Here is a 54,611-nt window from a genome sequence, read left to right as displayed (position 1 = left end):
AGCAGCGCGTCCGGGAAGTTGATGTTGGCGGCCCGCACCTTGAGCACCACCTGCCCCTCACCTGGCGTGGGCGCGGCGGTCTCTTCGAGCCGCATCACCTCACCGGGCTCGCCGTTCTCGTGCACTCGCCATGCCTGCATGCGGGGCCTCCACGGAGGGTCGTGAACCAAGCTCTGTCGCCGAGCTCATCGCATACTAAGCGGTCGCTTGCCCCCTGTGAACCCGTATCGACCCGCTTCTTCGACTACTTCTTCGGCTACTTCTTCGGCTGCTTCTCCGGCTACTTCTCCGGCTACTTCTTCGCGGACGGCTTGGCCCGTACGTGCATCCGCTCGCCCTGCGGGCCGAAGAGGCTGAGGAACTCCACGCCGCCGTCGCCCGCCGGGCCGAACCAGTGCGGCAGGCGGCAGTCGAACTCGGCGGCCTCGCCGGTGCCGAGCACCACGTCGTGGTCGGCGAGCAGCAGGCGCAGCTTGCCGGAGAGGACGTAGAGCCACTCGTACCCCTCGTGCGTGCGCTGCTCCGGCACCTCCGCGAGCTGGGGGATCACCACCTTGTACGCCTGCAGGCCGCCGGGCTGGCGGGTCAGCGGCACCATCGTGCGGCCGTTGCGCACGATCGGCTTGGCCCGTACGCGCGGGTCGCCGACCGGCGGGGCGCCCACCAGTTCGTCGAGCGGGACCTGGTGGGCGCGGGCGATGGGCAGCAGGAGTTCGAGGCTGGGCTTGCGGTTGCCGGACTCCAGGCGCGAGAGGGTGCTGACGGAGATCCCGGTGGCCTCGGAGAGCCCGGCGAGGGTGGCCCCGCGCTCCTTGCGGATCCGGCGCAGCCGGGGCCCGACCTCGGCGAGGACGTCCTCGGTCCCTTCGGGGGTGGGCTCGTGCTGGTGGGTGTGTGGGTCGTGCTGCCTTGTGCGCGTCATGCGGCTATTGCAGTTTCAGCAATCCATGTTGTCAAGACAGCCGCTCTGACGGGGGCGGGGCGAGCCCCCGGGCCCCTTTCAGGGGCTGCCTCCCCTGGACCTACTTGGAGGCCGCCATTTCGGCTGCCGCTCCGCCGTGGCTGGTCGCGCAGTTCCCCGCGCCCATTTCGGGGCCCGGGAAGAGAGCGGGCGCGCAAGACCCTGGACCTTTGCGCGGCGGACCGTTATCCATGCCGCCATGACGGACTCCGCGCTGCCCGGCCTGCCCGCTCCTCCTCCGCTGGGCGCGAGCGCCCTGCCGCCCGGTACGTACGACGGCTGCACGGTGCTCGTGACCGGTGGCGGCACCGGGCTCGGCAAGGCGATCGCCGCCGAGTTCGCCCGGCTGGGCGCGGACCTGGTGATCGCCAGCCGTAAGCCGGAGCACTTGGACCCCGCCGCGGCCGAACTGTCCGCACTGGGCGGCAAGGTGGCGGCCCTTCAGTGCGACATCCGGGAACCGGAGCAGATCGGCGCGGCCCTCGACACGGCCGAGGGGGCGCTCGGGCTTCCGGACGTGCTGGTCAACAACGCCGCCGCGAACTTCCCCGTGCCCGCCGAGGACATGTCGCCGGGCGCCTGGCGTGCCGTCGTCGACATCACGCTCAACGGCACCTTCTACATGACCCGCGAGTTCGGCCGCCGCCACCTCGCCGCGGGCACACCCGCGTCGATCGTCGCCGTGGGTGCCTCGTACGCGTGGACGGGCGGGCCGGGCTTCGCGCACAGTGCCGCGGCGAAGGCGGGGGTGAAGAACCTGGTGGAGACGCTGGCGGTGGAGTGGGGCCCGTACGGGCTGCGGGTGAACGGGCTCGTGCCCGGGCTGATGCCGCACGAGGACATGACGGCAGACATCCGGGCGGGCCTGGAGGGCGCGCGCGACGACCGGGACCGCAGGCAGCCGGCTCTGCGGGTGGGTGCGCCGCGCGAGCTGGGCTGGGCGGCGACGTTCCTGGCTTCACCGTACGCACGGTTCATCAGCGGGCACACGCTGGTGGTGGACGGCGCCAACTGGCAGCGCCGGGACGTCGTGGCGGCGCCGGTGGTGCCGGTGCGGGAGCAGTTGGGGCGGGGGCCGTTGGGGCAGGGGCCGTGGGGGCAGGGGCCGTTGGGGCAAGGACCCTTGGGGCAGGGGCCGTTGGCGCCCTGACGGGTCAGGTGCCGTCGAACTTCGGCGCCCTGCGGGCCGCCTTCGCCGCGTACCCCTCGCGGGAGTCCTGGGAGGTGAGGGTGACGGCGGCGGACATCGCCGTACGGTCGAGGGCGGCGGCGAGGCCCGCGTCGGCGAAGGCGTCGATGTCGCGTTTGATGCCCTGCACGGCGAGCGGGGCGTTGGCGGCGATCTCGGTGACGGCGGCGCGGGCGCTCTGCTCCAACTCCGCTGCTGATACGACGAGTTGGACCAGGTGGAGACGTTCGGCCGTCGCCGCGTCGATCCGGCGGCCGGTCAGTGCGAGGAGCTTCGCCCAGCCCGCGCCCGCCTCGCGGGCGATGCGCAGATCGCCGCCCGCGTCCACGGCGACCCCGAGCTGCGCCTCGGGCAGGGCGAACACGGCGTCGGCGGCGGCGACCCTGACGTCGGCCATCAGGGCAAGCTCGAAGCCGAAGCCGAGGCAGTAGCCCTGCACGGCGGCGACGATGGGCTGCGGCAGCGTGGCGAAGTCGGCGAAGCGCTCGTGCACCCAGCGGATGCCCTCGTAGTAGTTGCGGGTGCGCTCCGCCGGGGAGCGGCCGGTGATCGCGCCGCCGGGCGCCGTGACGTCGATGCCCGCGCAGAACGCCCGCCCCTCGGCGCGCAGCAGCACCGCCCGGATCCGGTCGTCGAAGCGGATGCGGTCCGCCATCAGGCCGAGCTGCCGGGTCGACTCCCAGCTCCAGCCGTTGAGTTGACGCGGACGGCAGAGGGTGAGGACGCCGATGCCGTCCTCGATGTCGAGGCGCAGCCGGTCCTCACCCTCCGGGATGTCGGTGCCGATGGTGTCGATCACGCCCAGCCCCCTCGCCTGCCCAGCCTGACACTGACGGGGCGTCAGGTTAGCGGTCGGGGCTCAGCGGCTGAAGACCTCGAACCCGACAGCGGGCCGCCCGCCGAAGCGTTCCGCGACCATCGAGGTGCCCATGTCGAGGATCGACCGGGCGTACGCCTCCGGGTCCTCGTCCGTCAACGCCTCGATGTACACGCGGTGTTCGAGCAGCGAGCGCACGCCGCGCTCGTAGCCGGGACCGGCGTCCTGGGCGTGCGTCGGGTTGTCCGAACCGGCGATCGCGACCCAGCGCACCCCGTTCCACGGCTCCAGGCCCTGCTCGGTGAGTTCCGGGAAGATCCAGCGGTTGCCCGCGTCGCCCACGGCGTCGAGGGCGGCGCGGCCCACGGCGACGTGGTCGGGCGTGTTCCAGTAGGCGCCGCCGGCCCAGGACTCGCGGTGGTTGAGGGTGATGACGAGCTCGGGGCGGTGGCGGCGTACGGCGGCGGCGATGTCACGGCGCAGGGCCGTGCCGTACTCGATCACGCCGTCCCGGTGGCCGAGGAACTCCACGTTCTCCACGCCGACGACGGCGGCGCTGGCACGCTGTTCGCGCTCGCGCAGCGGTGCGCACTCGGCGGGCGGGAGGGTGTCGATGCCCGCCTCGCCGCGGCTCGCGAGGACGTACGTGACGTCCCGGCCGCCGTCCGTCCAGTGCGCGACCGCGGCCGCGCAGCCGTACTCCAGGTCGTCCGGGTGGGCGACGATCGCGAGGGCGCGGTGCCAGTCTTCGGGCATGGGGGTCAGTTGAGCGGTCATGGGGGAAGGGTATTCGGCGCCGTCGGCGCGGGGGCTGTCGGTTGCCCTTGCGGGCTGGTCTTTCCCCTCCCCGCCCCTTCCCTCAAGTCCTCAGCGGACGGCTCTCGGGGCTGCGCCCCCAGGCCCCCTTTCCAGGGCTGCCGCCCCTGGACCCCGCTGGGAGGCGGTCGTTCGGCTGCAGCGCCGTGGTGGCCGATCGCGCAGTTCCCCGCGCCCCTATCGGGGCCCACCTTCGGCCCCTCCCGCCAGCCCGTCCGGGTCAATTCGGCCCGCCCGGTGACCAATCCGGCCTGAACAGGTTGGTTGATCCAGCCAGTCCGGATCAATTCAGCCCACCCGGCGGTCAATCCAGCCCGTCCGAGTCAATCCTGCCCGTCCAGCGACCAACCCAGCCTGCCCGAGTCAATTCAGCCTGCCCAGCGACCAATCCAGGCCGCCCGAGTCAACCCAACCCGCCCAACGACCAACCCAGGCGCCCGAGTCAACCCGACCCGCCCAACGACCAACCCAGGCGCCCGAATCAACCCAACCCGCCCAGCAACCAACCCAGTCCGTCCGAATCAACCCAGGCGCCGTCCTGTGATCACCCAGCCCACCCGGCGATCAATCCAGCCCGTCCGGCGCTTGAGGACGAGCCCGAAGGGCGATCGGGGTTCAGGGGCGAAGGCCCGGGTCGGTTCACGGGCGGCAGCCCGGGGAGCAGGGGCGGAGCCCCGAAGCGGTCCAGGGCCGGTAGCCCCCGGAGGCCGGGGCGGCAGCCGGGCCGGCGGAACCGGCACGCCGGGCTCGTGAAACGTATCAAGCCGAGGGGCGCGGGGCTCCCCGTGGCGGTGCGGGCCGCGTACGCTGCCGCCATCCGATGATCGTCGCGGAAGGAGACGCATGCGTGTCGCCCTGTTCCTGACCTGCGTCAACGACACGCTCTATCCGGATACGGGCCGGGCGGTGGTGAAGCTCCTGGAGCGGCTCGGCGTCGATGTCGACTTCCCCGCGGGCCAGACCTGCTGCGGCCAGGCGCACTACAACACCGGCTACCGCCACCGCGCCGAGCCGCTGGCCCGGCACTTCGCGGAGGTCTTCGCCGGGTACGACGCGGTCGTCACGCCGTCCGGCTCGTGCGGGGCGATGGTGCGGGAGCTGTACCCGCGCATGGGGGCACGCGCCCGCGCGGAGGGCCGCGGCACGTCCCTGACGTCGGCGCTCGCGCCGGTCGTGCCGAAGACGTACGAGCTGACGGAGTTCCTCGTCGACGTGCTCGGTGTGACGGACGTCGACGCGTACTACCCGCACAGGGTGACGTACCACCCGACCTGCCACGGGCTGCGCTCGCTCGGCCTCGGGGAGCGGCCGACGCGGCTGCTCGCGCAGGTGAAGGGGCTCGATCTGGTCGAGCTGCCGGGCGCCGACGAGTGCTGCGGCTTCGGCGGGACGTTCTCCGTGAAGAACCCCGACGTGTCGGCGGCGATGGGGCTCGACAAGGTGCGGGCCGCCGAGTCCACCGGCGCCGGGGTGCTGTGCGCGGCGGACAACTCCTGCCTGATGCACATCGGCGGCACGCTGGCCCGCCTGGACAGCGCGATGCGGCCGGTGCACCTCGCGGAGATCCTGGCGAGCACGGAGGAGGAGCAACTCGTATGAGCGGCACATTCGTTGGCATGCCCGCCTTCCCGGAGGCCGCGCGCGACGCCGTGCGGGACACGACCCTGCGCGGCAATCTGCGGCACGCCACGCACACCATCCGGGCCAAGCGCGCCAAGGCCGTGGCCGAGTTGGAGGACTGGGCCCGGCTGCGCGAGGCGGGCAGGCAGATCAAGGACCGTACGCTCCGCCGACTCGACCACTATCTGGTGCAGTTGGAGGAGGCGGTGACCGCGGCGGGCGGCACCGTGCACTGGGCGGCCGACGCGGACGAGGCCAACCGGATCGTCGCGGGGCTCGTACGGGCGACCGGCGAGCGCGAGGTCGTCAAGGTCAAGTCGATGGCCACGCAGGAGATCGGCCTCAACGAAGCGCTCGCCGCCGAGGGCATCGCCGCGTACGAGACCGATCTCGCCGAGCTGATCGTGCAGTTGGGGGACGACCGGCCCAGTCACATCCTGGTCCCCGCGATCCACCGCAACCGCGGCGAGATCCGCGACATCTTCGCCCGCACCATGAGCGAGTGGGGCCGCCCGGCGCCCGACGGCCTCACGGACACACCGGCCGAACTGGCGGAGGCGGCGCGGCTGCATCTGCGGGAGAAGTTCCTGCGCGCCAAGGTCGGGATCTCGGGGGCGAACTTCATGGTCGCCGAGACCGGCACGCTCGTCGTCGTCGAGTCCGAGGGCAATGGGCGGATGTGCCTGACGCTGCCCGAGACGCTGATCTCGGTCGTGGGCATCGAGAAGCTGGTGCCGACCTGGCGGGACCTGGAGGTGTTCCTGCAGACCCTGCCGCGCTCCTCGACCGCCGAGCGGATGAACCCGTACACCTCGATGTGGACCGGGACGAGGGACGGTCTCACCGGGGAAGGCGACGGCCCGCGGGCCTTCCACCTCGTCCTCCTCGACAACGGCCGCAGCGACACTCTCGCCGACGAGGTCGGCCGCCAGGCCCTGCGCTGCATCCGCTGCTCGGCCTGCCTGAACGTCTGCCCGGTGTACGAGCGGGCCGGCGGGCATGCGTACGGCTCGGTCTACCCGGGCCCGATCGGGGCGATCCTCAGCCCCCAACTCCGGGGCACGGCAAGCGAGATCGACGCGTCCCTGCCGTACGCCTCCTCGCTCTGCGGGGCCTGCTACGACGTGTGCCCGGTCGCGATCGACATCCCCGAGGTGCTCGTGCATCTGCGGGAACGGGTCGTGCAGGGCGGGCCCGTGACGCGGCGGGGTGCCAAGGTCACGCTGCGGCCCGCGAAGGGGCATGCCGCCGAGCGGGCGGCGATGCGGGCCGCCGCGTTCGCCTTCACGCGTCCCGGCACGCTCGCCGCGGGCCAGCGCCTGGCCGCCCGCACCCGCCGCTTCCATCCGCGCCGCCTGCCGGGCCCCGGCCGGGCGTGGAGCGACAGCCGCGAGCTGCCGAAGGTGCCGGCGGAGCCGTTCCGGGACTGGTGGCTGCGCACGCGCGGCGGGAAGGACGCGGAGAAGTGAGCAGCAGGGATGTGATCCTGAACCGGGTCCGGCGGGCGCTGAGCGGCACACCTGCCGTCGAGGAGTCCGTGGACCGTACGTATCTCGTGGAGCACGGCTCTCGCAGTACCGAGGAGACCGTCGACCTGCTCGCGGAGAACCTCGCCGACTACCGGGCGATCGTGCACCGCGCCGACGCGGACGGGCTCGCGCAGCTGCTGAGGCGGCTGCTGTCCGAGCGCGGCGCCCGCAGTGTCCTCGTACCGCCGGGGCTGGACGCGTCGTGGCTGGAGACGGCCGGGGATCTCGCGCGCGTGGCGGACCGGGCCGAGCTGACGCCGCAGGAGCTGGACGCCGTGGACAGTGTGGTCACGGGCTGCGCGGTCGCCATCGCGGAGACCGGCACGATCGTCCTGGACGGCTCCCCCGACCAGGGCCGCCGCCGCATCACGCTCGTGCCGGACCACCACATCTGTGTCGTACGCGTCCCCGGGCAGGTCGTGTCGTCCGTGCCGCAGGCGCTGCGGCGGCTCGATCCGGGGCGCCCGCTGACCTGGATCTCCGGCCCTTCCGCGACCAGCGACATCGAGCTGGACCGGGTGGAGGGGGTGCACGGGCCGCGCACCCTGGAGGTGGTTCTGCTGAGCGAGGGCGGATCCGCGCGGTTAGCGTGAAGGGCATGATCCGGTTCGAGCACGTCACGAAGCGCTACCCGGACGGCACGGTGGCCGTGGACGACCTGTCGTTCGAGGTCGGCGAGGGCGAACTGGTCACGCTCGTCGGCCCGTCGGGCTGCGGCAAGACGACCACGATGATGATGGTCAACCGCCTGATCGAGCCGACCTCGGGCCGGATCCACGTCGACGGTGAGGACATCTCGACGGTCGACCCGGTGCGGCTGCGGCGCCGGATCGGTTACGTCATCCAGCAGGTGGGCCTCTTCCCGCACCGCACGATCCTCGACAACACGGCGACGGTGCCCGCCCTGATCGGCTGGAAGCGGTCCAAGGCGCGGGCCCGCGCCGCCGAACTCCTCGACCTGGTGGGCCTGGACCCGCAGACGTACGGCTCACGCTATCCGCAGCAGCTCTCCGGCGGGCAGCGGCAGCGGGTCGGCGTGGCGCGGGCGCTCGCCGCGGACCCGCCGGTGCTCCTGATGGACGAGCCGTTCGGCGCGGTCGACCCGGTGGTGCGCGAGCAGTTGCAGGACGAGTTCCTGAAGATGCAGGCCAGGGTGCGCAAGACGGTGCTCCTCGTCACGCACGACATCGAGGAGGCCGTCCGCCTCGGCGACCGCATCGCGGTGTACGGGCAGGGCCGTATCGAGCAGTTCGACACCCCCGGCGCCGTACTCGGCACCCCGGCCACGCCGTACGTCGCGGAGTTCGTGGGCGCCGACCGGGGCCTGAAGCGGCTCTCGGTGACGGAGATCGAGGCGGACGACCTGGAGGAGCCGCCGATCGCGCGGGTCGGCGAACCGGCCGCCGAGGCCGCGGCACGGCTGCGCGCCGAGGGTGCGCGCTGGACGGTCGTCCTGGACGAGGCGGGCGAGCTGCACGGCTGGGCGGGCGTGGACGAGCTGGCGCTCGCGGGCGACGGGGGCACGGTCGGCGAGCTCGCGCACCGGATGAACTCCTGGGTCCCGGTGGGCGCCCCGCTCAAGCAGGCCTTCGGTGTGATGCTCCAGCACGACGCGGGCTGGGTCGCGGTCCTCGACGGCGCCCGCTTCCTGGGCGTCCTCACCCCCGCCAAACTCCACGAGGCCCTGCGCCGCTCGGTCGACGCGGACGCGCAGGGGGTTGCCCGGGACGAGGTGGAGTTCGACTCGGTGGCCGACGCGTAGCCCTGCCGGGGTGGGCGGCCCTCGCGCACCACGACCCGCACCGTCGGCCGACGCACCGCCGATCGCCCTTCGGGCTCGTCCTCAATCTCCCCCAGCTACCGCTGGGAGGTACCCCCAGACGGGCTCGATTTGAGCAGGCCCTTGTCCCGCAGATACGCCTCCGCCACATCCTCCGGCAGGCGTCGCCAGCTGTCGACCTGCTGGTTGAGGGAGGCCAAGTCCTCGGTCGTGAGAACGGAGTTGAGCTTGCCGAGGGCCTTGGCGACACGGTCGCTGCCGGCGCGGGCGCGGTTGACGACGGGGACGATGTAGTCGGCGTTCTGGAGTTTCTTGTCGTCCTTCAGGAGGACCAGGCCGAACTCGTCGAGCGTGGCGTCCGTCGTCGTGGTGAGGACCATCTGGTCCTGGCCGTTCTGCACCGCCTGCTTGGCCTGGGTGGTGCCGACGCCCTTGGGGTCGACCGCGGTGATCTCGATGCCGTACGTCTTCTCCAACCCCGGCTTGCAGTAAGGGCGTTGGACGCACTCGTCACCGGCGGCCAGGCGGACGGGGATCTCGGCGCGGCCGAGGTCGCTGAGGGTTTTCAGACCATGCTGCTTCGCGAAGTCTGCCGTGACGGCGAAGGCGTTCTGGTCGACGGCCTTGCCCGCGTCGAGGACCATGAGCCCGCGGGGTGCGGCCAGTTCGCGCAGGGCGGTCATGGTGGCGTTCAGGTCGGGTGAGCCGACGGGCTTCGCGTCCGGGCCGTTGGCCTTCGCGTTGAGCCAGTCCGCGAAGGTGGCGGCGTACTCGGGCACGACGTCGATCTGGCCGCTCTCCAGGGCGGGTTCGTACAGCTCGCGGTTGGCGACGGAGAGGAGCTGGGTGGAGTAGCCCTGCTCGCGCAGGAGCAGCGCGTACATCTGGGCGAGCAGGTCGCTCTCGGTGAAACCGGCGGACCCGATGGTGAGGCTGCGGCTGTCGCCGGGCGGCGCGGTGACCTCGCCCTGGTCCTCCAGGGACGGGCCGGTGGTGCAGCCGGTGAGCAGGACGAGCAGCCCGGTGAGCAGACCGGTCAGGCGGGCGCGCGTGGTCCTCATGTGGCCGCCGCCTTCCTGCGGGCGAGTCCTGGCGCCAGGCGTTCGCCGACTTCGAAGCAGGCCTCGACGAGCAGCGCGAACACGGCGACGAGCACGGCACCCGCGACCACCTGCGGTGTGGAGGCCAGGTTGAAGCCCGCGGTGATGATGCGGCCGAGCCCGCCGCCGCCCGCGAGGGCCGCGATGGTAGCGGTGGCGACGAGCTGCACGGCAGCGATCCGCACCCCGTTGACGATCATCGGCAGCGCGAGCGGCGCCTCCACCCGCCACAGCATCTGCCGCCCGGTCATCCCCATCCCGCGCGCGGCCTGCACGATGCTGCGGTCGACGCCGCGCATCCCGACGTACGCGTTGGTGAGCAGCGGCGGTACGGCGAACAGGACGAGGGCGACGACGGTGGGGCCCTCGCCGTATCGGCCCAGCGGGGTGAGCAGGAGCAGGACGAGCACGGCGAAGGTGGGGACGGCGCGGCCGACGTTGGAGATGTTCACGGCGAGCGCGCCGCCCTTGCCGAGGTGGCCGAGGACCAGCGCGACGGGCAGCGCGATCAGGCAGCTGACGGCCAGGCAGATCACGGTGAGGAGGAGGTGTTCGGTGAGGCGGTGCCAGATGCCGTCGGCGCCGGACCAGTGGTCGGCGTCGGTGAGCCAGCTCCAGGCGTCGGTGAGGGTGTTCATGAGCGCTGCCAGGGCGTGAGGAGCCGCTGCGCGCCGAGGAGCAGCAGATCGGCGGCGACGGCGATGACGACGCACAGCACGGACGCGGTGAGGACCTGTGCTTTGAAGTAGGTGTTCATGCCGGTGTAGATGAGGTTGCCGAGCCCGCCGTGGCCGACGATCGCGCCGATCGTGACGAGGGAGACCGCCGAGACGGTGGCGATGCGCAGCCCGGCCATGGCGGCGGGCAGCGCGAGCGGCAGTTCGACGGTGAGCAGCAGGCGTACGGGCCCGTATCCCATGCCCTTGGCGGCCTGCCGGGTCTCCTCGGGGACGGCGCGGAGCCCGGCGAGGATGTTCCGGACGAGCAGGGTGAGCGAGTACAGGACGAGTCCGGCGACGACGAGCGAGGCGGAGAGTCCGTACAGCGGCAGGAGCAGCGAGAACATCGCGAGGGACGGGATGGTGTAAAGCACCGTGGTGAGGGCGAGGACCGGCCCGGCGGCGGTGTGGAAGCGGCGGGCGAGGAGCGCGAGCGGCACGGCGAGGAGCAGGGCGATCGCGACGGACAGCGCGGTCAGCTCCAGGTGCTGCAGGACGGCGTCGGCGAGGATGTGGCGGCGCGTGCTGAGGTAGTCGCCGCAGATCCATTCGTTGCGCGCGAGGCAGTCGTCCGGTGGCGCGGTCACCCGTCCATTGCAGCCCGGCGCGGGGCGCGGGGCGCGTCTTGCTGGCCCGTACGGGGCGAGGCGTTCCGGTGGCCCGCGCACGCCCCGTACGGGTCGGGCTCAGACCTCCCGCTCCACGGGCAGCCACAGCTGGGCGTCGACCTGCCCGTGGCCGTCCGTGTACGTGGTGCGCAGGAGCTCGGGGCCCGGCCTGCCGCGGTAGGGGTTGGACGGGAACCACTGGGTGAAGACGTCCCGCCACAGGTGCTGGATCGCCTCCGGCGCCGGGCCCGAGGTGTCGAACACGGTAGATCGGTGCCTTCGGCGCGGCCGGGGTCGGGGTCGTCGCAGACCCCGAGGATGGAAGGACATCCGGGGCTGCGAGTCGAGCGCGGCACCCGTACGCATCCCCGCCTGCTCTGTGCCCGATGCGGTCGGGCGGGCGCGACGGAGGGAAGGAGGGAAGAAGGGAGGAAAGGGAGAGGGGCGGCGGGTCAGTCCTGCGGCAGGGGCTGGTCCACCGTGAAGGGCGGGGTGCTCGTGCCCGCGATCCGGTAGCGGTCCCAGGGGTCGGGGTCGGTGAGTTCGCCGTACGCCTCGCCCTGCGGGGTACGGAGGACGGCTTCGGCGCGCCTGCCGTCGAGCCGCGCGACGAGTGCGGGGTCGGCGGCGATCCTCCCGTACCAGTGGTAGCGGCCGTCGATGGGCTGGAAGTGGCCACGCAGCGTGACCCGCACGGGGCGTTCCTCGCCGTCGAGTACGAGGGTGGCGGGTCCGGTGTAGCCGTCGTCGTCGGTGGGGTGCGTCATGTCAGATCTCCTCGTGCGCTGGCTGGGGACGGTGCGGGTCGAGGTGGACGCCGTGCCGGGCGAGGTGGCCGGCGATGGCCGCCCAGGCGACGGGGGTGAGGAAGTCGACGGTGGCGGCGCGGGTCGTCGCCCGGGTCGTGAGCCACCACTCGGCGGTGTTGTGGACCAGGCCGACGACCGCCTGGGCGAGGGGTGCGGCGTCGCGGGTGTCGAGGCCGAGGGCGTGCAGCCGCTCGTCGAAGATCCGGGTGAGGGTGGCGGCGGCGAGCTCCTTCCCCGCCCGTACGGCGGAGCCCTCGGCGAGCGGGCCCTCGGGGATGGTGCGGTTCACCAGGCGGTAGAGGTTGGGGTGTTGGTCGAGTACGGCGAAGAACGCGTCGAGTGCGGTGCGGACTTGGACGATCGGGGCGAGGGAGTCGTCGAGGGCGGGCACGAGGGCTGCCATGAACAGTGTCGTGGCCCGCTCGTGCAGGGCTTCGAGCAGATCGGTCTTGCCGTTGAACTGCCGGTACAGGACGGGTTTGCTGACGCCGGCCTCGGCCGCGACCTGGTCGACCCGCAGTTCGGGCCCGTGCCGCGCGAGGGCGCGCAGGGCCGCGTCGATGAACTCCTCGCGGCGCGCGGCCCGGTGGGTGCGCCACCGTTCCCTGCGTCCGTCGGCCGACCGTCCTGGTTCCCCGCCCTTGACCGCCACGCGGCACACGCTACATGCTACCGGGGGTAACAGTTACCTCGAAGTAACAGTTTCTCGGCACCCCGAGGAGTGAGCCGCCCATGGCCCGTGCACTGCCCCGAACCGAGTCAACTCCCAAGGAGCGAACGGCCGTTCCGGACCGCGAGAAGACCGCCGCCCGCCTGCTCTCGTCGTCGGCGAAGAAGTTCTACGACCCCGCGATCGACATCGACTGGGACGCGCCCCTCGCGGACGACAAGCAGTACCTGCTGCCGCACCGCGTCTCGCTCTACGGCACCCCGCTGTGGGAGCGGATGAGCGAGGAGCAGCGGCGCGAACTCGGCAGGCACGAGATGGCGACGATCGCCAGCGTCGGCCTGTGGTTCGAGATCCTGCTGATGCAGATGCTGTTGAAGGAGGTCTACGACAGCGATCCCACGAAACGGCACACGCAGTACGCGCTGACCGAGGTCGCCGAGGAGTGCCGGCACGTCACGATGTTCGCCCGCCTCGTCGAGCGCATCGACTGCCCGGCGTACGGACCGCCGGAGTATCTGCGCCGCCTGGCCAAGGTCCTGCCGACGCTCGCGTACGGACCGGCGATGTACGGCTCGATCCTGGTCGCCGAGGAGGTGCTCGACAAGCTCCAGCGGGAGATGGCGGGCGACGACTCCGTGCAGCCGCTGATGCGGATGGTCAACCGCATCCACATCATGGAGGAGGCCCGGCACGTCACGTTCGCGCGCGAGGAAGTGCTGCGCGGCGTACCGGAGTTGGGCCGCGCCGAGCTGCGCTACCAGCAGTTCATGATCGCCCTGGTGTCGTTCTTCATCTCCCGCAGCCTGATCCACCCCAAGGCGTACGCGGCGGTCGGCCTCGACCCCAGGGAGGCCTGGCGCACCGCGCACGCCAATCCGCACTACCGCAGGACGATGCGGTACGGCGGCGAGCGGATCATGCCGTTCCTTCAGGACGCGGGCCTCATCGGCGCCCCGGGCATGCGGCTGTGGCGCAAGGCGTATCTGCTGCCGTGAGCCCCTCCGGCGATTGAGGAGATTTCGGGCTCCTTCAGCGGTCGGTCGGCGGCGTCGCCGTCGCCGTCGTCGCCGTCGTCGTCAAGTAGGCGATCACCATGTCGGAGAGCATCGTGCGGTAGTGCTCCCGGGTGTCCTTCGCCGTCAGGTCGCGGGCGAACAGGGCCTGGAACGTGTGCCGGTTGGCGACCCGGAAGAAGCAGAACGAGCTGATCAGCGCGTGCAGGTCGACCGCGTCGACCTCCGCCGTGAACACGCCCTGCGCCCGGCCCTCGTCGAGGATGCGGGACAGCACCTCGATCGCGGGCGAGCTGAGGTCGCCGAGGCTCGGGGCGGACGCGATGTGCTCGGCCTCGTGGATGTTCTCGATGGAGACGAGGCGGATGAAGTCGGGGTGCGCATCGTGGTGGTCGAAGGTGAGCTCGGCGAGCCGCCGGATCGCGGCGACCGGCTCCAGGCCCTCGACGTCCAGCTGCTGCTCCTGGCGGCGGATGACCGCGTACGCCCGCTCCAGGACAGCCGTGAACAGCTGCTCCTTGCTGCCGAAGTAGTAGTAGATCATCCGCTTCGTGGTCTGCGTCCGCGCGGCGATCTCGTCGACCCGGGCCCCGGTGAAGCCGAGCCGCGCGAACTCCTCCGTGGCCACGTCGAGGATCTCCGCCTGCGTGCGCGCCTTGTCCCGGGTGCGCTTGCCGTTGCCGGGCGCGGGGTCCTTCGAAGGGTCCTTCGACGGGGCGGTCGACGGGGGTACGGCGGCCATGCGGCTCCTCGGTGCGGGCGGTCCGGGCCGGTCAGTGTATCTCCGGGGCCAGGACCGCCCGCTGGGCGGCAGTGTCACGGGTGGTGCTGATGTGCGTACTGCGCGGCGAGCCTGATGCCCGCGTTCCGGGCGCCGTAGCCCTGGTGGTCGCCGGTGCGCTGGACCAACTCGAAGAAGACGCGGCCTACGGCGGCGGTGTAGCAGTGCAGGAACTCGCCGTGCTCGTCGCGGTCGTAGAGGACGCCCGACTCCCGCAGGTCTTCGAGGAGCCGGGGGTCGAGGTCGTGGCGGGCGGCCAGGTCGTCGTAGTAGTTGGCGGGGATGGGGAGCAGGGCGGCGCCGCGGGCCCGCACGGCGCGGGCGGCGGCGATCACGTCGTCGGTGGCGAGGGCGATGTGCTGGAGCATCTGGTCGTCGGCCCCGGGCCCCGGCGCCACGTTGAGGGCGAGGCGCACCCCGCCCCCCGGCCCCGCGACGGCCCGGCTGCGGAACAGGCCGTACGGGTCGGCGAGGTCGAGGCTCTCGTGCACGGTGAGCCCGAGCACGCCCCGGTGGAACAGGACCGCCTCGTCGAACTGGTGCCAGGGCTGGGTCAGCGCCACATGGTCGATGCGCCGGACGTGCCCCGGCCGCTCCTGCGGGCTTACGGGTAGGGGCTCGAAGTCGCCGGTCCAGCTCGGGTGGTCGGGCCGGTCGGTGCGGCAGAAGAACAGCTCGGTGCCGTCGGGTGCGGCGACCGCGTCGAGGGGCGCGTCGCCAAGAGCGCGGCGGCGCGGCACGACGGGCGCGAGCAGGGCCTCGGCGCGGCGTGCGGCCTGCGCCGGGTCGGGGGTCTCCAGGCCGACGGCGGCGAGCGTCGGCCCGTAACGCCTCGATCCGGCACCGGAGTTGAGGAGGAGGCGGGCGGCCCCCTGCTCCCACAGTTCGACCGGCTTGGAGGTGTGCCGTCCGGTGCGGGCGAAGCCGAGCGCGTCGAGGACGGCCCGTACGGGTTCGGTGTCGGGTGTGGCCAGTTCGGCGAAGGCGAAGCCGGTGGGCAGGGACGGGACGGGCGGCGCGGAGAGACCGGCGGACTCCTCCAGGACGAGCAGGGAACGCAGCGCGTCCACGGCGGTCTGGGCGGCGTCGGCCTGCCGGAACACGTCGTTGAACACTTCGAGGGAGAGCGGCCCGTCGTACCCGGCCCGCGCGGCGGCCGAGACGACGGAGGCGACATCGAGGCCGCCCTGGCCCGGGAAGCAGCGGTGGTGGCGGCTCCACTGCAGGACGTCCATGGCGAGCTTCGGGGCGTCCGCGAGCTGCAGGAAGAAGATCTTCTCGCCCGGGATGCCGGCGATGCCGGAGACGTCGCTGCCGCGCGACAGGATGTGGAAGGAGTCCAGACAGGTGCCGAGCGCCTGGTGATCGGCCTGCTCGACGATGCGCCAGGCGTGGTCGTACGTGTCGACGTGCCGCCCCCAGGCGAGCGCCTCGTACGCGATCCGGATGCCGTGCTCATGGGCGCGCTCGGCGAGGCGGCGCAGCTGCTCGGCGGCGAGGGCGTCGTCGTCCAGGGCGCGCGGGTCGACGCTGGAGCAGACGAGCAGCAGGTCGGCGCCGAGCCTGCGCATCACGTCGAACTTCCGCTCCGCGCGCCGCAGATTGCGTACGAAGACGTCCTCGGGGACGGCCTCGACGTCACGCATCGGCTGGTAGAGGTCGATGGCGAGGCCGAGGTCGGCGCAGCGGGCGCGGATCTCCTCAGGGCTGAGGGGCGTGCCGAGCAGGTCGTTCTCGAAGATCTCGACGCCGTCGAATCCGGCCGCGGCGATGGCGGTGAGCTTCTCGGAGAGCGGGCCGCTGAGCGAGACGGTGGCGATGGACTTCCGGGCGCCGAGCCGCACTTCGGGGGCATCGGGGGCATCGTGGGCTGACACCGGTTCGTACGCGGCGAGTTGGGCACTAACCATGGCGACCTCCGGCGAACGGGGCGGCGGGTTCGGTGAGCTGGGCGAAGTCCGCGAGCATGGCCTCGGTGTGCGGTTCGAGCCCGGTGAAGAGGCGGAACGCGTCGGCGGCCTGGAAGACGGCCATGCCGCCGCCGTCGACGGTGCGGCAGCCCAACTCGGCTGCGATGTCGAGGAGTTGGGTGTGCAGTGGCCGGTAGACGACCTCGGCGACCCAGAGTTCGGGGCGGAGCAGCTCGGCCGGGAGCGGAAGGCCGGGGTGCGCGGCCATGCCGGTCGGGGTGGCGTGTACGAGGCCGTCGGCGGTGCTGACGTCGGCGGGCCGGCCGGCGTCCGCGCGGCCCGCGCCGAAGCGGGTGGTGAGCGCGTCGGCGAGGGCGGTGGCACGTGCCGGGTCGGTGTCGCAGACGGTGAGCCGGTCGACGCCGAGGTTGAGCAGGGCGTGCGCGACGGCGGCACCGGCCCCGCCCGCGCCGAGCTGCACGACGTGGCCGGTGGACGCGTCGGGCAGGCCGCGCGCGAAGGCCTTGGCGAAGCCGGTGACGTCGGTGTTGTGTCCGACGGCGCGCCCGTCGCGCAGGACGACGGTGTTGACGGCGCCCAACTCGGCTGCTTCCGGCGCGAGTTCGTCAAGATGCTCGATGACGAGCTGCTTGCAGGGGTGCGTGATGTTCAGCCCGTCGAAACCGAGGAGGCGGGCGGCGCGCAGGAGCTCGCCCACCTCCTCGGGCGGGGTGCCGAGCACGTCGAGGTCGAGGGTGCGGTAGAGCAGCGGCACACCGTGCCGCGCCGCCTCACGTTCGTGCAGGGCGGGGCTGAGCGAGGGCCCGATACCGGAACCGATCAGTCCGGTGAGGTACGAGGACGAGGACACGGGGTGGGGCGCCTTTCTGGTGGGGCTTTCCGGGGGGCTCAGCTTCTCCGGGAAACTCAGCCCCTCCGGCGATTGAGGAGCGGGGTCTGGGGCGGAGCCCCAGTTACGGGAAGGGGCGGGACTGGGGACAGAGCACGCGCAGCCAGCCGTCAGAGGGCCGCCGACTCCGCCTTGACCGTGCTCACAGGGGCAGAGGTGGCCGCCAACTCACCTGGCCGAAGCCCGAGTTCAGCGGTAGGCACCTTGTGCGTCTCACGCCCCGTAGCCACCGCCACAGCGCAGATGACACACACGGCAGCGGAGAACACCGCGACCCCCACCCAGTTGGAACCGTCCCCACCCGCGATCCGCTCGGCGATGCTGACGGCGAACCCGGCGACGGCAAAGCCGATCTGGGTGCCGACAGCCATCCCCGAGAGCCGCACCCGAGCCGGGAACATCTCCCCGTAGAACGACGGCCAGATCCCGTTGGCCGCGCTGTAGACGACGCCGAAGAAGAGCACGCCGACGGCGAAGACCAGCGGGTAGCTGCCGAGGGAGATCGCCCACAGGTAGACGAAGATCAGCACGGCGCAGCCGATCGCGCCGATGAGGAAGACCGGCTTGCGGCCGATGCGGTCGGAGAGCTTGGCCCAGAGCGGGATGGCGAGCAGGGCGACCGCGTTGGCGCAGCCGTTGACCCAGAGCATGCCGGTCTTGTCGAGTCCGACGGCATCACTCGTGGCGTACGCGAGGGCCCAGACGGAGAAGATCGTGCTGACCGTGGCGATCAGGGCCGCGCAGATCACGCGCAGGACGCTCGCCCAGTGGTTCACGAGCAGCTCGGCGAGCGGCATCTTCGCGACGGCCGCGTGGGCGGTGGCCTCCTGGAACACCGGGGTCTCGTCGAGGGTGCGGCGGATGATCCACCCGATGACGGCGACGACCGCGCTCAGCAGGAAGGGGATGCGCCAGCCCCAGGTGTAGAGCTGCTCGTCGGGCAGCGCGGCGACCGGGATGAACGCGAGGGTGGCGAGGATCTGCCCGGCCTGGGTCCCGTTGAGCGTGAAGCTGGTGTAGTAGCCGCGGCGGTGTTCCGGGGCGTGTTCCAGAGTCATGGCGTTGGCGCTGGCCTGCTCGCCGGCGGCGGAGAGTCCCTGTAGGACGCGCATCAGGACGAGCAGCGTGGGCGCGAGGGTGCCGGCCTGGGCGTACGTGGGAAGGCAGCCGATCAGGAACGTGGACAGGCCCATGAGGACGAGCGTCCACACCATGATCGTGCGGCGGCCGACGCGGTCGCCGATGTGGCCGAGGAAGAGGGCGCCGACGGGGCGGGCCGCGTAGGCGACGCCGAAGGTCGCGAGCGAGATCAGCGTGGCGGTGGCCGGGTCGTCCGGGTTGAAGAAGACCTTCGGGAAGACCAGGGCGGCGGCGCTGCCGTAGATGAAGAAGTCGTAGTACTCGAGCGCGCTGCCGATCCAGGCGGCGAAGGCTGCCTTGCGCGGCTTGCCTGTCGACGGCGCGGACGGCACCGGGGCGGCTTCCTGGTGGGACACGGGGGCTCCTCGGGGGAGAGGCAGGATACCGGGCGGCTCGCGGAGGGCTGCGCCCGAGGGGAGGTACTTCCTGGAAGTGCGACCGCACCCTGACACGTGCAGTTAACGCACTAGATAGTTAATTAACTTGGCTGAGATGCTGCCCGGACCTCCGGGTGGTGTCAATAGGTCCGGCGGCTTTCCGCCGCACGGATCGGCCCAGAGGTACGGGCTGCGCGGCTCAGGCGGAGGCGTCTGTGCCCCGTGGGCCGTCCAGACCACCGTCGAGCCCGTCCAGACCACCGTCGAGCCCGTCCAGACCGTCCTCGGCCAGGACCCGCTGGGCCACCGCGAGCGCGGCATTGGCGGCGGGCACGCCGACGTACACGCCGCACTGCAGCAGCACCGCGCCGATCTCCTCCGGCCTGAGACCGTTGCGTACGGCGGCGCGCACGTGCATCGCGAGTTCGTCGAGGTGGTGGTGGGCGACGAGGGCGGTGAGCGTGACGAGGCTGCGGTCGCGGCGGCTCAGGGTGGGGTCGGTCCAGATCTCGCCCCAGGCGTAGCGGGCGATGAAATCCTGGAATCCGGCCGTGAGCGCGGTTGTACGGGCCTGGGCCCGGTCGACGTGGGCGTCGCCGAGCACCTCGCGGCGCACCGCCATGCCACGGCCGGGGCCGGGTGCGGCGAAGTGGTCGCGCAGGGCGGCCAGTACGGCGGCGGGTTGTTCGGCGGGTGCGAGGTGCGAGGTGTGCGCCAGTTCCGTGAGCCGGGCGCCGGGGACCGCGTCGGCGATCTCCCGGGCGTGCGCGGGGGGCGTGGCCGGGTCGTCCCGCCCGGCGAGCACCAGCGTGGGCGCGGTGACGGACGGCAGGTCGGGGCGCAGGTCGAGCACGGCGAGCGCGTCGCAGCAGGCCGCGTACGCCTGCGGGTCGGTGTTCCGCAGGTCGTCGACGAGCGTGTGCCCGAGCTGTCCGTCCCCGCGCTCCAGGAATCCGGGCGTGAACCACCGCCCCGGCGCCCCGTCGGCGACCGCCCCCGTGCCCGACGCCCTGACGAGGGCGGCCCGTTCGTGCCACGGCTCGGGCGGCCCGAAGTGCGCGGAGGAGCAGACTACGGCGAGCCGGTCGACCCGCTCGGGGTGGTGCACGGCCAGCCAGAGGCCGACGGCCCCGCCGAGCGAGACGCCCGCGTAGTGGAACCGGTCGATGCCGAGATGGTCGGCCAACTCCAGTACCAGGGCGCCGAGTTGGGCGACGGTGGCACCGGGCGCGACAAGCTCGGCGGGCGACCGGCCGTGCCCCGGAAGATCCCACCGCACGGTACGGAACGCCGAACTCAACTCGGGCGCAACGGCGTCCCACAGCGCGGTGGAAGTGCCGAGGGAGGGCCCGAGGAGGAGCGCGGGGGCGGTCGGGGGGCCGGCGGTGTGGTGGTGCAGGTGGGGGCGGTCGGGGATCTGGTGGGTGCTCATGGGCGGCTCATTGGTCGGGTTGGGGTTGGGCCGCAGGGTCGGCCCGTCTGGGTTGGAGGAGCGGGGGCAAATCCAGCCCCTGCGGCGTTCGATCCAGCCCCTCTGACGCCTGAGGAGCGGGGCAAATCCAGCCCCTCCGGCGTTTGAGGAGCGGGGGTCCGGGGGCTGGCCCCCGAAGCGGGGTCCGGGGCGGAGCCCCGAAGCGGGGTCCAGGGGCGGCAGCCCCGGGCAGGGCTCGGAGCGGAGATCCGGAAACGGACGAGAAATCCAGCCCCTCCGGCGTTTGAGAAGCGGGGGTCCGGGGGCTGGCCCCCGAAGCGGGGTCCGGGGCGGAGCCCCGAGGCGGGGCCCAGGGGCGGCAGCCCGGGCAGGGGCTCGGGGGCGGAGCCCCGAGGGAGACCGGACGCAGCCAGGAAGGGGCTGATGGCCAACACCCCTCACCAACGCCCGAGCGCCCGCTCGACAAGCACCGCGGCCGCGCCCGTGTAGCGAGCCGGGTCCGCGAGGCCCGGAAGGTCGAGCGCCCGCACCGCCGCCTCGTCGAGCCCCGCACGGGCCAAGTGCGCGGCCAACGTCTCCGCCATGCCGCCACCGCCCGCACGGGACTCGGCGGCCACGTCGGCCAGGAGTCGCTTCGCCCGCCCCCGGCCCAGCACACCGGACAGCGCCGCGGCCAGGCGTTCGGAGACGATCAGGCCGTCCGTGAGGTCCAGGTGGGCCCGCATCCGGTCGGGGAACACCCGCAGCCCGGCGGCGAGTTCGGCGGCGTCACGCGCGGCCCCGCCCACCGTGCGCAGCAGGTCCCGGAGCGTCTCCCACTCGGCGTGCCACGCCCCGGCGGGCCGTTCGTCCTCCGCCGCCACGCTTCCGTACAGCGTCGCCGCGAGGGCGGGGGCGCGACGGGCCGCGGCGGCGATCAGCGTGGACCGTACCGGGTTGGCCTTGTGCGGCATGGCCGACGAGCCTCCCCCGCCGCCCTCGGCGAGTTCGCCGATCTCGGTACGGGAGAGCACGAGCACATCGGCGGCGAACTTCCCGAGTGCGCCCGCCGCGAACGCGAGCGCACCGGCCAGGTCCGCGACCGGCGTACGCAACGCATGCCAAGGCAACTCCGGTGCGGTCAGACCGAGTTGACGGGCGTAGGCGGCGAGCAGCACGACCCCCGAGCCCCCCTCCCCCACTCCCCCGTCCTCGCCGAACTCCACCGCCTCACCAATCGCCCCGAACTCCCCGAACTCCCCGAACTCCCCGAACGCCGCCAACGTCCCCGCCGCACCGCCGAGTTGAGCGGGCAGCCCCGCCCGTACGACGACGAGACGGTCCCGGGCGTCGAGGATCAGGGAGCGCCAGCCCGCCGCCTTCAGGCCGAAGGTCGTGGGCACGGCGTGCTGGGTGAGCGTGCGACCCGGCATCGGGGTGTCGCGGTGGGCGGCGGCGAGGCCGCCCAACTCCTGTGCCGCCCGGTCGAGTTCGGGTACGAGCAGGTCAAGGACGCGGGACGCGACCAGCATCGCCGCCGAGTCCAGGATGTCCTGGCTCGTCGCCCCCCGGTGCACATACGCCGCGGCCTCCTCCGGCACCGCCGCCGTGAGGTCCGCGACCAGCGGAATCACCGGGTTGCCGCCCGCGCGGGCGCGCACAGCGAGGTCGCGGACGTCGAACCACTCGGCACGCGCGGCCTCGGCCACGGCATCAGCGGCCCGCTCGGGCGCGAGGCCGAGTTCGGCCTGGGCCCGCGTCAGGGCCGCCTCGGCGTCCAGCATGGCCCGCAGGAACTCCCGGTCACCGGTGGCGTGTTCGGCGGGCGACGCCACCCGGCCTGGCGCGAGCAACCCGACGTCGAACCCGCCGCCCGTGCCCTCCTCGTACGTCAAGAGAACTCCAGGAACACCGTTTCGTCCGGCCCTTGCAGGCGCAGGTCGAAGCGGTACGTGGCGTGCGGTTCGGGGGTGGCGAGGAGCGTTGCCCGGCGCTCGGCGGGCAGCGCGGCGAGGAGCGGATCGGCCTCGGCACCGCTCCCGGAGGCGTCCGGCACGTACACGCGCGTGAACAGGTGGTGGGTGAGGCCGCGGGCGAACACGCAGACGCTCAGGTACGGGGCGCGGCCGTCGCGGGCGCCGGGGCGCAGGGTGCGGATCGCCCAGTGGCCGTCGGCGTCGGTGGCGACGCGCGTGAAGCCGGTGAAGTCGACGCCGTTGCGGCCGAGGAAGCCACCGGTGACCGGATCGCGCCGCAACGAGCCGCCGCGCCGCGGGAGTCGGCCTTCCGCATCCGGGCCCCAGAACTCCAGGAGGGCGTCCGGTACGGGTGCGCCCGCGCCGTCGAGGACCCGGCCGTGCACGGTGACGGTGTCGGGGTGGGCGTGCGGGGCGGCGTCGGGGCCGCCGGGGAAGGGCAGGGCGTAGCCGTAGAAGGGACCGACGGTGTGCGACGGGGTGGGCGCGGGCCGGGTGTGGCTGCTCATGTCAGCGTCCCTCCTCGATCCAGGTGGCGGCGGGGCCGTCGAGCACGATGTCCCAGTGGTAGCCGAGGGACCATTCGGGCCGGGACAGATCGTGGTCGTAGGCGGCGACGAGGCGGGCGCGGGCGGCCTCGTCGGTGACGGACTGCAGGATCGGGTCGTACGCGAAGAGCGGGTCGCCCGGGAAGTACATCTGGGTGACGAGGCGCTGTGTGAAGGCCGAGCCGAACAGCGAGAAGTGGATGTGGGCGGGCCGCCAGGCGTTGGTGTGGTTGCGCCACGGGTAGGCCCCGGGCTTGATGGTGGTGAAGCGGTAGGAGCCGTCGTCGCCGGTCAGCACCCGCCCCACACCGGTGAAGTGGGGGTCGAGGGGCGCGGGGTGCTGGTCGCGCTGGTGGGCGTAGCGGCCGGAGGCGTTGGCCTGCCAGAGCTCGATCAGCTGGCCGCGCACGGGCCGCCCTTCGCGGTCGAGGAGCCGGCCGCTGACGGTGATGCGTTCGCCGAGCGGCTCGCCCTGGTGCTGCCGGGTGAGGTCGCTGTCGAGCTCGGTGACGTCGGTCTCGCCGAAGGCGGGCGAGGAGAGTTCGACGGCCTCGGGGTCGAGCCGGGTGTCGATGACGACGGGGGGCTGGGTGGGGTGGCGGAGCGCGCTGGATCGGTACGGGGCGTATTCGCGCCGCGGGTGGTGGCTCGGCTCGGCGCCCTCGGCGAGCCTCTTCTCGTACGCCTCGCGCTCGCGCGCCATCTGGCGGTCGATGTCCGCCTGCGTCAACTCGTCGGCGGGGCGGGCCTGTTCGGGCACGGTGCGGGTGGTCTCGGTCATGGACGTCAACTCCTAGCGTTCGAGTACGAGGGCGAGGCCCTGGCCGACACCGATGCACAGGGTGGCCACGCCCACCCCGGAGCCCTTGCGGGCGAGCTGGTGCGCGACGGTCCCGGCGAGCCGGGCGCCGGAGGCACCGAGGGGGTGGCCGAGGGCGATGGCGCCGCCCTGCGGGTTGAGCACGGCCGGGTCGAACTCCGGCCACTCGGCGACACAGCCGAGGACCTGCGCGGCGAAGGCCTCGTTCAGTTCCAGGGTCGACAGGTCGGCGAAGCTCTTTCCCGCCTTGTCGAGGGCACGGTGGACGGCCTCGACCGGGGCGAGCCCGAAGTACTGCGGGTCGAGACCGGCCACACCGGTCGCTGAGATCCGCGCCAGCGGCGTACGACCGCTCGCGCGCAGCCCTTCCTCGTCGGCGAGGAGCAGCGCGGAAGCGCCGTCGTTGAGCGCCGAGGCGTTGCCCGCGGTGACGGTCCCGGAGTCGGAGTCGGAGTCGGAGTCGGAGTCGGAGACGGGGCGGAACGAGGGCTTCAGGCGGGCGAGGGCGTCGAGCGAGGTGTCCGGGCGGAGCGACTCGTCGCGTGCGAACGGCACCGGGTCGCCCTTGCGCGCGGGCACGGGGACGGGCACGACCTCGTCCGCGAACAGCCCCTTCTCCCAGGCCTCGGCCGCCTTCTCGTGGCTGCGCAGGGCGTACGCGTCCTGCTGTGCGCGGCTGATCCGGTGCTTGTCGGCGATGAGTTCGGCGGACTCGCCGAGCGGCACGGTCCACTCGGGCGCCATCCTCGGGTTGACCATGCGCCAGCCGAGGGTGGTCGAGTACAGCTCGGCGTGCCCGGCCGGGAAGGCCCGCTCGCTCTTGGGCAGCACGTACGGCGCGCGGCTCATCGACTCGACGCCGCCCGCGAGGGCGACGTGGGCGTCCCCGACGGCGATGGCGCGGGCCGCCTGGATCACCGCTTCGAGGCCGGAGGCGCAGAGCCGGTTGACGGTGGCGCCGGGCACGGAGGTGGGCAGCCCGGCGAGCAGCGTGGCCATGCGGGCGACGTTGCGGTTCTCCTCGCCTGCGCCGTTGGCGTTGCCGACGTACACGTCGCCGATCAGGGACGGGTCCAACTCCGGTGTACGGGCGAGGAGTTCACGGATGACATGGGCGGCCAGGTCGTCGGGGCGGACCCCGGCGAGTCCGCCGCCGTACTTGCCGACGGGGGTGCGCACCGCGTCGACGACGTACACGTCCTTAGCGGCGTTCTTCATCGGACGACCTCCTCGGGGATGTGCACCTTGGTGGCGGTGCGGGCGACGATCTCGTCGGCGGTGACGCCGGGCGCGGTCTCGACCAGGGCGAGGCCGTCCTCGGTCACGTCGAGGACGCCGAGGTCGGTGACGATCCGGTCGACGCAGGCCTTCCCGGTGAGCGGCAGCGTGCACTCGTCCACGAGCTTGGGGCTGCCGTCCTTGGCGGTGTGGGTCATGGTGACGATCACCCGGCGGGCGCCGTGCACCAGGTCCATGGCGCCGCCGATGCCGGTGACGAGCTTGCCGGGCACGGCCCAGTTGGCGAGGTCGCCGCGCGCCGACACCTGCATCGCGCCGAGCACGGCGACGTCGATGTGGCCGCCGCGGATCATCCCGAAGGACAGCGCCGAATCGAAGAACGACGCCCCGGGAAGGACGGTGACCGTCTCCTTGCCCGCGTTGATGAGGTCCGGGTCGACCTCGTCCTCGTACGGGTACGGGCCCGTGCCGAGGATGCCGTTCTCCGATTCGAGGACGACCTCGACGCCGGGCGGCAGGTGGCCCGGGATCAGCGTGGGCAGTCCGATGCCGAGGTTGACGTACTCGCCGCCCCGCAGTTCGCGGGCGGCGCGGGCCGCCATCTCGTCCCTGGTCCAGCTCATCGGGTCCGCACCGTCCTCTGCTCGATCCGCTTGTCGGCCGCCTGCCCGGGGGTGAGCGCGACGACGCGCTGCACGAAGATCCCCGGCACGTGCACCTGGTCGGGGTCGATCTCGCCGGGCTCGACCAGCTCCTCCACCTCCGCGACGGTGACGCGTCCGGCCATCGCGGCGAGCGGGTTGAAGTTCCGCGCGGACTTGGCGAACACGAGGTTGCCGTGCCGGTCGCCCTTCGCGGCCCGTACGAGGGCGAAGTCGGTGCGGATGCCGCGCTCCAGGACGTACTCGGTGCCGTCGAACTCCCGCACCTCCTTCGGCGGCGAGGCGAGCGCGACGCCGCCGTCCCCGTCGTACCGCCACGGCAGCCCGCCCTCGGCGACCTGGGTGCCGACGCCCGCGGGCGTGTAGAACGCGGGGATCCCGGCACCGCCCGCGCGCAGCCGTTCGGCGAGGGTGCCCTGCGGGATCAGCTCGACCTCCAGCTCACCGGCTAGGTACTGGCGCGCGAACTCCTTGTTGGCGCCGATGTACGAGCCGGTCACGCGGGCGATCCGGCCGGCCGCGAGCAGCACGGCGAGCCCGGAGTCCATGGCCCCGCAGTTGTTCGACACGACCTCCAGGCCGCCGACGCCGCGCGCGTGCACCGCCTCGATCAGCGCGTTCGGCACTCCGCTCAGGCCGAAGCCGCCGACCGCGAACGACGCCCCGTCCCGGACGTCGGCCACGGCCTCGGCGGCCGTGGCCACCACCTTGTCCATCCGTACGCTCCCGCCTTCACGCAGGTTCCGTCAGCACGAGCATCAACCCCGGGGGTTGGCCCCCGGAGAATTAATCAGTGCACTGACTATCTCTGTGTGAGTCCGAAGCGTGGCATCATGTCTGGCCTGGGTCAAGACCCTCAGTGCAAGGAGCATCTCGGTACGGAGAGCATCTCGGTACGAGGGCACCTCGCCGCCGACGGAAGGACGTACGTGCCCGCGCTCGACCTCAGTACGCATCCCGGCCACCTGGCCCGCCGGCTGCAGCAGGCGCACACCCTGCTGTGGCACACGGTCGTCTCCGAGGACGTCACCTCGCCGCAGTTCGCGGTGCTCAACGCGCTGGTGGGCGAGGGCGGCATGGATCAGCGGTCGGTGGGCGAGCGCGTCGGCCTGGACCGCTCCACGGTCGCCGAGGTGATCCGCCGCCTGGTCGACCGCGGTCTGCTCGACAAGGTCCGCGATCCGAAGGACGGCCGCCGCTCGGTCCTGCACGCCACGGACGAGGGGCGGCGCGTCCACCGGCGCCTGTCCCCCCGTACGGCCCGGATGAACCAGATCTTCCTGGCCCCGCTGAACCCGGACGAACAGTCCACGTTCCTGGAGTTGCTGCAACGGGTGGCGGACTCGGCGGAGGGGTTGCGGGGCACGCTCTAGCTCCGGGCGGCCGGCACGTCCGCGGCGCAGGACGGGTGATCGCGACTGCTTCGGCTGGGCTGCTGAGGCTCGGGGGGGCGGCGCTTCGGCTGCTTCCTGCGGCTACTTCGGCTGGGTGGCGATCTGGATGAGATTGCCGCAGGTGTCGTCGAAGACGGCCGTCGTGACCGGGCCCATCTCCACGGGCTCCTGGGTGAAGTGGACGCCGAGACCGGTGAGCCGCTCGTACTCCGCCTGTACGTCGGTGACGGCGAACTGGGCGATCGGGATGCCGTCCGCGACGAGGGCGTCGCGGTAGGGCTTGACGGCCGGGTGGCCCGCGGGCTCCAGGAGGAGTTCGGTGCCCTCCGCCTCCTCCGGCGAGACGACGGTCAGCCAGCGGTCCTCTCCGCCGACCGGGACGTCGTGCTTCTTCACGAAGCCCAGGATCTCGGTGTAGAAGCGCTCGGCCTTCGTCTGGTCGTCGACGAAGACGCTGGTCAGATGGATCTTCATGGGGTGCTCTCCTCGGGCCTTGAGGCGTCGGGCACGGGCCACCGCTCGGTGATCTGCCGGAGCGGGGCCGTGTTCAGGTCGTGGTACTTGTAGCGGCCCTCCCGCCTGGTCTCGACGAGCCCCGCGGACTCGAGCACGGCGAGGTGCTGCGAGACCGCCTGGCGCGAGAGGCCGAGCTGGTGCTTCATGCTCAGCCGCCCGCAGATCTCGAACAGTGTCTGCCCTGAGCGGTCCGCGAGCTCGTCGAGGATGGTGCGACGGGTGGGGTCGGCCAAGGCTTTGAACAGGTCATCGGCCACGCCCCCAGCATAGGCAAGTGACGACTTGCCTATCAACTCGGACGCCCACGCCCGCTCCATACGCCGCTCACAACACGCTCCGTACGCCGCTCACAGCACACTCCGTACGCCACCTCACAGCACGCTCCGTACGCCGCTCACAGCACGGCGATGCCCAACGGCCGCTCCCCCGCCGTGAGCCGGGACGTCTTTCCGCTCGGCACGTCGACGATCGTGATGCCGTGCCAGTACCCGTCGCGCGTGAAGCCGCCGCTGACGTAAGCCGTGCGGCCGTCCCGGGAGACGGCGACGTCCTCGTGCGGTCCGTCCAGCGGGACCACCCGCTCCTCGCCGTCCTTCGTACGGATCGTGAGCGACGGGTCCTCGTCGGACGAGCCGATGGGGCCGGTGCCGACGACGAAGAGAGTGCCGTCCTCGGTGATCGTGGCCCCGTGCTGATGCGTGTTCGCGGTCATCGGCTCGATGCGGGACGCGCCGGTCCGCGGGTCGACCACGACCAGCCTCTCGCCCTCGAACGGGAAGAGCAGCTTCCCGTCGGAGGGCCGTACCACCGCGTAGTGCGGCTTCAGCCAGGAGCCGAGGCCGCCCTCGGTCCCGTACGGGGCGACCTCGATACGGCGCGGCTCGCCCTCGCCGTCGGCGCACACCACGGTCACGTCGAAGGAGTCGTGATCGGTGGCGTACACCTCGCGGCCGTCCCGCGAGACGTCCACGTCGAAGGGGCGTCGGCCCACCGGCGCGGTGTCGGTCACCTCGCGGGTCCGGGTGTCGATGGTCTCCAACACCCCGTTCCCGCCCGGCACGTTGACGCCCACGTACACCTGCTCGCCGTCCGGCGCGAGCGCGATGCCCATGCCGCCACCGCGGTACTCGCCCGTCGCGGATGGCCCGGAGTCCGTCTCGTACGGGATGACCGCCAGGCGCTCGCGCTTGCGGGTGTCGACGACGGCGACGCCCTCGGCGGTCGCGACCCAGGCCCTGCCGTCCTCGCCGACGACGAGGCCGTACGGGGCGGTGCCGACCTGGACCGTGTCGATCGGGCCCTTCTCCGGGTCCACGAACGTCACGGTCTCGCCGCCGAAGTCGGCCACGAGCAGGGTGCCTTCGGGGGTGCGCCCGTCGGGTTCGGCTCCGGGGGCGACCGGCGCGGGCGCGTCGCCCTCGCCCGGTCCCGCGGCCTGCGTGGGGCCGCATCCGGCGAGCAGGGTGACGGCCGCGGCCGCGACGGCGAGGCCGGTACGGCGCGGGCGCCGCGCGCGGCTCATCGGACGGCCCGCAGGAGTCCGGCGATGCGGTCGAAGCCGCGCCGTTCGGCGTGCTCCAGGGCGGTGACGCCGTCGCCGTCCGGGAGGCCCGGAGTGGCGCCCGCGGTGATCAGCAGCTCGACGATCTCCTCGTGCTCCCGTCCGCCGTCGCCGAGGATCACGGCCTCCAACAGGGCGGTCCAGCCGAGGTGGTTGACGTGGTCGACGTCGATGTCCGTCTCGCGCAGCAGGGCTCGTACGTAGTCGACGTGGCCGCGTTCGGCGGCGGGGATCAGGGCGATGCCGCCGAAGCGGTTGCGCAGGGTCAGGTTGGCGCCGGCCGGGAGCAGCAGCCGCATCATGGCGACGCTGCCGGTGACTCCGGTGACCAGCCACGGGCTGTCGTCGCGGGCGTCCCGCGCGTTCGGGTCGGCACCCGCGGCGACCAGCTCGCGGGCCGCACCGAGGTGGTCGGCGCTCGCGGCGAGCAGCAGGGCGGTGCGGCCCTGGGCGTCGCGCGCCTCCAGCTGCGCTCCGGCGGCGAGCGCGGCCCGTACGCCTTCGGGGTCGCCCTGAGCGGCGGCGCTCAGCAGGGCGCGGTCTTGTGCGGTCGTTCTGGTCACGGTCGTCCCACGCTCCTCGGTCCTGTCTGCGGTGTCCATCCTGGGGGTGCGGGGGGCCTGGGGTGGTCGGCGTACCGGGTGCGGGGTGCGGGCGGGATGGGGGACGCGGGGGTCGGCCGATCGGTGGATGCGGGGGTTCGGCGCCGCGTGCTTCTCCCCTCCCCGCCCCTTCCCGAAACCGGGGCTACGCCCCGGACCCGGTTTTTAGGGGCGCGGGGAACTGCGCGACCAGCCACGACGGAGCTGCACCCGAACTACGGCCAGGAAAGCGGGGCCAGGGGCGCAGCCCCCGGAAGCCGTCCGCCAGGACTTTCGGGAAGGGGCGGGGAGGGGAAGGGAGACGTCCACCAGCACCCCCTCGATCGTCGCCCGGATCTCCCGCATGACGGCCACGATCCGCCCCTCCTGCCCCCCCCGTGAGCGGGCGATCGCCACCTCCCGGAGAAGCCGCTGCGGATCGCCATCGCTCTGGCGGGCCTGGGACTAGCGGCTTCCCTCTGGTACCGGGCGTAGGGGCGCCGGGGCTCCTCCCCGGCGGCGATCGGCCTGGATCGGCCTGGATCGGCCTGGATCGGCCTGGATCGGCCTGGATCGGCCTGGATCGGCCCAAATCCTAGTGCGGCCCGCACCCGGAACTGCTGGGATCAGGGCTATGAGCACCCCTCTCCTCGACGAACCCGATGTGACGGACCGGATGGAACGGAACCTGGCCGAACACGCCTGTCATCTGCATCGGCACATGACCGGTGCGAGCGTCACCGAGAGCGGTGACCTGCTGATCGCCGACAGCGGCCTGGACGACGACACCTTCAACATCGTCGCCTCGGCACGGTTCACGCCCGCCACCGCCGCGGCACGGATCGCCGAGACCACGCGGGCGGTGGCGCGCACCGGCCGCCGGTTCTCCTGGTGGGTGGGGCCCGCCTCGGCCCCGACGGACCTCACCGCCCGTCTGACGGCCGCCGGTCTGCCCGCGTCCGAGCACGAGACGGCCATGTGGGCCGAGCTCGACGACACCCTGCCGCCGCCCACCGCCCGAGGGCTGGACATCCGGGCGGTGACCACACCCGAGCAGCTCGCCGACTACGCCACCGTGCTCGCCGCGAACTGGACCCCGCCCGCCGACACCGTCCGCACCTTCTTCACCCGGGCCGCCCCGCAGGCCCTCGCCGCGCGCTGCCCGGCCACCTACCTGGTCGGCTACGTGGACGGCCGTCCCGTCTGCTCAGCCGAAGTGCTCTCACACGCGGGCGTGGCCGGCATCTACAACATCTGCACCCTGGCCTCCCACCGCCGACGCGGCCACGGCACGGCCATCACGCTCGCCTCCCTCCAGACGGCCCGCGACCAGGACCATCCCCTCGCGGTCCTGCAGGCGTCCACCGATGGCGAACCCGTCTACCGCCGCCTCGGTTTCCGCTCCTGCGGGCGCTTCACCGAACACGCCCTCACCCCCTGAACTCCCGGTATTACCCGGGCAGTTCGGCAGTCGACTGCACTAGGGTTGCCCGACCATGTCCGATCTTCTCGGAATCAATCACCTGACACTGGCGACCGACGACCTCGACCGGCTCGTCACGTACTACACGGGGCTCCTCGGGGCCGCACTCGCCTTCGAGCGTGCGGCCACCCCGTCCGGCCCCCGGATCGCCGCTCTCGACGTCGGCGGGAACGACCACCTGATGGTCGTCGAGACACCCGCCGCCGCCACGACCGGGCCCGATCCCCTGGGCGGGGCGGGCTGGGGACTGCGCGTCGGGACGTACGCCCAGCTGTGCGAGGTGCGCGAGCGCCTCCTGGCGGCCGGCCGGCCCGTCGGCGAGATCGAGACGCTGCCCGCGCAGTGGACGATGACCGCGCGCGACCCCGACGGCCGCCCCGTCGACGTACGGGCCCATCGCCCCCGCGGCGCATGAGGGTCGGACTCGGGCGGGAGCCGGACCTGTCCGGCCTGCTCGCCCTGGCCGCCCAGGTGGAGCACTGGTTCGGGCCGATGGTCGACGAGCCCGGCTTCCACCGCGCCCTGACCGAGCACCTCCGCCGGTCCACCGCGCTCGTCGCCGTCGCCGACGACGGCCGGGAGATCGTCGGCGGACTGCTCTTCGGCCCCGACTCCCCCACGTACCACGTCGATTGGCTCGTGGTCTCGGCGCGTGTGCGGGGGCAGGGAGTCGGTTCGGCGCTGCTGGCCGACGCGCTGCGCAGGTTCGTACGGGAGCCGGGGACCGTCGACGTGGTCACGTTCGGCGCCGACCACCCGGGGGCCGTCGCCAGTGGTGCGCGGGTCTTCTACGAGCGGCTCGGCTTCGTCCCCGGGGAGGCCGCCGCTCCCGGTCCCGAGGGCGGATCGCGGCAGGTCTACCGCCGGGCCGTCACTCCCGCCCCGACCTGACGGCGCGGCCGAGCCACACCCCCGGAGCCCCTTCTCCCAGATCACGCCACGCCCTACGTCCGCCCGGTGTCCGTCGGCCACAGGGCGGCGGACACCGGTGCCGGACCGTGGACCTCGACGCCGTCGCCGTGCCGCAGCACCAGTCGTCGAGGTCGGCGGCGGCCTCGTGCGGCGCGGGGTCGGTGTACGTACGCCACCATGCGTCCGCGCACGCCCCCGCGCCGCCGAGGCGTTCGTACCGCTCGGCCGCCGTCACGTACCGGCGTGCCGCGTTACAGGACCCGGGCCGCCTCGGCCAGGGTCGCGCCCGTGCACGGTTCGGCGGCGGTCGAGGCGTTGGCTGAGCTGGCCGCCGAGCGCGCTGAGCACCTGCGGCGGGCGGCCGGGGCGGAACCGTACGAGCACCTGCGGCGGGCCGTCGGGGCGGAACCGTCCGACTCGACCTGACAAAGCCGCTGACCTGGGGTTTTCCCCAGCGCCCCGACTCAGGGAATATCTCCGCGGCCTGATACGCTGAGCGCACTAGTTGAATCATCAACTATTAGCCGATGCCGACCCACACGGAGGTGGCTCCCATGCAGTTCGGGATCTTCACTGTCGGAGACGTCACGCAGGACCCGACCACGGGACGCACGCCGACCGAGCGCGAGCGGATCAAGGCCATGATCGCCATCGCGCTGAAGGCCGAGGAGGTCGGCCTCGACGTCTTCGCGACGGGCGAGCACCACAACCCGCCGTTCGTGCCGTCGTCACCGACCACGATGCTCGGGTACGTCGCGGCGCGGACCGAGAGGCTGATCCTCTCCACCTCCACCACCCTCATCACCACCAACGACCCCGTGAAGATCGCGGAGGATTTCGCGATGCTCCAGCACATCGCGGACGGGCGCGTGGACCTGATGATGGGGCGCGGCAACACCGGCCCGGTCTATCCGTGGTTCGGCAAGGACATCCGGCAGGGCATCCCGCTCGCCATCGAGAACTACGCGCTCCTGCGCCGCCTGTGGCGCGAGGAGACGGTGGACTGGGAGGGCAGGTTCCGCACACCGCTGCAGGGCTTCACGTCCACGCCGCGCCCCCTGGACGACGTACCGCCGTTCGTCTGGCACGGCTCCATCCGCTCGCCGGAGATCGCGGAGCAGGCCGCGTACTACGGTGACGGCTTCTTCCACAACAACATCTTCTGGCCGGCCGACCACACCAAGAAGATGATCGAGCTGTACCGCACGCGGTACGCGCACCACGGCCACGGCACCCCCGAGCAGGCCGTCGTCGGCCTCGGCGGTCAGGCGTTCATCGCTAAGAACTCCCAGGACGCGGTACGGGAGTTCCGCCCGTACTTCGACAACGCGCCCGTGTACGGGCACGGGCCGAGCCTGGAGGACTTCACCCGGCAGACACCGCTGACCGTGGGCTCCCCGCAGCAGGTGATCGAACGGACCCTGTCCTTCCGTGAGTACGCGGGCGACTACCAGCGCCAGCTGTTCCTGATGGACCACGCGGGCCTGCCGCTCAAGACCGTCCTGGAGCAGATCGACCTGCTCGGCGAGGAGGTCGTGCCGGTTCTGCGCGAGGAGTTCGCCAAGCTGCGGCCCGCGGGCGTGCCCGACGCGCCGACCCACGCCTCGCTGCTCGCAGCCGGGAAGACCACCGAGGAATCCGCCGAAGAAGGAGTGACCGTCGCATGAAGCTGACCGTCGTATCGGCCGGGCTGAGTGTCCCGTCGTCGACCCGGCTGCTCGCGGACCGGCTCGCGGCGGCCGTGGGCGCGCAGGCCGCCGTGGACGTCGAGGTCGTCGAGGTCGTCGAGGTGCGGGAGCTCGCGCGGGAGATCGCGCAGAACTTCACCAGCGGCTTCCCCGGGAAGGCCCTGTCGGGCGCCTTCGACGCGGTGGCGTCGGCGGACGGCCTGATCGTGGTCACGCCGGTGTTCTCCGCCTCGTACAGCGGGCTGTTCAAGTCGTTCTTCGACCTGCTCGACCAGGACGCCATCAGCGGGAAGCCGGTGCTGCTCGCCGCGACCGGCGGCAGCGCCCGGCACTCGCTCGTCCTGGAGCACGCGCTGCGCCCGCTGTTCGCGTATCTGCGGGCCATGACCGTGCCGACCGCGGTGTACGCCGCCTCCGAGGACTGGGGCGCGGCGGGCCTCGACGGCCGGATCGAGCGGGCCGCGGGCGAGCTGGCCGGGCTCATGACGGGCGGCGCCGTGCACCACGCGCCGCGCGCGGGCGGTACGGGAGACGACTTCCAGGTGGTGCCGTTCGAGGAGCAACTCGCCGCGCTCCAGGCCGAGTAGCCCGCACGCGGCGACGTACAGGAAGGAACAGCCATGACCGACAGGTTCGGCAGCGTGCGACCCGACGGGCGGGCGACCGAGGACCGCTGGGCCGGTGCGCTGCACCTCTTCGACGACGGGCCCGAACGGGCCGCCGGCCGCGAGGAGTCGACCGTGGAGCGCTGGGAGCGCGCCGGGCTGCTCTTCGAGGAGAAGCGGTACGCGGCGGCGGCGCGGCTGCTCGTCGAGGTGGTCGAGGAGTTCCCCGAGCACACGGCCGCCCGGATGCTCCTCGCCCGCGCGTACTACCACTCGGCGCAACTGGGCCGCGCGGAGGCCGCGTTGCGCCTGGTGATCGAACGGGACCCGGTCGACGCGTACGCCCATCTGCTGCTCGGCCGCACCCTGGAGCGGCAGAGCCGCAAGGAGGAGGCCGAGCCGTGGCTGCGGATGGCGGGGGCGTTCGCGGCGGAGTAGCCCGGCGCGTACGATCCGTGGGGCCGCGGGCGGTCGTCCATCGGGTGGACTGGTCCGGTCCGGCAGCTTCAGGTCGGTGCAGCCGTGGGGCCGCGAACTTCAGGAGCAGCGGCCGGAGTTGGGCTCCCGTCAGATAGCGGCGGCCGCCGTCCAGGCCGCGACCTGGCGCGTCGTCGTGTGCGGTACTCAAGCGAACCCCCGGTGGACCCGTATGACGAAGTGATCGTCCCGCACCCTGGACGGGCCGACTTCGCGACCGCCCACCGGGACCCGTCGTGCCGCCGCATGAGGCCGTGGGTCCGTCCTCTGCACGCCGGTCCTCCACACGCCCGTCCTCTGCACGCCCGTCCCCCACCCACCCGTCGAATGACACTTCCGCAAGTCCTGCCGGCGGCGGCACGGCGCGCGTAGTCTGCCGAGGACACCGCTCGACGGCCACCGGCCCGCAACTCCCGGGAGCCACCGGCCGGTCGACCCGACTGCTTCCACGAGCCTTCGAGGCGTACGACATGAGCACCCTCCGCGAGCGGCTGCACCGGCGCTTCCGTACCGTACGTGCCGCACACGCCCCGGCGTGCGGCACCGTGCACTTCCGCCTCACCACGACCGCCGGCGCCCCGGCAGGGCCCCGCGTGCTCACGTTCCTCGACGCCGACGAACGGACCGTGGGACAGCTCGACCACCAGACGTGCGCGGTCTGCGCGGCCGTGTTCGTCGCCAACATCGCCGTCGCCACGCACTGGCAGGGGCGCGGCGTCGGGCGCGAGGCCCTCACCCTCGTCGCCGACCGGGCACCCGGCTACCACTGGTCCACGTCGCGGCAGTCCGCCCAGGGGCGCGGGTTCTTCGCCGCGCTCTCCGAGGAGACGGGCATCGAGTTCGTCGAGCGCGGGAAGCGGTGCCCGCACATGAGCGGGACCTTGGGGAGCGGGACCTCCGGGATCTCCGGGATCTCCGGGATCTCCGGGATCTCCGGGATCTCCGGGGCCTCCGGGGCCTCCGGGAACGGGGCTGCTGGTTCCGAGCCCGTCGGGTCCTGGCTCACCTGAGCAGTCAGATCGTGATCGCGGTTCCGGGCATCGGCGGCACGCTCGCCGCCGCCTTGCGGCTGGACGGTGGCACGGCTCGGGACGGCGAGGACGTGGCGGCCGCGCGGGAGAGCCTGGACGAGCTGTGGCAGGCGCTGTGGCACGTGCGCCACGTCATGCGGGTCGGCCTGGGGATCACGAGGGCCGACCAGAGCTCCCAGCCGCCGCTGGTCGTACGCCGTCGGACGGAGGGCGGTTGGTTCTCTGTGCCGAGGCGTGGGCCCGCGACGGCTCCCTACCGTACGGAGTCCGTACCGCATGCGTACCGATGGAGGAGTCCTCGTGATCGTGGTGACCGGCGCCACCGGGAATGTCGGCCGTGCCCTTGTCGAGCGACTGGCGGGCGCGGGCCTGCCCGTGCGGGGGGTGAGCCGGAGTCCGGAGCGGGCCGCGCTGCCCGCGGGGGTGGAGGTGACGCGGCTCGACGCCGACGGGCTGTTCGAGGGCGCGTCGAAGCTGTTCCTGCATCTGCAGGGCGCGGCCGGCGAGCGGATTCCCCGGCTCCTGGAGCGGGCGGCGGACAGCGGCGTCCGGCACGTCGTCATGTTGTCCTCCGGCATCGTCGGCGCGGACAAGGAGGACGTGGCGCACCCCATCCACGTATGGCACGCGCAGGCCGAACAGGCCGTTCGTGACAGCAGGTTGGCGTGGACGTTCCTGCGGCCCAACGCCTTCGCCGCGAACGCCTTCAACTGGGCCGGGCAGATCCGGGCGGGCGACTCCGTGCGGGCGCCGTTCGCCGGTGCGCTCACCGCGCCGATCCACGAGGACGACATCGCGGCGGTCGCGGAGCGCGCCCTCCTCGACGGGGGCCACGAGGGCGCCGCACACCGTCTCACCGGGCCGGCGGCGACGACGAACCAGGAGCAGGTCGAGGCCATCGGGCGCGCCCTGGGCCGGGAGTTGACGTTCGTCGAGGTCTCCGCGGACGAGGCGGTGGAGACGCTGTATCCGGACATGCCGCGGGACATGGTGCGGGCGGTGCTCAAGTCGACGGAGGAGTCGGGACATTCGGCGCCCGAGGTCACCACGGCCGTGGAGCGGATCACGGGCCGCCCGGCACGCACGTTCGCGGCGTGGGCGCGGGACCATCGGGAGGACTTCCGGGCATGACGTCCGGGCATGACGTCCGGGCATGACTCTGGGAATGGCTTCCGCCGCATGAGTCCCCGGAGAGGACCAGGCGTCCTTACCGCACATGTGCCATGACGAATCCGCTGCGCGGCCGCGTCGGCATCCTGCGCAGGGGGATGCGGAGGTCCTGGGCCGGTACGTCGTAGTCGAGGCGGGCGAGGCGGGGCAGCAGCGCGGCGAGCACGGCCACCGTGATGTCCTCACCGGGACAGCGGTGTCCCGTGGCCGCCTCGCCGCCGCCCTGCGGGACCAGCTCGTCGCGGGCGGGTTCGCGGCCGGTGAACCGTTCGGGGTCGAACGTGTAGGGAGATTCCCAGAGTTGGGGGTCGTGGTTCTGGCCGTAGAGGTCGAGGAGGACGAGCGCGCCCTCGGGGACGGGCTCGCCGTGCCACTCGACGCGGCTCGGCGCGACACCGGCGACGAAGGGCGCGAAGGGGTAGAAGCGGCGCACCTCGTGGGCGAAGGCGCGGCCGTACCCGTCACGGTCGCGGGCCAGCGGCTCACGCAGCTCGGGGTGCCGGTGCAGGGCATGGGCGCCGAAGGCGGTGTACCAGGCAATCGCGGCCGTGGGGCGGATGACGTTCAGGATCTCCACGGCCGCGGTACGCGCGTCCAGCGGTGCGCCGTCGGCGTCCCGGTGGGCGGCGACCGCCCGTACGACCTCGTGGGACGAGGTGACGGCCGGGTCCTGTTCGGCCAAAGCCCTGCGGCGCAGTTCGTCGACGAGCGTGGCGAGGCGTTCCTCCTGGCGGCCGCGGGCCCGCCTGGCCCGCCAGTGCCGGAGGCCTGGCGTGGCGAATCCGTCGACCATGGCGGCCAGATCGCGCGCCAACTCCCGTACGTCCCGCTCCGGTTGGTCGGCGAGCGGAGCGCCAGCCCAGGTGCAGACGGCTCGGGTGAGGAGCAGGCCCGCCTCGTCGAAGAGGTTGACGCGGAATCGGGCGCGCCATTCGCCGAGCGCGCGCTCCCACTCGACGGTCACGTGCTCGGTCAGGTCCTTGACGGCGGCCCGGTCCTTGAGCAGGCCGACGAAGAGTTCCTTGCGCGTGCGGTGTTCGGGGCCGTCGAGGGTGTGCACGGCGCCCTTGCCGAAGAGGGTGCTCAGGACGGGTTCGGGCAGTGCGGTACGGCGGCGTACATGGTCCTCGTCGTAGAAGAACCGCACCGCCTCCGGTCCGCGCAGGGCGACGGCCGGCCTGCCGAGCAGCCGGGTGCGGACGGGGCCCGGTGCCTGACGGCGTGTGAGGTCGGGGAGCCAGGCGTAGCCGTGGCGGAGCAGGGCGGGCGACTCGTCGAACATGGGGGACCTTTCCGGCAGCGGGGTCCGGGCGGCCGTGTGAAACCGGAGTCGCCAGCTCCGACGCCCTGCCCGGGTGAGTAGGCCTTCCGGTAGTACGGCCTTCCGGCAGTACGGCCTTCCGGCAGTACGGCCTTCCGGTCGCGCCTCGCCCCTCCACCGTAGGCAGCGCCACCGCGGGCCGTCGTGCGCACGCCTGTGACCTGCGGTTCTGCCATGCGTTTGCTGCGTTGGACACAGAAGCGCACAGTGGGATGCGAACCCGGGAACAGCAGAACTACGGCACGCCTCAGCCGCAGGCGGAATCCGTGCGCCTCCGTACGCGTCCGCGTCGGCTCAGCCCGGTTCGCCCCGCCTGCGCGGGGTACCCGGCGCGGCGGAGGAGACCCGTACGGCGGGGGAGGCTCCGTCGCAGCCCCGCCGGGCAGTCTCATCAGGAGGTCAGGAGGACGGCATGCCCGCAGGTTCGAGCGCGAGACGCGAGCGACAGTACGAGCACATCAAGGAGAACGCCAAGGAACACGGAGTCTCGGAGAAGCGGGCCGAGGAGATCGCCGCCCGCACCGTGAACAAGGAGCGGGCCCGCTCCGGCGAGTCCCGTACGGCGAGCCGGACCTCGACCAAGGACCCCAAGTCCGCCCCGGAGCGCGGCGGACAGCGCTCGCACTCCGGCGCGCAGGGGCCGACGAAGGACCAGCTCTACGCCGAGGCCCAGAAGAAGAACATCGAGGGCCGCTCCTCGATGAACAAGCAGGAACTCAAGCGCGCGCTCGGGCGCTGACCCCCGTCGCCTCGGGGCGCCCCGCCGTACGCGCGGGAACGAAGCAGAGCGCGCGGGAACGAAGCAGAGGGAGTCGGAAGCACCATGGGTAACCAGATGGACGTCGTCCGGGCGAAGCTCGCCCGGATCAAGGCCGCGAAGAAGCACACCGACGGTGTCGCGCTCCACCGCGAGGAGCTGAAGGAGCAGGGACGCCGGGAGTCCGAGGCCGCGCGGCAGGCGGAGGCGGCGGCGAAGGCCGCGAAGGCCGGCCGCCGGGACAAGAGCCACTGACCGCAGCCGCCCGAGCACCGCACCGTGAGGCCCGGCCCACGTACGGTCCGGGCCGAGCAGCCCGGGCGCACGTACAGCCCGTGCCCTGAAGGGAGTTCTCATGCCCGTCGACCGGGAGCCCGCGCAGACCTCGGCGCGCGAGCCCGACGCCGTACCGCACGACCCGCAGGACCAGCAGGCCGCACCGGACGACAACGAGACCGACAAGACTGACAAGACAGACAAGACCGGCCACGAGAACGCCGACCACTGGGACGTCCCGACGCCGGACGGCGACCCGGAGGACGAGGACTCGGAGGCTTCGCACGACGACGTGCCGGACACCGACGAGGCGGGCACCGGCCGCAGGGGTGAACAGCAGCAGCAGCTCTCGAACCACCCGGAGCCGCAGGAACCGTCCGGCTGAGCGCAAGAACCGTCCGGCTGAGGGGGTGCACATCGCCCCGAACCTCATCCGTCACACCAGCCTCAGCCCTCCGCGATTCGGCCACCTCGGGCCGCCCCTCGCCCGCGCCAGTGCGGCGACCGTCCGTTCGAACCCTTGCCGTTCAAGGGCTCTCACGCGTCCGGAATCGAGCGCGTTCGATTCCGTACCGGCGTCGTTGTTCCGGGCACTGCCGAACCATCCAGGTGCGGCATGCGACCCAGGAGCTGCCCGTGACCTCGACCCCCACCAGGACCGACGACCCCGCCGACGACCCCACCGACGAATCCCCCGACGAATCCGCCGACGGCTCCCGAGCAACGAGAACCCCTCCCCCGCCCGCCCCGGCGACCATCGAGTTCCAGGCGCAGCACGGGAAGAACCCGCTGGCCGACGCCTCGTTCGGGGCGATGTGCCGGCGGCTGCCCGCCGTGCTCGCGCACACCGCCCGGATGGCCTGGGCGGTCGACCGGGCGGGGGTCGCGCTGCTGCTCGCCTGCCAGATCGTGACCGGCGCGGCGGCCGCCGTGGTCCTCGCGTCCACCGCGCGGGTCATGACGCATCTGCTCGGCGCCGGGGCCGTGTCCGAACGCCTGCACGGCGCCCTGCCCGCCCTGGTCGTGGTGACCGCCGCCGCGGCCGCCGGGCGGATCAGCAGTGCCCTGTCCTCGTACGCCAACGGCCGCATCACGCCGCTCCTGACCACCGAGGCGGACATCGCCCTGGTGGAGGCGGTCTGCCGGGTCGAGGCCTCCGCGTACGGGGAGGACGGGTTCGCCGACCGGCAGGAGGCCGCCGAGGTGGGCATCACGCGCACCCGCCTGATGGTGCAGGACGCGCAGCGGTTCCTGGCCGCCCTCGTCCGGATGGTCGCCGCGAGCAGTGTGATCACCGCGCTGCACTGGCTGATGCTGCCGTTGCTGCTCCTTGCCGTGCTGCCCGCGGGGGTCGGCGCGGTCCTTTCGGCGCGGGTCGACTACGAGACGCACTACCTCAACGTCGGTGACCGCAACGTCCGTTCGATGATGCGCTGGTGGGCGACCGCGTCCCAGTTCGGCGACGAGGTGCGGGCCAACGGCATGACCGGATACCTCACGTACTGGTACCGCGCCCTGTCCACCCGTATCGACCGGCGTACGCTCGTTGCCGCGCCGCGGATGCTGCGGATCACGCTGGCGACGAGCGCCCTGGGCGGGGTGTTCCTGCTCGGCACCTGGGCGGCTCTCGCCTGGCTGGCGACGAGCGGGCGGGTCGCGCTGCCCGTGGCCGCGACGGCGGTGGTCGCGGTGCAGACGACGCTCGCCGCGCTCGGCCAGTTCGTGATCCACGGCGCCGCGATGTTCCACACCTCGCTGTATCTCGCGGACATGCGCGCCTTCCTGGACATGGCCGAGGAGCGGGCGCCGCAGCGGGGTACGGCGACCGTCCCGGAGCGCGTCGACGAGATCCGGCTCGACGAGGTCGTCTACCAGTACCCGGGCAAGGACGAGCCGGCCGTCGACGGGGTGTCCCTCACGCTGCGGCGCGGCGAGATCCTCGCGATCGTCGGCGAGAACGGCTCCGGGAAGTCCACCCTGGCCAAGCTGCTCACGGGCATCCTGCTGCCGGACAAGGGCCGGGTCCGCTGGGACGGCACGGATCTGGCCGATGTGTCCGCCGAGGCCGTGTGGCGGCGGACGGCGCTCGTCCCGCAGATCTTCGCCCGCTGGCCGTTGCGGGTACGGGAGAACATCACGCTCGGCCAGCCGAAGACGTTCGACGACGCGTTGGTGTGGGAGACCGTGGACGCGGTCGGCATGCGCGAGCCGGTGGAGCGCCTGCCCCGGCAGCTCGACACGCTGCTCGCCAAGGAGCTGTGGGGCGGCGCCGAGCTCTCGGGAGGCCAGTGGCAGCGCCTCGCCTGCGCCCGCGCGCTGTACCGCCGTACGCCGCTGCTGATCCTGGACGAGCCCACCTCGCAGATGGACCCGCGCGGCGAGCACCGGATCTTCCTGCAGATCAAGCGGATCGCGGCCGAGCGCGCCACGGTCGTCGTCACGCACCAGCTGGAGAACACCCGGCTCGCCGACCGTGTGGTGATGATGCGGGACGGCCGCGTCACCGAGCAGGGCACGTACGACGAACTGGTCGCCGCGGGTGGGGTGTTCGCGGAGCTGGTCGCACTGGCCAAGGACAGATGAGGGGCACCTCCGGCACATCCGGCACATCCGGCACATCCGCCTCAACTGCGCGTCTGTGACGCCCTGTTGAGGAGAAGGCGGACGAACCCGGCGGCCAGGACAGCGAGGGAGGCCACGAGAAGTGCGGCGCAGAGCACGACCGCCGGGTTGACCCAGCCGGGCACGAGGTCGTAGTCGGCGTTGCAGGCGTTGCGCAGCGGGAACAGCTGGTTCATCTCGTCCATGTGCCGGGCGCGGTACGCGGAGTCGTAGTGCTGCTGCTGCGTGACGCAGGCCTCGCCCACGTCGAGGGCGCCGGAGAACGCGCCGACGCTCCAGGAGACGAGCAGCCCGAGGAACGCCGCCGGTGCCGTCGCCACGGCGAAGCTCAGCCGGGCCCGGCGCGTCCGCCCTTCCCGGAGGGCGGACGCGCCCCGCCGCACGGCGGACACGACGAGCACCCCACCGCCGGTCAGCACGCCCGCGCACACCGCGAACACCCAGCCGAACGCGAACACGGCGAAGCCGGCCATCGCCGCGAGACTGCCGAGGTAGAGCCAGCGTTCGGGTTGCGGCGGGGTGGTGCTGTCGGGCATCCGCGGTCCTTCGTACGTTCGGGCGGGAACGTACCCATAATGCAGGACCATGACCAGAACTGACCGTGTCGGCCGCTGGATCGACGCTCCGCGGGAATCCGTCTACCACGCCCTCGTGGACCGCGGCGCCCTGGAGACGTGGCTGCCGCCCGAGGGGATGAGCGGCCGGATCGAGCACTGGGATCCGCGTCCCGGCGGCGGTTTCCGGATGGTGCTCACCTACCTCGACGCGAGCGGTGGCCCCGGGAGGCCCCCCGGCAAGACCACAGCGGCGACGGACGTGGCGGACATCGCGTTCGTCGATCTGGCGCCACCCGAACGCGTCGTGCAGCGCGTGGAGTTCACGTCCGACGACCCGTCGTATGCGGGCACCATGACGATGACGTGGGAGTGCGTGGAGGCAGCGGGCGGCACGGAGGTGACGGTCACCGCGACGGAAGTGCCGCCGGGGATCGAGCGGGCCGACCACGAGGCGGGGATCGCGTCGTCGCTGGCCCAACTGGCCCGGTTCGTGGGCTAGTCGGGCGCGCCCGATCGCCGTACGGACCGATGGGTCGCTCCCCTCGGAACCCCGAGTCAGAACCCCGAGTCAGAACCCCGAGTCGTCCCCCCACTGGTCGAGCAGGCTCTCCTCCGAGTCCGTCGCCGCGGCGTGGTTCGCGTGGTGGAGGGACTGTTCGGTCCAGATGACCTTGCCGCGGCCGGTGTAGCGGGTGCCCCAGCGGTGGGCGAAGCGGGCGACGAGGAACAGGCCGCGGCCGCCCTCGTCGGTGCTCTTGGCGCGGCGCAGGTGCGGTGAGGTGCTGGAGCCGTCGGCGACTTCGCAGATCAGGCTGCCCAGGTCGTGCAGGAGGCGCAGCCTGATCGGTTCGCTGCCGTAGCGGATGGCGTTGGTGACGAGTTCGCTGACGATCAGTTCGGTGGCGAACGCGGCCTCGTCCAGGTCCCAGTCCGCGAGCTTGCGGGTGGCGTCGGCGCGGACGCGGGAGACGGCCGCGGGGTCGTCGGGTACGTCCCACTCGGCGACGCGTTCCGGTGGGATCCGGCGCGTACGGGCCACGAGGAGGGCGACGTCGTCGGCGGGCTGCTCGGGCAGGACGGTGTCGAGGACGACCTGGCAGACCTCGTCCGGGCTGCGGTCCACGGTCTCGGCCAGGGCGCCCCGCAGCAGGTCGAAGCCGATCTCCAGGTCGCGGCGGCGGTCCTCGATCAGGCCGTCGGTGTAGAGGGCGAGGGTGCTGCCCTCGGCGAGCTGGAGTTCGGCGGTCTCGACGGGCATGCCGGCGCCGAGGCCGAGCGGTGGGGAGACCGGTACGTCGGGGAACTCCGACCGGCCGTCGGGGTGGACGACGACGGGGCCCGGGTGTCCGGCGCGGGCGAGGGTGCAGCGTCCGCTGACCGGGTCGTAGATCGCGTAGAGGCAGGTGGCGCCGAGCATCATGCCGGCGCCGACGCCCTCGAGGTCGGTCTCGTCGGCGTCGATGCGGGCGGCCAACTCGTCGAGGTGGCCGAGTACTTCGTCCGGCGCGCGGTCCAGGGCGGAGAAGTTGTGCACCGCGGTACGGAGCCGGCCCATGGTCGCGGCGGCGTGCAGTCCGTGGCCGACGACGTCGCCGACGACGAGCGCGACGCGGGCGCCGGGCAGCGGGATCACGTCGAACCAGTCACCCCCGACCCCGGCCTCGGCGGGCAGATAGCGGTGGGCGACCTCCAGCGCGGACTGCTCGGGCAGGGCGTGCGGAAGCAGGCTGCGCTGCAGCGTGACGGCGACGGTGTGCTCGCGGGCGTACCGGCGGGCGTTGTCGATGGACACGGCGGCGCGGGCGGAGAGCTCCTCGGCGAAGGACACGTCGTCCGGCGTGAAGGGATCCTGCTCGGAGCGCCAGAAGTTGGCCGAGCCGAGGACGACTCCGCGGGCCCGCAGCGGCACCGAGATCAGGGAGTGGATGCCGTGGTCCAGGACGCGCCGCGCCCGCTCCGGGTCCTGGGCGCGCCAGCCGTCGGTCGCGGCGAGGTCGGCGGCGAGCACGCCGTGCCCTGTCGCGAGCCCCTGCGACATGGGGCTGCCGGGCACGAAGCGGATGGACTCACCGGCCGGGTACAGCGGCGGGTCGTCCTGGATGCCGCGCACGGCGATCCGGCGCATGGCGGCGTCGGTGTCGTCCGGTTCGTCGCCGCGGATCACGGCGTCGAGCAGCTCGACGGTGGCGAAGTCCGCGAACCGGGGTACGGCGACCTCGGTCAACTCCTCGGCGGTACGGGCCACATCGAGGGTCGTGCCGATGCCCACCCCGGCGTCGTAGAGGAGTTGGAGGCGTTCCCGGGCGAGTTCGGCGCGGCCGGCGAGGGCGCGCAGCTCGGTGGAGTCGCGCAGCGTGGCGACGCTTCCGGCCGGGCCGCCGTGGCGGCCGACGGGCCGGACGTTGACGGCGAGGAGCCGGTCGCCGACGCGGTGCACGGCGTCGGTGGCGGACTCTCCCGAGGTGAGGAGCCGGGCGGTGGCGGGCGGCAGGCCCAGGTCGGTGATCCGGCGGCGTTCCGCGTCGGCGGGGAGGTCGAGGAGGCGGCGGGCCTCGTCGTTGGCGAGGAGCAGCCGGCCGTCGGCGCGGACGATCAGGACGCCCTCGCGGACGGAGTGCAGGACCGCGTCGTGGTGCTCGTACATGCGCGTCATCTCGACGGGTCCGAGCCCGTGCGTCTGGCGCTTGAGGCGCCGGCTGACCAGGGCCGAGCCGCCTCCCGCCACGATGAGGGCGGCGCCCGCGGTGCCGAGCAGCGCGGGCAGGCGGGCCGCCACGTCCCGGTTGACGTGCTTGACGGTGACGGAGGTGGACACGATCCCGGCGACCGAGCCGTCCGCCCGCAGGACGGGCACCACCGACTGGACGACGTCCGTCTCTCCCCCGGGCATGATCGGGCCCTCGGCGTTCTCGACGGTGGTGCGTCCTTCGAGCGAGGGCTCGATGGTGCCGATGAACGGTTTGCCGATCTGCTCGGGGTCGGGGTGCGTGAGGCGGATGCCGTCGGTGTCGGTCACCACCACCGCGTCGAGCCCGGAGCGTTCACGGGCCGTCTCGGCGCGGGGCTGCAGGACCGCCGTGGGGTCGGGGCTCTCCAGGGCCGCCACCAGGCCGGGGCCGTTGGCGAACGCCTCACCGGAGACGAGCACCTCGTCCCGGGCCTGGTCGGTGGCCTGGTTCCGGACCTGGACGACGATGACGAGCAGCGTGGCGACGACGAGGATCACGACGATCGCGAGCTGCAGCAGGAAGACCTGACTGGCGACGCTTCGTGCGTTCAGCAGGCGCCGGCGCCACCCCGATGCCCGTACCGGCGGCTCGTTCTGTCCCCGGGGCCGGGACGGCGGACTCGACCCCCGGCGCGCGGATCCGTGCATAGCCATGTTTCCCAGTCTTCCCGACCCCGGTGGTGATTGACGTGTGGACGACCCCGGTGGCGGGCCGCCTGCCCCGTTGCGCTGCCTCGTTCACGCTGGTGCGGGGTGTCGGCTGTGCGGGTCCGTCCTGCCCGTTGACCTCCTTAACGACTGTTCGATAACTTGCGAGCGTTTCTGCCGCGTGGGGAAGGGTGGGGGTCGTGCCGGACGAGCCCGTTCTGTTGACCGAACGCACCGAAGGCGTCCTGACGCTGACCTTGAACCGCCCGCGGCGGAAGAACGCCCTGGACCCCGCGCTGTGGTCCGCCCTCGGGGAGGCACTGGCCGACGCGGGCACGGATCCGGAGGTACGGGCGGTCGTACTGACCGGCGCGGGCGGCGATTTCTGCGCCGGGGCCGACCTGTCCGCCCGGGCCGGGGAGAGTGCGCCGCCGCATCCCCTGCACCGGATGAGGAAGATCAACGACATCGCGCTGCTGCTGCACGAGCTGCCCAAGCCGACGGTCGCGAAGGTGGACGGGGTGGCGGTCGGGGCCGGGTGGAATCTGGCGCTCGGCTGCGATCTGGTGGTGGCGACGCCCCGGGCCCGGTTCTCGCAGATCTTCGCGCGCCGCGGCCTCTCCCTCGACTTCGGCGGGTCCTGGCAGCTGCCCCGGCTCGTCGGGCTCCAGCAGGCCAAACGTCTGGCACTGCTCGCCGAGATGATCGACGCGGCTCAGGCCGAGCGGCTCGGCCTGGTCACGTGGCTGGTGGCGGCCGAGGAGCTGGACGCGTTCGTGGCGGATCTGGGGCGCCGGCTCGCCGCGGGGCCGCCGGTCGCCCAGGCCCAGAACAAGGCCCTGCTCAACGAGGGCGTCGACCGCACGCTGCGCGACGCCCTCACGAACGAGGCGCGCGCCCAGACCGTCAACTTCGCCACGGAGGACGCCCCGGCCGCCCTGGCGGCGTTCAACGAGAAGCGGGAGCCGGAGTTCACCGGCGAGTGGGCCGTGAAGTGATCACGTCGGCGGACCTGCGCAACTCTCCGCTTACGAAGGGTTCTTGATCGTACGTCAGGAGGAGGACTTCGCGGGGCGTGAGCGGCGGGCCGCCGGGCGGTACTCGACCAGGACCAGGGCCAGTTCCACGTACCGCTCGGCGAGGTCGTCCACGCTCTCCTCGCCGCTCTCGCGGTACCACTGGGCGACGGCGTTGCACATGGCGATGACGCCGCGGCGGGCGTCCTGGGGGTGCGGGGTGCGGAAGACGCCCTGGTCCACGCCGTCCTCGATGATCTCCTTGAACATCCGCGTGCCGTCGAACTGCCGGCCCCGGAACTCCTCCAGCTGCTCCTCGGACATGCTGCGCCACTCGGCGAGCGTCAGACTGCTCTCAAGGCGGTACTCCGCGCGATAGCGCACGGTGGCCCGCACCACCGCGGCGAGCTGCTCCCCCGGGTCGTCGCCCGCGGACTCCAACTCCTTGCGGCAGGAGTCGAAGTAGGCCTGGCCACTGCCGTTCACGAGGGCGTGCAGCAGGTCCTGTTTGCCGGTGTAGTAGTGGTACATCGCCGAGAGGCTCACGCCGGCCCGGCGGGCGATGTCGCGGATGGACACGGCGGCGTAGCCGCGCTCCCCGAACTCCTCCCGGGCGGCGTCCAGGATGGCCTGGCGGCCTGTTCCTCGCACCGGTGTCCTCCTCATGTCCCGGATCCGGTCACCAGGCATCCTAGCCGCCTGAACGATCGTTCCATCAACGTCGGCTCCCTGTCGTCGGACGCCGGGACGCGCGCTCAGGCCCGGCGGGCGGCCAGAGCGCGGGCCCGCCAGTCCGGGTCGGCCGCGAGGTCGAGGCCCGTCCACGCCATCGCGAGGGCCCCGGTCAGGGCGGCCTCGTCGGCGGCGGGGCTCGCGGCGTCGACCGCGAACTGCCGGGTGTGCGGGGTGCCCTGGGCGCCGTCGATGCCGATCCCGGGGTGGATGGCGGGCAGGGCCTGGGCGACGTTGCCCATGTCGGTGGAGGCGCCCAAACCGCGCGGGACCGGGCCCGGCTCGGGCACGTCACGGCCGGCGGCCCGCAGGTTGCGCGCGTACGCCTGCATCAGGGCGGGGTCGTGCCGCAGCTCCACGTAGTCGGGCTGGGTGGGGCGTACGTCGAGGGTGGTGCCGGTGGCGAGGGCGGCGCCGCGAAAGCAGTCGAGGACGCGTTCGCGGAGGGTCTGCAGCTCCTCGCCGGTGGGGGTGCGCACCTCGTACTCCAGGACCGTGCGCTCCGGGATGATGTTGGTCCGCTCGCCGCCGTTGCGCACGATCCCGGCGACGCGGTGGCCGTCGCGGAGCTGCTGGCGGAGCTGGCCGATCGCGACCTGGGCGACGACGGCCGCGTCGGCGGCGTTGAGCCCGGCCTCCGGCGCGGACGCGGCGTGCGCGGCACGGCCGGTGAAGGTGGCCTCGAAGCGGCCGACGGCGGTGCTGGAGCCGCGCGGGTCCACGGCGTCCCCGGGCTCGGGGTGGACCATCATCGCCACGGTGACGTCGTCGAAGGCGCCGCGCTCCAGCATCAGCACCTTGCCGCCGCCCTCCTCCTCGGCCGGGGTGCCGAGGAGTTTCACGCGGAACCCCAGCTCGTCCGCGACGGCCGTGAGCGCGATCGCGGCACCTACGCCCGCCGCGCAGATCACGTTGTGCCCGCAGGCGTGGCCGAGCTCCGGCAGCGCGTCGTACTCCGCGCACACGCCGATGGTCAGATCGCCGGTGCCGTACGTGGCGGTGAGCGCGGTCGGCAGCTCGCAGGCGCCGCGCCGCACGGTGAACCCGGCCTCTTCGAGGAGCGCGGCGACGCGCTCGGCCGCGCGGGTCTCCTCGAAGGCGGTCTCCGGGTCGTCGTGCAGCGCGTGGCTGAGCTCGACGAGCCGGTCCTTGTACGCGTCGATCCTGGCGGCGACGCGGTCGCGCGGGGCGGGGGCGGCGGGCATGAGGGTCCTCCACTCGGGGCGGGGCACGCCGCACGGGGGCGGGGGTGCGCATCGGGAAACGGCGGGCCGGGGCGCCGGAGGGGATCCTCGGGCCCCCTCGGCGCTTCCCCAGGTGTACCCGCTCACCGCCCGAATCGCCAACGTACGGCCTGGTCAGACCGTATGGAGCTCTCCTCAGGCGTCGGACCTACGCCTGTCGGACGTACGCAAGAGGGCGCCCCTCAGAGGCCGAGGGACTTGGCGATGATGGTCTTCATGACCTCGCTGGTCCCGCCGTAGATGCGCGAGACCCGGGTGTCGGCGTAGAGCCGGGCGATCGGGTACTCGGTGATGTACCCGTAACCCCCGTGCAGCTGAAGGCACTTGTCGATGACCCGGCCCGCCGTCTCCGTACAGAACAGCTTGGCCTTGGCCGCGTCGGCGACGGTCAGCCCGCACTCGTCGTGCAGCTCCAGGGCGCGGTCCGCCATGAGCTGGGCGGCCGTGACCTCGGTGGCGCACTCGGCGAGCACGAACTTGGTGTTCTGGAAGTGCGCGACGGGCTTGCCGAAGACGGTGCGCTCGCGCACGTAGTCGGTCGCGAAGCGCAGCGCGGCGGCGGCGGTCGCGGCCCCGCCGAGCGCGATGGTCAGGCGCTCCTGCGGCAGGTTGTGCGAGAGGTACGAGAAGCCCGCGCCCTCCTCGCCGAGCAGGTTCCGGGCGGGCACCTTGACGTCGGTGAAGGACAGTTCGGCGGTGTCGGAGGCCTTGAGCCCGATCTTCTGCAGCTTCCGCCCGACCGCGAACCCCTCGCTGCGGGACTCCACACAGAGGATGGACAGGCCCGCCCTGCGGTTCTCCGGGTCGTACGGGGCGGTGCGGGCGACCACGAGCACGAGGTCGGCGAGGACGCCGCCGGTGATGAACGTCTTGGCGCCGTTCAGGACGTAGTGCGTGCCGTCCGGCGAGAGTTCGGCCCTGGTCCGGATGTTGGCGAGGTCGGAGCCGGTGCCGGGTTCGGTCATGGCGATCGCGGTCATGAGCGCGCCGCTCGCGAACCCGGGCAGCCACCGCTGCTTCTGCTCCTCGTTCGCGTACGCCATGAGGTACGGCAGGATCAGATTGGTGTGCACCGAGTAGTTGCCGAAGGACACCCCGGCGCGGGTGGTCTCCTCGGTGGCGACGGCCGCGAACTTGAAGCTGGTCTGCCCGGCGCCGCCGAACTCCTCGGGCACCTGGACGCCGAGCACACCGAGGTCGCCCAGCTTGCGGTAAAAGTCCCTCGGCGGATGCCCCTGCTCCTCCCACTCGTGGTGGACGGGCACGACCTCCTTCGCGATGAAGTCCCGCAGGGTCGCGCGGAACGCCTCGTGATCCTCGTCGAACACCGAACGGCGCACGGCAGCCTCTTCTCGAGCGTGGTCAGTCACCGAGTCGAACGATCGTTAAGGTAGCTCTGCCGTACGTGACGTGTCCACGGGCGGGCAGGGCGTGCGCCAACCTGGAGACGCGGGCGTCGAGTGGCACGCGCTCAGGGCGCGTGCCCCGCGACATGCCAGCGTGTCGGTTCCTCGTCGCTCGCGGTGATCTCCCGCCTGGTCCGCAGGAGGGTGAGATGGGCCAGGGTCTCGCCCAGGGCGAAGCGGCGCTGCTGGATGCCGAACTGCCCCCAGGGGCGGGACCATTCGAGCTCGGCGGCGAGTTCCCAGGCGGTGGCGCCCGGGGCCTCGCGTACGGCCGCGTACGTCTCCGCGAGGCGTTCGGTGTGGTGCCGGGCCATCTGGACGAGCCGCTGGTCCAGGCGGCGGAAGCGGTACTCGTGGGCGGGCAGGACCTCCTCCACCTCGTACCGTTCGAGCCGGTCGAGGGAGGCCAGGAAGTCCGCGAGCGGGTCGCCGACCGTCCGCGCGTACACGCCTACGGCCGGGGTGATGCGGGGCAGCACATGGTCCCCGGAGAACAGCAGGCGGCGGCCCGGCTCGTGGAAGCAGGAGTGGCCGGGGCTGTGGCCGGGGGTCCAGAGGACGGTCAGGTCCAGGCCGGGCAGCCTGACGCGCTCCTCGTCCCGCAGCAGCACATCGGGCTCGGGCGCGCCGAAGAGCAGGTCGACGTTCAGGGCGTCCACGGTGCCGGCGGCCTCGGGTGCGGGCATGCCGTGGCGGGTGAGGTGGTGCAGCAGGTCGGTGCGCCACACCTCGCGGGCGCCCAACGGGGCGGCGTCCAGGGCGTGCAGGGCGACGTACGCGCCGGAGGCCTCGCGGACCCGGCCGGCCAGGCCCAGGTGGTCGGCGTGGTTGTGGGTGACGAGGACGGCCTTGACGTGCTCGACGGAGGTGCCCATCCGGGCGAGACCGTCGCAGAGGGCCCGCCAGGAGGTCTCGGCGGGCCAGCCGGCGTCGACGAGGACGACGCCGTCGCCGGACTCCAGGGCGTACACCAGGACGTAGCGCAGCGGGTTGTCCGGGATCGGGACGGGGATGGACCAGAGCCCGTCGCGGACCCGCTCGACCGGCGGAAGGACGCGGTCCTGCCAGGCCTGCCACTGCGTGGTGCCGGTGATCTCGAGTGTCACGGTCGTCCTTTCCGTACGTGCCGTCCGGCCGCCGTCGACGTCCGATCCGGCGTCGCCGTCCGGTCCGTTGACACCCTCTGGGGCCTGTGGTTGCCTGAGGACGACATTTGCTGAACGATCGTTAAGTTAACAGATGTGGGGAAGCCCATGCGTACCGATGGTGTTTCGGCATTGGTCACCGGTGGCGCCTCCGGCCTCGGTCTGGCCACCGCGCGCGAGCTCCTGGCGTCCGGCGCCCGCGTGGTCCTCTTCGACCTGCCGAGCTCCGAAGGCCGGTCCGTCGCGAAGGAGTTGGGCGATCGGGCGGAGTTCGTCGCGGGGGACGTGACGGACGAGCGGGACGTGACGCGGGCCGTCGGCGCGGCGGTGGCGCAGGGCCCGCTGCGGGTGGTCGTCAACTGCGCGGGGATCGGCGGCTCGGCCCGTACTGTCGGCCGGGACGGCCCGTACCCGCTCGATCAGTTCACCAAGGTGGTCACGGTCAACCTGATCGGCACGTTCAACGTGATCCGCCTGGCCGCGGCGCGGATGGCCGACAACGAACCGCTGGACGGCGACCGCGGCGTCATCGTCAACACCGCCTCGATCGCGGCCTTCGACGGACAGATCGGGCAGGCCGCGTACTCGGCGTCCAAGGGCGGCATCGTCGGCATGACCCTGCCCATCGCGCGCGACCTGGCCGGCCGGCAGATCCGGGTGTCGACCGTGGCGCCCGGCATCTTCGACACCCCGCTGCTCGGCAAGGCCCCGCAGGAGGTGCGCGATTCGCTCGGCCGCCAGGTGCCGCACCCGCCGCGCCTCGGCACTCCGGACGAGTTCGCCTCCCTGGTCGGGCACATCGTGGCGAACCCGATGCTCAACGGCGAGGTCATCCGCCTGGACGGGGCGATCAGGATGGCGCCGAAGTGAGGACGCCGACGCTCAGGTCGTCACGCCCGTCCAACTCGTCGAGCGCGGCGGGCGACCGGAAGCGGGCAGGTGGTCGACGCCGCGATGACGGACGGCAGTGCGCTGCTGCTCGCCATGACGTACGGCTTCCTCGCGGCCGGGGCGTGGTCCGAGGAGCGCCCGTACTCTCCCTGACCGAGGCCGCCGCCCACCCGCACAACCGGGCGCGCGGCACGTTCCTCGACGGCGACGGACCGCTGCGGCCCGCCCCCGCGCCTCGGTTCTCCGCCACCCCGGCGACCGCGCCGGGCGCTCGGCCGAGGACGGGCGAGGACACCCGGAGCGTGCTGGCCGAAGCTGGCCTGACGTCGCCCGAACTCGACCGCCTGACCAGGCAAGGAGTGATCTGAGGAGTGATCTGAGGGCTGACCCGAACACTGGCCCGAGGAGTGACCCGAGCAGTGACCCCGAGGAGTGATCTCTTGACCGGTACCACGCTGACCTTCCCGGCCGTCGACGCGGGCGCCGTCCTGGCCGGTGCGGCCCATCACTTCGCCGACCGAGTCGCCGTACGCGACGGTGAGCGGTCCCTCACCTTCGCCGAACTGCACGAGCAGGCACAGCGGTTCGCGCGCGGCCTGCACGAGCACGGCATCGCACCGGGCGACACGGTCCTGCTGCTCGTCCCCAACTGCCTGTGGTTTCCGGTCAGTTACTGGGGCGCGCTGTACGCGGGTGCCGTGGTCTGCCCGGCCAACCCGGCACTGCCGCCCGCCGCGCTCGCCGCTCAGCTCGCGGACTCCGGTGCGCGCGCGGTGGTCGCCCACCCCGCGTCGCTCGCCTCGGTGTACGCGGCCGACGCACCGGCGCCGCACCTCACCGTCGTCGTCCCCGGCGCCGCGGGACCGGCCGCGCAAGGACCGACCGCGCAGGCACCGACCGCCGCGGCGCCGCCCCCACCGACGGGCCGGGCCGTGCTCGCCGCCGAGTCGCTGCTCCGGTACGGGCACGCCGAGCGGGTCCTGCGCCGCCCGGACGACCTGGCCCACCTCGCGTACACGGGCGGCACCACGGGCCGCTCCAAGGCGGTGCGTGTGCTGCACCGCAACCTCCTCGCGAACATCGCGCAGGTCGCCTGGTTCCGGGGCGCCGCCCGCACCGTCCTCGTCGACGGGCTGCTCGGCGCCGAGCAGGACAAGGAGCGCGCCACGGCCCACCACCACGCTCCCGGCACGGCGACCACCCTCGCGGTGGCTCCGCTGTTCCACGCCATGGGCCTGATCGGGCTCGTCGGCAACACGCTGGTCGGCACGACGGTGGTGCTGTGCGCGCGCTTCGACCCCGAGCGGTTCCTCGCGGACGTCGTGGAGCACGAGGTGTCCTGGCTCGGCGGCTCCCCCGCGATGTACCGGGCCCTGCTCGCCGCGCCGTCCGCCGCCGGGCTCCGGGTCGAGTCCGTCTCCAACGTCCTCTCGGGCGCGGCGCCCATCGACCCGGAGACCGTACGACGGCTCGGCGAGCTGTTCCCCAACGCGCTGGTCACCGAGGGGTACGGGCTCACCGAAGCGACCATGTCCCTCACCCTGCACCCGGTGGACCCGGCGGTCGGTACTCCGCCCGGTTCGGTCGGACTCCCCGTCCCCGGAACGGAGTTGAGCATCCGCGACCTCACCGACCCCGAGCGGGAGCTGCCCGTCGGCGGGACCGGCGAGGTCTGGGCCCGCGGCCCGCAGATCACCGACGGCTACCACGGCCGCGCCGATCTGACCGCGGACCAGTTCCGGGACGGCTGGCTCCGCACCGGCGACGTGGGCCGGGTGGACGAGCGCGGCTTCCTGTTCCTCTCCGGCCGGGTCAAGGACATGTTGATCTACAAGGGCTACAACGTCTATCCCCTGCACCTGGAGGACGTACTCGCCGGACACCCGGCGGTCGCCGCCGCCGCCGTCATCGGCGTACCGCACCCGGAGGCGGGCGAGATCCCCGCCGCGTACGTGGTCCTCCGCCCCTCGGCCATGGCGAGCGCCGAGGAGCTGATGGCGTACGTGGCCGAGCGCGTCGCCCCGTACCAGCGGGTGCGGGAGCTGCACTTCGTACCCGCACTTCCGGTGTCCGCCGCGGGCAAGATCCTCAAAACCGAACTCCGCTCACAACACGAGTAGTTGACCGCCGCGGCATCCCGGCGGGCCCGGCGCAGGTCTCCTTGGCTATCGTGATCCGTCCCTCGGCGTCGTCCGGCCCGTACGGCCGGCGCCGGCAACCGGCGGCAGAACGGGGCGAGATGGCGCAGGACCGGCTGATCCACGGCTGTATGGGACTGGGCGGCAGCTGGGACCGCGAGCCGTACGGCGCGGCCGACGTGGAGCACGCGCACGCCGTGGTCGAGGCGGCGCTCGACGCGGGCATCACCGCGTTCGACCACGCCGACATCTACCGGCACGGCAAGGCCGAGGCGGTCTTCGGAGAGGTACTGGCCCGCGCACCCGG

General features: G+C 72.7%; 58 protein-coding genes and 1 pseudogene (2 of these 59 running past the window's edge). 26 read left to right on the top strand and 33 right to left on the bottom strand.

The window, feature by feature from the left end:
* Both QIT00_RS11870 and QIT00_RS11865 read right to left on the bottom strand, forming a co-directional pair.
* Positions 1–140, bottom strand: partial view of an NADPH:quinone oxidoreductase family protein gene (locus QIT00_RS11870; protein WP_282535144.1) — the beginning only. It extends 823 nt beyond the left edge of the window; the window shows 140 of its 963 coding nt (coding positions 1–140); it begins with the start codon at positions 138–140; the stop codon falls past the left edge of the window.
* A gap of 152 nt (positions 141–292) precedes the next feature.
* Positions 293–922 carry a helix-turn-helix domain-containing protein gene (locus QIT00_RS11865; protein ID WP_282535143.1) on the bottom strand — a complete coding sequence of 210 codons (630 nt, stop codon included), beginning with the start codon at positions 920–922 and terminating at the stop codon, positions 293–295.
* A 238-nt stretch (positions 923–1,160) separates the two neighbouring features.
* Here QIT00_RS11865 and QIT00_RS11860 point away from each other — a divergent pair, with 238 nt between their 5' ends.
* Positions 1,161–2,111 (top strand): SDR family oxidoreductase, encoded by a 951-nt coding sequence (locus QIT00_RS11860; RefSeq protein WP_282535142.1) that lies wholly within the window; start codon positions 1,161–1,163, stop codon positions 2,109–2,111.
* 4 nt (positions 2,112–2,115) lie between these two features.
* On the opposite strand, the gene QIT00_RS11855 is transcribed toward QIT00_RS11860, so the two are convergent.
* Together QIT00_RS11855 and QIT00_RS11850 are read right to left on the bottom strand one after the other, a co-directional pair.
* The gene (locus QIT00_RS11855) at positions 2,116–2,949 is read right to left on the bottom strand and encodes an enoyl-CoA hydratase/isomerase family protein (protein ID WP_282535141.1); all 834 of its coding nucleotides are present in this window, start codon (positions 2,947–2,949) and stop codon (positions 2,116–2,118) included.
* 60 nt (positions 2,950–3,009) lie between these two features.
* The gene (locus QIT00_RS11850) at positions 3,010–3,744 is read right to left on the bottom strand and encodes a PIG-L deacetylase family protein (protein ID WP_282535140.1); all 735 of its coding nucleotides are present in this window, start codon (positions 3,742–3,744) and stop codon (positions 3,010–3,012) included.
* A gap of 882 nt (positions 3,745–4,626) precedes the next feature.
* On the opposite strand from QIT00_RS11850, the gene QIT00_RS11845 reads away from it, so the two are divergent.
* From QIT00_RS11845 to QIT00_RS11830, 4 genes are read left to right on the top strand one after another with little or no spacing between them, the layout of a single operon-like run.
* Entirely contained in the window at positions 4,627–5,382 is a 756-nt protein-coding gene (locus QIT00_RS11845; RefSeq protein ID WP_282535139.1) for a (Fe-S)-binding protein, read from the top strand.
* Positions 5,379–6,872, top strand: coding sequence for a LutB/LldF family L-lactate oxidation iron-sulfur protein (locus tag QIT00_RS11840; protein WP_282535138.1), 1,494 nt, complete (start codon positions 5,379–5,381; stop codon positions 6,870–6,872). The genes QIT00_RS11845 and QIT00_RS11840 overlap by 4 nt, the downstream gene beginning before the upstream one ends.
* Positions 6,869–7,525, top strand: coding sequence for a LutC/YkgG family protein (locus QIT00_RS11835; protein WP_282535137.1), 657 nt, complete (start codon positions 6,869–6,871; stop codon positions 7,523–7,525). Before QIT00_RS11840 ends, QIT00_RS11835 begins: the two co-directional genes overlap by 4 nt.
* Before the next feature lie 5 nt (positions 7,526–7,530).
* The gene (locus QIT00_RS11830) at positions 7,531–8,694 is read left to right on the top strand and encodes an ABC transporter ATP-binding protein (RefSeq protein WP_282535136.1); all 1,164 of its coding nucleotides are present in this window, start codon (positions 7,531–7,533) and stop codon (positions 8,692–8,694) included.
* A gap of 95 nt (positions 8,695–8,789) precedes the next feature.
* Here the strand turns inward: QIT00_RS11830 and QIT00_RS11825 are convergent, their stop codons facing one another.
* From QIT00_RS11825 to QIT00_RS11800, 6 genes and pseudogenes are all read right to left on the bottom strand, one after another.
* Positions 8,790–9,773 (bottom strand): ABC transporter substrate-binding protein, encoded by a 984-nt coding sequence (locus QIT00_RS11825; RefSeq protein WP_282535135.1) that lies wholly within the window; start codon positions 9,771–9,773, stop codon positions 8,790–8,792.
* Positions 9,770–10,450, bottom strand: coding sequence for an ABC transporter permease (locus QIT00_RS11820; protein WP_282535134.1), 681 nt, complete (start codon positions 10,448–10,450; stop codon positions 9,770–9,772). Before QIT00_RS11820 ends, QIT00_RS11825 begins: the two co-directional genes overlap by 4 nt.
* Positions 10,447–11,118, bottom strand: a complete 672-nt coding sequence (locus QIT00_RS11815; protein ID WP_282535133.1) for an ABC transporter permease — start codon at positions 11,116–11,118, stop codon at positions 10,447–10,449. Before QIT00_RS11815 ends, QIT00_RS11820 begins: the two co-directional genes overlap by 4 nt.
* Positions 11,119–11,217: 99 nt before the next feature.
* A pseudogene (locus QIT00_RS11810) lies at positions 11,218–11,459 on the bottom strand (GyrI-like domain-containing protein); the annotation flags it as partial.
* 132 nt (positions 11,460–11,591) lie between these two features.
* A complete protein-coding gene (locus QIT00_RS11805) occupies positions 11,592–11,906 on the bottom strand; it encodes a DUF4873 domain-containing protein (RefSeq protein WP_282535132.1) in 315 nt (104 codons plus the stop codon).
* A 1-nt stretch (position 11,907) separates the two neighbouring features.
* Positions 11,908–12,600: a TetR/AcrR family transcriptional regulator gene (locus QIT00_RS11800; RefSeq protein ID WP_282535131.1), complete on the bottom strand. Its 693-nt coding sequence runs from the start codon at positions 12,598–12,600 to the stop codon at positions 11,908–11,910.
* Between the two features lie 80 nt (positions 12,601–12,680).
* Between QIT00_RS11800 and QIT00_RS11795 the strand changes: the two genes are divergently transcribed.
* Complete coding sequence (locus QIT00_RS11795) at positions 12,681–13,613, top strand: AurF N-oxygenase family protein (protein WP_282535130.1); 933 nt, start codon at positions 12,681–12,683, stop codon at positions 13,611–13,613.
* A 34-nt stretch (positions 13,614–13,647) separates the two neighbouring features.
* On the opposite strand, the gene QIT00_RS11790 is transcribed toward QIT00_RS11795, so the two are convergent.
* The 11 genes from QIT00_RS11790 to QIT00_RS11740 form a co-directional block, all read right to left on the bottom strand.
* Positions 13,648–14,373 carry a TetR/AcrR family transcriptional regulator gene (locus QIT00_RS11790; protein WP_282535129.1) on the bottom strand — a complete coding sequence of 242 codons (726 nt, stop codon included), beginning with the start codon at positions 14,371–14,373 and terminating at the stop codon, positions 13,648–13,650.
* Positions 14,374–14,447: 74 nt separating this feature from the next.
* Positions 14,448–16,322: a bifunctional sugar phosphate isomerase/epimerase/4-hydroxyphenylpyruvate dioxygenase family protein gene (locus QIT00_RS11785; protein WP_282535128.1), complete on the bottom strand. Its 1,875-nt coding sequence runs from the start codon at positions 16,320–16,322 to the stop codon at positions 14,448–14,450.
* Positions 16,315–17,193: a shikimate dehydrogenase gene (locus QIT00_RS11780; protein ID WP_282535127.1), complete on the bottom strand. Its 879-nt coding sequence runs from the start codon at positions 17,191–17,193 to the stop codon at positions 16,315–16,317. The genes QIT00_RS11785 and QIT00_RS11780 overlap by 8 nt, the downstream gene beginning before the upstream one ends.
* A gap of 149 nt (positions 17,194–17,342) precedes the next feature.
* Positions 17,343–18,728 carry an MFS transporter gene (locus tag QIT00_RS11775; RefSeq protein ID WP_282535126.1) on the bottom strand — a complete coding sequence of 462 codons (1,386 nt, stop codon included), beginning with the start codon at positions 18,726–18,728 and terminating at the stop codon, positions 17,343–17,345.
* A gap of 220 nt (positions 18,729–18,948) precedes the next feature.
* Positions 18,949–20,181, bottom strand: a complete 1,233-nt coding sequence (gene pcaDC / locus QIT00_RS11770) for a bifunctional 3-oxoadipate enol-lactonase/4-carboxymuconolactone decarboxylase PcaDC (protein WP_282535125.1) — start codon at positions 20,179–20,181, stop codon at positions 18,949–18,951.
* A 437-nt stretch (positions 20,182–20,618) separates the two neighbouring features.
* Complete coding sequence (pcaB, locus tag QIT00_RS11765) at positions 20,619–22,055, bottom strand: 3-carboxy-cis,cis-muconate cycloisomerase (RefSeq protein WP_282535124.1); 1,437 nt, start codon at positions 22,053–22,055, stop codon at positions 20,619–20,621.
* The gene (gene pcaG / locus QIT00_RS11760) at positions 22,052–22,645 is read right to left on the bottom strand and encodes a protocatechuate 3,4-dioxygenase subunit alpha (protein ID WP_282535123.1); all 594 of its coding nucleotides are present in this window, start codon (positions 22,643–22,645) and stop codon (positions 22,052–22,054) included. Before pcaG ends, pcaB begins: the two co-directional genes overlap by 4 nt.
* A gap of 1 nt (position 22,646) precedes the next feature.
* Positions 22,647–23,465, bottom strand: coding sequence for a protocatechuate 3,4-dioxygenase subunit beta (pcaH, locus tag QIT00_RS11755; RefSeq protein WP_282535122.1), 819 nt, complete (start codon positions 23,463–23,465; stop codon positions 22,647–22,649).
* Positions 23,466–23,477: 12 nt separating this feature from the next.
* Positions 23,478–24,722, bottom strand: coding sequence for a thiolase family protein (locus QIT00_RS11750; RefSeq protein ID WP_282535121.1), 1,245 nt, complete (start codon positions 24,720–24,722; stop codon positions 23,478–23,480).
* On the bottom strand, positions 24,719–25,366 hold the full coding sequence (locus QIT00_RS11745) for a CoA transferase subunit B (protein ID WP_282535120.1): 648 nt from the start codon (positions 25,364–25,366) through the stop codon (positions 24,719–24,721). The genes QIT00_RS11750 and QIT00_RS11745 overlap by 4 nt, the downstream gene beginning before the upstream one ends.
* On the bottom strand, positions 25,363–26,121 hold the full coding sequence (locus QIT00_RS11740; protein ID WP_282535119.1) for a CoA transferase subunit A: 759 nt from the start codon (positions 26,119–26,121) through the stop codon (positions 25,363–25,365). The genes QIT00_RS11745 and QIT00_RS11740 overlap by 4 nt, the downstream gene beginning before the upstream one ends.
* A 213-nt stretch (positions 26,122–26,334) precedes the next feature.
* Here QIT00_RS11740 and QIT00_RS11735 point away from each other — a divergent pair, with 213 nt between their 5' ends.
* Entirely contained in the window at positions 26,335–26,778 is a 444-nt protein-coding gene (locus QIT00_RS11735) for a MarR family winged helix-turn-helix transcriptional regulator (protein WP_282535164.1), read from the top strand.
* A 102-nt stretch (positions 26,779–26,880) separates the two neighbouring features.
* Here QIT00_RS11735 and QIT00_RS11730 read toward each other — a convergent pair whose 3' ends face one another.
* From QIT00_RS11730 to QIT00_RS11715, 4 genes are all read right to left on the bottom strand, one after another.
* Entirely contained in the window at positions 26,881–27,273 is a 393-nt protein-coding gene (locus QIT00_RS11730; protein WP_282535118.1) for a VOC family protein, read from the bottom strand.
* Entirely contained in the window at positions 27,270–27,572 is a 303-nt protein-coding gene (locus QIT00_RS11725; protein WP_282535117.1) for an ArsR/SmtB family transcription factor, read from the bottom strand. Before QIT00_RS11725 ends, QIT00_RS11730 begins: the two co-directional genes overlap by 4 nt.
* Positions 27,573–27,709: 137 nt before the next feature.
* The gene (locus QIT00_RS11720) at positions 27,710–28,837 is read right to left on the bottom strand and encodes a YncE family protein (protein ID WP_282535116.1); all 1,128 of its coding nucleotides are present in this window, start codon (positions 28,835–28,837) and stop codon (positions 27,710–27,712) included.
* A complete protein-coding gene (locus tag QIT00_RS11715; protein WP_282535115.1) occupies positions 28,834–29,439 on the bottom strand; it encodes an ankyrin repeat domain-containing protein in 606 nt (201 codons plus the stop codon). Before QIT00_RS11715 ends, QIT00_RS11720 begins: the two co-directional genes overlap by 4 nt.
* Positions 29,440–30,133: 694 nt before the next feature.
* Between QIT00_RS11715 and QIT00_RS11710 the strand changes: the two genes are divergently transcribed.
* From QIT00_RS11710 to QIT00_RS11675, 8 genes are all read left to right on the top strand, one after another.
* Positions 30,134–30,898, top strand: coding sequence for a GNAT family N-acetyltransferase (locus QIT00_RS11710; RefSeq protein WP_282535163.1), 765 nt, complete (start codon positions 30,134–30,136; stop codon positions 30,896–30,898).
* Positions 30,899–30,953: 55 nt separating this feature from the next.
* Complete coding sequence (locus tag QIT00_RS11705) at positions 30,954–31,355, top strand: VOC family protein (protein WP_282535114.1); 402 nt, start codon at positions 30,954–30,956, stop codon at positions 31,353–31,355.
* On the top strand, positions 31,352–31,831 hold the full coding sequence (locus tag QIT00_RS11700) for a GNAT family N-acetyltransferase (protein ID WP_282535113.1): 480 nt from the start codon (positions 31,352–31,354) through the stop codon (positions 31,829–31,831). The genes QIT00_RS11705 and QIT00_RS11700 overlap by 4 nt, the downstream gene beginning before the upstream one ends.
* Positions 31,832–32,095: 264 nt before the next feature.
* A complete protein-coding gene (locus QIT00_RS11695; protein WP_282535112.1) occupies positions 32,096–32,278 on the top strand; it encodes a hypothetical protein in 183 nt (60 codons plus the stop codon).
* Positions 32,279–32,406: 128 nt separating this feature from the next.
* Complete coding sequence (locus QIT00_RS11690) at positions 32,407–33,519, top strand: LLM class flavin-dependent oxidoreductase (protein ID WP_282535162.1); 1,113 nt, start codon at positions 32,407–32,409, stop codon at positions 33,517–33,519.
* Positions 33,516–34,127, top strand: a complete 612-nt coding sequence (locus QIT00_RS11685) for a CE1759 family FMN reductase (RefSeq protein WP_282535111.1) — start codon at positions 33,516–33,518, stop codon at positions 34,125–34,127. The genes QIT00_RS11690 and QIT00_RS11685 overlap by 4 nt, the downstream gene beginning before the upstream one ends.
* A 33-nt stretch (positions 34,128–34,160) precedes the next feature.
* On the top strand, positions 34,161–34,583 hold the full coding sequence (locus tag QIT00_RS11680; protein ID WP_282535110.1) for a tetratricopeptide repeat protein: 423 nt from the start codon (positions 34,161–34,163) through the stop codon (positions 34,581–34,583).
* A 509-nt stretch (positions 34,584–35,092) separates the two neighbouring features.
* On the top strand, positions 35,093–35,632 hold the full coding sequence (locus QIT00_RS11675; protein WP_282535109.1) for a hypothetical protein: 540 nt from the start codon (positions 35,093–35,095) through the stop codon (positions 35,630–35,632).
* A 4-nt stretch (positions 35,633–35,636) separates the two neighbouring features.
* Here QIT00_RS11675 and QIT00_RS11670 read toward each other — a convergent pair whose 3' ends face one another.
* Positions 35,637–35,789: a hypothetical protein gene (locus QIT00_RS11670; protein WP_282535108.1), complete on the bottom strand. Its 153-nt coding sequence runs from the start codon at positions 35,787–35,789 to the stop codon at positions 35,637–35,639.
* A gap of 140 nt (positions 35,790–35,929) precedes the next feature.
* Between QIT00_RS11670 and QIT00_RS11665 the strand changes: the two genes are divergently transcribed.
* Complete coding sequence (locus QIT00_RS11665) at positions 35,930–36,784, top strand: NAD(P)H-binding protein (RefSeq protein ID WP_349017175.1); 855 nt, start codon at positions 35,930–35,932, stop codon at positions 36,782–36,784.
* A 76-nt stretch (positions 36,785–36,860) separates the two neighbouring features.
* Here the strand turns inward: QIT00_RS11665 and QIT00_RS11660 are convergent, their stop codons facing one another.
* Positions 36,861–38,105, bottom strand: a complete 1,245-nt coding sequence (locus tag QIT00_RS11660) for a cytochrome P450 (RefSeq protein WP_282535107.1) — start codon at positions 38,103–38,105, stop codon at positions 36,861–36,863.
* A gap of 451 nt (positions 38,106–38,556) precedes the next feature.
* On the opposite strand from QIT00_RS11660, the gene QIT00_RS11655 reads away from it, so the two are divergent.
* The 4 genes from QIT00_RS11655 (at position 38,557) to QIT00_RS11640 (ending at position 41,760) form a co-directional block, all read left to right on the top strand.
* A complete protein-coding gene (locus tag QIT00_RS11655) occupies positions 38,557–38,883 on the top strand; it encodes a plasmid stabilization protein (protein ID WP_282535106.1) in 327 nt (108 codons plus the stop codon).
* An 84-nt stretch (positions 38,884–38,967) separates the two neighbouring features.
* On the top strand, positions 38,968–39,156 hold the full coding sequence (locus QIT00_RS11650) for a hypothetical protein (RefSeq protein WP_282535105.1): 189 nt from the start codon (positions 38,968–38,970) through the stop codon (positions 39,154–39,156).
* A 100-nt stretch (positions 39,157–39,256) separates the two neighbouring features.
* Positions 39,257–39,562 carry a hypothetical protein gene (locus QIT00_RS11645; RefSeq protein WP_282535104.1) on the top strand — a complete coding sequence of 102 codons (306 nt, stop codon included), beginning with the start codon at positions 39,257–39,259 and terminating at the stop codon, positions 39,560–39,562.
* 428 nt (positions 39,563–39,990) lie between these two features.
* Complete coding sequence (locus tag QIT00_RS11640; RefSeq protein ID WP_282535160.1) at positions 39,991–41,760, top strand: ATP-binding cassette domain-containing protein; 1,770 nt, start codon at positions 39,991–39,993, stop codon at positions 41,758–41,760.
* Between the two features lie 41 nt (positions 41,761–41,801).
* Here QIT00_RS11640 and QIT00_RS11635 read toward each other — a convergent pair whose 3' ends face one another.
* Positions 41,802–42,335 (bottom strand): hypothetical protein, encoded by a 534-nt coding sequence (locus QIT00_RS11635; protein WP_282535103.1) that lies wholly within the window; start codon positions 42,333–42,335, stop codon positions 41,802–41,804.
* A 49-nt stretch (positions 42,336–42,384) separates the two neighbouring features.
* Here QIT00_RS11635 and QIT00_RS11630 point away from each other — a divergent pair, with 49 nt between their 5' ends.
* Positions 42,385–42,855: an SRPBCC family protein gene (locus tag QIT00_RS11630; RefSeq protein WP_282535102.1), complete on the top strand. Its 471-nt coding sequence runs from the start codon at positions 42,385–42,387 to the stop codon at positions 42,853–42,855.
* A gap of 69 nt (positions 42,856–42,924) precedes the next feature.
* On the opposite strand, the gene QIT00_RS11625 is transcribed toward QIT00_RS11630, so the two are convergent.
* The gene (locus QIT00_RS11625; protein WP_282535101.1) at positions 42,925–45,738 is read right to left on the bottom strand and encodes a SpoIIE family protein phosphatase; all 2,814 of its coding nucleotides are present in this window, start codon (positions 45,736–45,738) and stop codon (positions 42,925–42,927) included.
* A gap of 194 nt (positions 45,739–45,932) precedes the next feature.
* On the opposite strand from QIT00_RS11625, the gene QIT00_RS11620 reads away from it, so the two are divergent.
* Positions 45,933–46,730 carry an enoyl-CoA hydratase/isomerase family protein gene (locus QIT00_RS11620; protein ID WP_282535100.1) on the top strand — a complete coding sequence of 266 codons (798 nt, stop codon included), beginning with the start codon at positions 45,933–45,935 and terminating at the stop codon, positions 46,728–46,730.
* Positions 46,731–46,784: 54 nt separating this feature from the next.
* Here the strand turns inward: QIT00_RS11620 and QIT00_RS11615 are convergent, their stop codons facing one another.
* The 4 genes from QIT00_RS11615 to QIT00_RS11600 all read right to left on the bottom strand — a co-directional run bounded on the left by QIT00_RS11615 (position 46,785) and on the right by QIT00_RS11600 (position 51,236).
* Complete coding sequence (locus QIT00_RS11615; protein ID WP_282535099.1) at positions 46,785–47,399, bottom strand: TetR/AcrR family transcriptional regulator; 615 nt, start codon at positions 47,397–47,399, stop codon at positions 46,785–46,787.
* Between the two features lie 104 nt (positions 47,400–47,503).
* Positions 47,504–48,685, bottom strand: a complete 1,182-nt coding sequence (locus QIT00_RS11610) for a M20 family metallopeptidase (protein ID WP_282535098.1) — start codon at positions 48,683–48,685, stop codon at positions 47,504–47,506.
* A gap of 221 nt (positions 48,686–48,906) precedes the next feature.
* On the bottom strand, positions 48,907–50,064 hold the full coding sequence (locus QIT00_RS11605) for an acyl-CoA dehydrogenase family protein (RefSeq protein ID WP_282535097.1): 1,158 nt from the start codon (positions 50,062–50,064) through the stop codon (positions 48,907–48,909).
* A 131-nt stretch (positions 50,065–50,195) separates the two neighbouring features.
* Entirely contained in the window at positions 50,196–51,236 is a 1,041-nt protein-coding gene (locus QIT00_RS11600; protein ID WP_282535096.1) for an MBL fold metallo-hydrolase, read from the bottom strand.
* A 147-nt stretch (positions 51,237–51,383) separates the two neighbouring features.
* On the opposite strand from QIT00_RS11600, the gene QIT00_RS11595 reads away from it, so the two are divergent.
* From QIT00_RS11595 to QIT00_RS11580, 4 genes are all read left to right on the top strand, one after another.
* Positions 51,384–52,145 carry a 3-hydroxyacyl-CoA dehydrogenase gene (locus tag QIT00_RS11595; protein WP_282535095.1) on the top strand — a complete coding sequence of 254 codons (762 nt, stop codon included), beginning with the start codon at positions 51,384–51,386 and terminating at the stop codon, positions 52,143–52,145.
* A 143-nt stretch (positions 52,146–52,288) separates the two neighbouring features.
* The gene (locus tag QIT00_RS11590) at positions 52,289–52,534 is read left to right on the top strand and encodes a hypothetical protein (RefSeq protein ID WP_408909755.1); all 246 of its coding nucleotides are present in this window, start codon (positions 52,289–52,291) and stop codon (positions 52,532–52,534) included.
* A gap of 72 nt (positions 52,535–52,606) precedes the next feature.
* Positions 52,607–54,286: a class I adenylate-forming enzyme family protein gene (locus QIT00_RS11585; protein WP_282535094.1), complete on the top strand. Its 1,680-nt coding sequence runs from the start codon at positions 52,607–52,609 to the stop codon at positions 54,284–54,286.
* 119 nt (positions 54,287–54,405) lie between these two features.
* On the top strand, positions 54,406–54,611 hold the start of the coding sequence (locus QIT00_RS11580; protein ID WP_282535093.1) for an aldo/keto reductase. It continues 730 nt past the right edge of the window; the window shows 206 of its 936 coding nt (coding positions 1–206); the start codon lies at positions 54,406–54,408; its stop codon lies off the right edge, out of view.

The organism is Streptomyces luteolus, from assembly GCF_029968015.1.
GTDB classification, from domain to species: Bacteria; Actinomycetota; Actinomycetes; order Streptomycetales; family Streptomycetaceae; genus Streptomyces; species Streptomyces luteolus.
Note: the sequence above shows the minus strand (reverse complement) of the source record. Positions and strands in the feature narration are given on the sequence as shown.

Bases quoted from the DNA above. Each gene is read 5' to 3' on its own strand.
- QIT00_RS11785 (WP_282535128.1), bottom strand. From the start codon at position 16,322: ATGGTTAGTGCCCAACTCGCCGCGTACGAACCGGTGTCAGCCCACGAT.
- QIT00_RS11630 (WP_282535102.1), top strand. From the start codon at position 42,385: ATGACCAGAACTGACCGTGTCGGCCGCTGGATCGACGCTCCGCGGGAA.
- QIT00_RS11750 (WP_282535121.1), bottom strand. From the start codon at position 24,722: ATGAAGAACGCCGCTAAGGACGTGTACGTCGTCGACGCGGTGCGCACC.
- QIT00_RS11635 (WP_282535103.1), bottom strand. From the start codon at position 42,335: ATGCCCGACAGCACCACCCCGCCGCAACCCGAACGCTGGCTCTACCTC.
- QIT00_RS11825 (WP_282535135.1), bottom strand. From the start codon at position 9,773: ATGAGGACCACGCGCGCCCGCCTGACCGGTCTGCTCACCGGGCTGCTC.
- QIT00_RS11660 (WP_282535107.1), bottom strand. From the start codon at position 38,105: ATGTTCGACGAGTCGCCCGCCCTGCTCCGCCACGGCTACGCCTGGCTC.
- QIT00_RS11595 (WP_282535095.1), top strand. From the start codon at position 51,384: ATGCGTACCGATGGTGTTTCGGCATTGGTCACCGGTGGCGCCTCCGGC.
- QIT00_RS11830 (WP_282535136.1), top strand. From the start codon at position 7,531: ATGATCCGGTTCGAGCACGTCACGAAGCGCTACCCGGACGGCACGGTG.
- QIT00_RS11745 (WP_282535120.1), bottom strand. From the start codon at position 25,366: ATGAGCTGGACCAGGGACGAGATGGCGGCCCGCGCCGCCCGCGAACTG.
- QIT00_RS11700 (WP_282535113.1), top strand. From the start codon at position 31,352: ATGAGGGTCGGACTCGGGCGGGAGCCGGACCTGTCCGGCCTGCTCGCC.
- pcaDC (WP_282535125.1), bottom strand. From the start codon at position 20,181: ATGAGCACCCACCAGATCCCCGACCGCCCCCACCTGCACCACCACACC.
- QIT00_RS11690 (WP_282535162.1), top strand. From the start codon at position 32,407: ATGCAGTTCGGGATCTTCACTGTCGGAGACGTCACGCAGGACCCGACC.
- QIT00_RS11640 (WP_282535160.1), top strand. From the start codon at position 39,991: ATGTGCCGGCGGCTGCCCGCCGTGCTCGCGCACACCGCCCGGATGGCC.
- QIT00_RS11730 (WP_282535118.1), bottom strand. From the start codon at position 27,273: ATGAAGATCCATCTGACCAGCGTCTTCGTCGACGACCAGACGAAGGCC.
- pcaH (WP_282535122.1), bottom strand. From the start codon at position 23,465: ATGACCGAGACCACCCGCACCGTGCCCGAACAGGCCCGCCCCGCCGAC.
- QIT00_RS11650 (WP_282535105.1), top strand. From the start codon at position 38,968: ATGGGTAACCAGATGGACGTCGTCCGGGCGAAGCTCGCCCGGATCAAG.
- QIT00_RS11655 (WP_282535106.1), top strand. From the start codon at position 38,557: ATGCCCGCAGGTTCGAGCGCGAGACGCGAGCGACAGTACGAGCACATC.
- QIT00_RS11665 (WP_349017175.1), top strand. From the start codon at position 35,930: ATGCGTACCGATGGAGGAGTCCTCGTGATCGTGGTGACCGGCGCCACC.
- QIT00_RS11865 (WP_282535143.1), bottom strand. From the start codon at position 922: ATGACGCGCACAAGGCAGCACGACCCACACACCCACCAGCACGAGCCC.
- QIT00_RS11710 (WP_282535163.1), top strand. From the start codon at position 30,134: ATGGAACGGAACCTGGCCGAACACGCCTGTCATCTGCATCGGCACATG.
- QIT00_RS11670 (WP_282535108.1), bottom strand. From the start codon at position 35,789: ATGACGTGGCGCACGTGCCACAGCGCCTGCCACAGCTCGTCCAGGCTC.
- QIT00_RS11610 (WP_282535098.1), bottom strand. From the start codon at position 48,685: ATGCCCGCCGCCCCCGCCCCGCGCGACCGCGTCGCCGCCAGGATCGAC.
- QIT00_RS11740 (WP_282535119.1), bottom strand. From the start codon at position 26,121: ATGGACAAGGTGGTGGCCACGGCCGCCGAGGCCGTGGCCGACGTCCGG.
- QIT00_RS11840 (WP_282535138.1), top strand. From the start codon at position 5,379: ATGAGCGGCACATTCGTTGGCATGCCCGCCTTCCCGGAGGCCGCGCGC.
- QIT00_RS11790 (WP_282535129.1), bottom strand. From the start codon at position 14,373: ATGGCCGCCGTACCCCCGTCGACCGCCCCGTCGAAGGACCCTTCGAAG.
- QIT00_RS11645 (WP_282535104.1), top strand. From the start codon at position 39,257: ATGCCCGTCGACCGGGAGCCCGCGCAGACCTCGGCGCGCGAGCCCGAC.
- QIT00_RS11850 (WP_282535140.1), bottom strand. From the start codon at position 3,744: ATGACCGCTCAACTGACCCCCATGCCCGAAGACTGGCACCGCGCCCTC.
- QIT00_RS11675 (WP_282535109.1), top strand. From the start codon at position 35,093: ATGAGCACCCTCCGCGAGCGGCTGCACCGGCGCTTCCGTACCGTACGT.
- QIT00_RS11795 (WP_282535130.1), top strand. From the start codon at position 12,681: ATGGCCCGTGCACTGCCCCGAACCGAGTCAACTCCCAAGGAGCGAACG.
- QIT00_RS11680 (WP_282535110.1), top strand. From the start codon at position 34,161: ATGACCGACAGGTTCGGCAGCGTGCGACCCGACGGGCGGGCGACCGAG.
- QIT00_RS11705 (WP_282535114.1), top strand. From the start codon at position 30,954: ATGTCCGATCTTCTCGGAATCAATCACCTGACACTGGCGACCGACGAC.
- pcaG (WP_282535123.1), bottom strand. From the start codon at position 22,645: ATGAGCAGCCACACCCGGCCCGCGCCCACCCCGTCGCACACCGTCGGT.
- QIT00_RS11720 (WP_282535116.1), bottom strand. From the start codon at position 28,837: ATGAGCCGCGCGCGGCGCCCGCGCCGTACCGGCCTCGCCGTCGCGGCC.
- QIT00_RS11845 (WP_282535139.1), top strand. From the start codon at position 4,627: ATGCGTGTCGCCCTGTTCCTGACCTGCGTCAACGACACGCTCTATCCG.
- QIT00_RS11625 (WP_282535101.1), bottom strand. From the start codon at position 45,738: ATGGCTATGCACGGATCCGCGCGCCGGGGGTCGAGTCCGCCGTCCCGG.
- QIT00_RS11860 (WP_282535142.1), top strand. From the start codon at position 1,161: ATGACGGACTCCGCGCTGCCCGGCCTGCCCGCTCCTCCTCCGCTGGGC.
- QIT00_RS11805 (WP_282535132.1), bottom strand. From the start codon at position 11,906: ATGACGCACCCCACCGACGACGACGGCTACACCGGACCCGCCACCCTC.
- QIT00_RS11820 (WP_282535134.1), bottom strand. From the start codon at position 10,450: ATGAACACCCTCACCGACGCCTGGAGCTGGCTCACCGACGCCGACCAC.
- QIT00_RS11685 (WP_282535111.1), top strand. From the start codon at position 33,516: ATGAAGCTGACCGTCGTATCGGCCGGGCTGAGTGTCCCGTCGTCGACC.